The sequence below is a fragment of the Micromonospora sp. WMMD714 genome (assembly GCF_029581315.1).
Classification (GTDB): domain Bacteria; phylum Actinomycetota; class Actinomycetes; order Mycobacteriales; family Micromonosporaceae; genus Micromonospora; species Micromonospora rifamycinica.
The window spans coordinates 4,310,541-4,368,211 of sequence record NZ_CP120744.1 but is presented as its reverse complement, the minus strand read 5'-3'; the positions used below and the strand labels follow the sequence as shown (position 1 = coordinate 4,368,211).

Annotated in this window: 28 protein-coding genes (2 of these 28 cut by a window edge); 11 read left to right on the top strand and 17 right to left on the bottom strand. The window is 71.5% G+C overall.

Annotated features, from left to right (window positions below; genetic code table 11):
- Positions 1-410, bottom strand: the beginning of a protein-coding gene (locus O7625_RS18820; RefSeq protein WP_282340261.1) for an iron-siderophore ABC transporter substrate-binding protein. The gene continues 625 nt to the left of window position 1, outside the view; only the first 410 of its 1,035 coding nucleotides appear in the window; its start codon is at positions 408-410; its stop codon lies off the left edge, out of view.
- A 100-nt stretch (positions 411-510) separates the two neighbouring features.
- On the opposite strand from O7625_RS18820, the gene O7625_RS18815 reads away from it, so the two are divergent.
- Both O7625_RS18815 and O7625_RS18810 read left to right on the top strand, forming a co-directional pair.
- Positions 511-2,202, top strand: coding sequence for an ABC transporter ATP-binding protein (locus tag O7625_RS18815; protein ID WP_282340259.1), 1,692 nt, complete (start codon positions 511-513; stop codon positions 2,200-2,202).
- Positions 2,199-4,046, top strand: a complete 1,848-nt coding sequence (locus O7625_RS18810) for an ABC transporter ATP-binding protein (RefSeq protein ID WP_282340257.1) — start codon at positions 2,199-2,201, stop codon at positions 4,044-4,046. The genes O7625_RS18815 and O7625_RS18810 overlap by 4 nt, the downstream gene beginning before the upstream one ends.
- Here O7625_RS18810 and rpsD read toward each other — a convergent pair.
- Complete coding sequence (gene rpsD / locus O7625_RS18805; protein ID WP_282340255.1) at positions 4,034-4,642, bottom strand: 30S ribosomal protein S4; 609 nt, start codon at positions 4,640-4,642, stop codon at positions 4,034-4,036. The genes O7625_RS18810 and rpsD overlap by 13 nt on opposite strands.
- A 69-nt stretch (positions 4,643-4,711) precedes the next feature.
- On the opposite strand from rpsD, the gene O7625_RS18800 reads away from it, so the two are divergent.
- The 6 genes from O7625_RS18800 to yicI all read left to right on the top strand — a co-directional run bounded on the left by O7625_RS18800 (position 4,712) and on the right by yicI (position 12,230).
- Positions 4,712-5,443 (top strand): DUF2470 domain-containing protein, encoded by a 732-nt coding sequence (locus tag O7625_RS18800; protein WP_282340254.1) that lies wholly within the window; start codon positions 4,712-4,714, stop codon positions 5,441-5,443.
- Between the two features lie 213 nt (positions 5,444-5,656).
- Complete coding sequence (locus O7625_RS18795; protein WP_282347007.1) at positions 5,657-6,685, top strand: LacI family DNA-binding transcriptional regulator; 1,029 nt, start codon at positions 5,657-5,659, stop codon at positions 6,683-6,685.
- A gap of 86 nt (positions 6,686-6,771) precedes the next feature.
- A complete protein-coding gene (locus O7625_RS18790; protein ID WP_282340252.1) occupies positions 6,772-8,073 on the top strand; it encodes an extracellular solute-binding protein in 1,302 nt (433 codons plus the stop codon).
- 65 nt (positions 8,074-8,138) lie between these two features.
- Positions 8,139-9,113, top strand: coding sequence for a sugar ABC transporter permease (locus O7625_RS18785; protein WP_282340250.1), 975 nt, complete (start codon positions 8,139-8,141; stop codon positions 9,111-9,113).
- Positions 9,114-9,123: 10 nt separating this feature from the next.
- Positions 9,124-9,993, top strand: coding sequence for a carbohydrate ABC transporter permease (locus tag O7625_RS18780; RefSeq protein WP_282340248.1), 870 nt, complete (start codon positions 9,124-9,126; stop codon positions 9,991-9,993).
- Entirely contained in the window at positions 9,990-12,230 is a 2,241-nt protein-coding gene (yicI, locus tag O7625_RS18775) for an alpha-xylosidase (RefSeq protein ID WP_282340246.1), read from the top strand. Before O7625_RS18780 ends, yicI begins: the two co-directional genes overlap by 4 nt.
- 39 nt (positions 12,231-12,269) lie before the next feature.
- Here the strand turns inward: yicI and O7625_RS18770 are convergent, their stop codons facing one another.
- Together O7625_RS18770 and O7625_RS18765 are read right to left on the bottom strand one after the other, a co-directional pair.
- A complete protein-coding gene (locus O7625_RS18770; RefSeq protein ID WP_282340244.1) occupies positions 12,270-13,319 on the bottom strand; it encodes an arabinan endo-1,5-alpha-L-arabinosidase in 1,050 nt (349 codons plus the stop codon).
- 93 nt (positions 13,320-13,412) lie between these two features.
- Positions 13,413-14,963 carry a cellulase family glycosylhydrolase gene (locus O7625_RS18765; RefSeq protein ID WP_282340242.1) on the bottom strand — a complete coding sequence of 517 codons (1,551 nt, stop codon included), beginning with the start codon at positions 14,961-14,963 and terminating at the stop codon, positions 13,413-13,415.
- 198 nt (positions 14,964-15,161) lie between these two features.
- Between O7625_RS18765 and O7625_RS18760 the strand changes: the two genes are divergently transcribed.
- A complete protein-coding gene (locus O7625_RS18760) occupies positions 15,162-16,481 on the top strand; it encodes an ROK family transcriptional regulator (RefSeq protein ID WP_282340240.1) in 1,320 nt (439 codons plus the stop codon).
- 64 nt (positions 16,482-16,545) lie between these two features.
- Positions 16,546-18,990, top strand: coding sequence for a sugar-binding domain-containing protein (locus tag O7625_RS18755; RefSeq protein WP_282340238.1), 2,445 nt, complete (start codon positions 16,546-16,548; stop codon positions 18,988-18,990).
- 111 nt (positions 18,991-19,101) lie between these two features.
- Here the strand turns inward: O7625_RS18755 and O7625_RS18750 are convergent, their stop codons facing one another.
- Genes O7625_RS18750 through O7625_RS18725 form a run of 6 tightly spaced genes read right to left on the bottom strand, consistent with a single transcriptional unit; the run spans position 19,102 to position 25,962 of the window.
- Positions 19,102-20,421 carry an AGE family epimerase/isomerase gene (locus tag O7625_RS18750; RefSeq protein WP_282340237.1) on the bottom strand — a complete coding sequence of 440 codons (1,320 nt, stop codon included), beginning with the start codon at positions 20,419-20,421 and terminating at the stop codon, positions 19,102-19,104.
- On the bottom strand, positions 20,418-21,296 hold the full coding sequence (locus tag O7625_RS18745) for an ATP-binding cassette domain-containing protein (RefSeq protein WP_282340236.1): 879 nt from the start codon (positions 21,294-21,296) through the stop codon (positions 20,418-20,420). Before O7625_RS18745 ends, O7625_RS18750 begins: the two co-directional genes overlap by 4 nt.
- Entirely contained in the window at positions 21,293-22,207 is a 915-nt protein-coding gene (locus O7625_RS18740; protein ID WP_282340234.1) for an ABC transporter ATP-binding protein, read from the bottom strand. The genes O7625_RS18745 and O7625_RS18740 overlap by 4 nt, the downstream gene beginning before the upstream one ends.
- Complete coding sequence (locus tag O7625_RS18735; RefSeq protein ID WP_282340232.1) at positions 22,204-23,247, bottom strand: ABC transporter permease; 1,044 nt, start codon at positions 23,245-23,247, stop codon at positions 22,204-22,206. The genes O7625_RS18740 and O7625_RS18735 overlap by 4 nt, the downstream gene beginning before the upstream one ends.
- Positions 23,248-23,261: 14 nt before the next feature.
- Positions 23,262-24,251, bottom strand: coding sequence for an ABC transporter permease (locus O7625_RS18730; protein WP_282340230.1), 990 nt, complete (start codon positions 24,249-24,251; stop codon positions 23,262-23,264).
- A gap of 34 nt (positions 24,252-24,285) precedes the next feature.
- Positions 24,286-25,962, bottom strand: coding sequence for an ABC transporter substrate-binding protein (locus O7625_RS18725; RefSeq protein WP_067302302.1), 1,677 nt, complete (start codon positions 25,960-25,962; stop codon positions 24,286-24,288).
- A 307-nt stretch (positions 25,963-26,269) separates the two neighbouring features.
- On the opposite strand from O7625_RS18725, the gene O7625_RS18720 reads away from it, so the two are divergent.
- Positions 26,270-27,481, top strand: coding sequence for an ROK family transcriptional regulator (locus O7625_RS18720; RefSeq protein WP_282340225.1), 1,212 nt, complete (start codon positions 26,270-26,272; stop codon positions 27,479-27,481).
- 7 nt (positions 27,482-27,488) lie between these two features.
- Here the strand turns inward: O7625_RS18720 and O7625_RS18715 are convergent, their stop codons facing one another.
- The 7 genes from O7625_RS18715 to O7625_RS18685 form a co-directional block, all read right to left on the bottom strand.
- Positions 27,489-27,890 (bottom strand): hypothetical protein, encoded by a 402-nt coding sequence (locus O7625_RS18715; RefSeq protein WP_282340224.1) that lies wholly within the window; start codon positions 27,888-27,890, stop codon positions 27,489-27,491.
- 7 nt (positions 27,891-27,897) lie between these two features.
- Positions 27,898-29,199, bottom strand: coding sequence for a cation:proton antiporter (locus tag O7625_RS18710; protein ID WP_282340223.1), 1,302 nt, complete (start codon positions 29,197-29,199; stop codon positions 27,898-27,900).
- A 179-nt stretch (positions 29,200-29,378) separates the two neighbouring features.
- The gene (locus O7625_RS18705; protein WP_067302289.1) at positions 29,379-29,606 is read right to left on the bottom strand and encodes a DUF5988 family protein; all 228 of its coding nucleotides are present in this window, start codon (positions 29,604-29,606) and stop codon (positions 29,379-29,381) included.
- Between the two features lie 107 nt (positions 29,607-29,713).
- Positions 29,714-40,672: a type I polyketide synthase gene (locus O7625_RS18700; RefSeq protein WP_282340219.1), complete on the bottom strand. Its 10,959-nt coding sequence runs from the start codon at positions 40,670-40,672 to the stop codon at positions 29,714-29,716.
- A gap of 23 nt (positions 40,673-40,695) precedes the next feature.
- A complete protein-coding gene (locus O7625_RS18695) occupies positions 40,696-45,249 on the bottom strand; it encodes a type I polyketide synthase (RefSeq protein WP_282340217.1) in 4,554 nt (1,517 codons plus the stop codon).
- 24 nt (positions 45,250-45,273) lie between these two features.
- Positions 45,274-55,428: a type I polyketide synthase gene (locus O7625_RS18690; protein WP_282340215.1), complete on the bottom strand. Its 10,155-nt coding sequence runs from the start codon at positions 55,426-55,428 to the stop codon at positions 45,274-45,276.
- A gap of 38 nt (positions 55,429-55,466) precedes the next feature.
- Positions 55,467-57,671: the final stretch of a type I polyketide synthase gene (locus tag O7625_RS18685; protein ID WP_282340214.1), read on the bottom strand. Its footprint extends 14,316 nt past the window's final position; the window shows 2,205 of its 16,521 coding nt (coding positions 14,317-16,521); its start codon lies beyond the right edge, outside the window; the stop codon is at positions 55,467-55,469.

Genomic DNA, 57,671 nt, shown 5'->3' with positions numbered 1-57,671 from the left:
TAGGCGGCCAGGATGACGTCCGGCCTGGTGTTCGCCACCGCCTCGAAGTCGATGCCGTCGGTCTCGTCGAACAGCACCGGGGTGGCCGCGCCGAGTTCCTTGAGGCGCGCGGCGTCCCAGGGCAGCAGTCCGTCGCCGTCCTGGTCGCCGAAGTTGGCCTTGGCGTAGCCGACCGGGACGACCCCCAGGGCGAGCGGGACCTCGTGGTTGGCCCAGTTGACGGTGGCGACCCGTTCGGGCTTCTTCTCGATCGTGGTGGTGCCCAGCGCGTGGGTGACGGTCAGCGGGAACGTCGTCGTGCTCCCGGACGCGGCGGGCTTGTCGTCGGCGCCGGACGAGCCGCCGCAGGCGGCGAGGGCGAGCGTGGTGGCGACCGCGACGATTCCGGTGAGCAGCCGGGAGGGGCGCATGCGAAGTACTCCAACTCACATAGTAAGGACAGGCTTACCTAAAACTTGATCGGTAAAGTACTCCACGTTCGCGACGCCGTTGACCAGGGGGTATGAGGCAGTGAGCAAGGTCAGTGCCGGTACCCCGATCCTGCGCCGGGCGGTCGTCCGCAACGGGCGGCGCCTCTGGACCGGGACGGCGCTGGCCGGCGTCTACCAGCTCTGCGCGGCCCTGGTCCCGATCCTCGTCGGCGTCATCGTCGACCGGGGCGTCGCCACCGGCGACCTGACCGCACTGCTCCGCTGGATCACGATCCTGGCGGCGGTCTATCTCGTCCTGGCGGTGACCTACCGCTTCGGCGCGCGGCAGCTGCAACGGGCCATCGCCGAGGAGGGCCACCAGCTCCGGGTGGAGCTGGCGGCGCGGATCCTGGACCCGCGCGTGCTGCGGACCGGTCGGCACACCGGCGACCTGCTCTCGGTCACCACCACCGATGCCGAGTACACCTCCTATCTGCTCGATCACATCCCCCGGATCACCAGCGCCCTGGTGGCGGTCACGGTCAGCGCGGTCGCGCTGCTGCTGATCTCGCCACCGCTCGGGCTGACCGTGCTGGTCGCCATCCCGACCGTGCTGGCGGTCCTCAACCGCACCGCGCCGCTGATCGCCCGGCGGGTCAGGGAGCAGCAGGACCAGGCCGGTCGGGCCACCGCGCTCGCCACGGACCTGGTGACCGGGCTGCGCCCGTTGCGCGGCATCGGCGCCCAGGAAGCCGGCGCCGGGCGCTACCGCCGGGTGAGCCGCCACGCCCTCGCGGCCACCGTGCGCGCCTCCCGCACCCAGAACGTGTACCTGGGCGCGTCCACGATGCTGAGCACCCTGCTGGCCGGGGCCATCGCGCTGGTGGCGGGCTGGTTCGCGCTCACCGGCCGGATCACGGTCGGCCAGTTCGTCACCGTGATCGGCTCCGCGCAGTTCCTGGTCGAACCGTTCGGCGTGCTCGCGGTCGTCCCCAGTTGGACCGCCGCCGCCCGCGCGGCCGCGGACCGGGTCGCCGCCGTCCTCCACGCCGGGGTGGTCCTGCCACCGGGTGCCGCCGCGCCCGGCGGCGGCGGGAACGAGCTGCGCCTGGCCGACGTGACGTACGGCCCACTGGCCGGGCTGCACCTGCGCCTGCGCAGCGGGGAGTTCGTCGGCGTGGTGGCCCGCCGGCCGGCGGACGCCGAGGCGCTGGCGCGGCTGCTGGCGGTGCCCGACGCGTACGCGGGCGACGTCCTGCTCGACGGCGAGCGGCTGGAGGCGGTGGACCGCGACCGGGCGCGACGGGTGCTGCACAGCGAACCGCACCGCACCGACCTGTTCACCGGCACCCTGGCCGCGAACCTCGCCCGGGCCGACGACGACGGCGAACGGCTCGCCGGGGCGCTGCGCGCCGCGGCCGCCGACGAGGTGGCCCGCCTGCACCCCGACGGCCTGGGCATGCCGGTCACCGAGCGTGGCGCGAACCTCTCCGGCGGCCAGCGGCAACGCGTCGCGCTCGCCCGCGCGCTGCTCGCCGGGCCGCCGCTGCTGGTGCTGCACGATCCGACCACCGCCGTCGACGCGGTCACCGAACGGGCCATCGCCGACGGCATCCGCGCGCTGCGGCACGGACCGGACGCCGGCTTCGGCACCCTCCTCATCACCAGCAGCCCGACGCTGCTGGCCGCCACCGACCGGGTGGTGTTCATCGTCGACGGCGCCGTCGCCGCCGAGGGTCCGCACGCCGAACTGGTCAGCCACGACGACTACCGCCGGACGGTGCTGCGGTGACGCCCCCGATCCTGCCGGTGGCCAGCCCGCGCGAGAGCAGGGCGTGGCTCGGCGCGCAGCTACGGGTCCACGCGGTGGCCACCGGCGTCACCCTGACCGTCGGGCTGGTCGCCGCGGCCACCGCGATCGTCCCCGCCTACGCCCTCGGCCTGCTGGTCGACCGGGTCCGGGCCGGCGGCGGCACCGACGCGCTCGTCCCGGTCGCCGTGGTCATCGTGGCCGCCGCGGTCGTGGGCGGCCTGGCCACCGGCGCCGGTGCCCACCTGGTCCGCCGGTTGGGCGCGCGAATTCTCGCCGACCTGCGCGAGCGCGCCCTGGACACCGCGCTGCGGCTGCCCGTGGCGGTGCTCGACCGGGCCGGCCGGGGCGACCTGGTCTCCCGGGTCGGCGCGGACGTCAGCGCCATCGACCGGGCCGTATCCGAGGTGCTGCCCACCCTGATCTCGGCGCTGCTGCTGGCGGCGCTCAGCTTCGGCACGATGATCGGCATCGACTGGCGGCTCGGGCTGGCCGGCGCGGTCGCCGTCCCGCTCTACGTGCTCGGGGCGCGGTGGTACCTCCCCCGGGCCGCACCGGCCTACGCGGCCGAGCGGGTCGCCATCGCGCAGCGGTCGCAGCAGTTCGTCGAGAGCGTGCAGGGCATCCGGACGGTGCACGCCTACCGCTTGGAGGACCGGCACCTCGCCGGCATCACGGCGGCCTCGGCCCGCGCCCGGGACATCTCGACGGGCGTGTTCGCCCTCTACACCCGCCTGGTGGGACGCGTCAACGGGGCGGAGCTGGCCGGGCTCGGTGCGGTGCTGGTGGTAGGATTCCTGCTCGTCCGCCAGGGTGCCGTCACCCTCGGCGAGGTCTCGGCGGCCGCGCTGCTGCTGCACCGCCTGTTCGGCCCGGTCCTGCAGCTGATGGTCACCGTCGACAAGGCCCAGGAGGCCGGGGCGAGCCTGGCCCGCCTCGTCGGCGTGCTCGGCGCGGATCCCGGACGCGACGCGGGCGGCACCGCGCCGTCAACGCACGACCTCGTGTTGACCGGCGTCGGCTTCAGCTACGACGGGGCCACGCCGGTGCTGCGCGACGTCTCCCTGCGGGTCGGGCCGGGTCGGCTGGTGGCGTTGGTCGGCTCCACCGGCGCCGGGAAGACCACCGTCGCGTCGATCGCCGCCGGGGTGCTGCGCCCCGCGCGCGGCACGGCCACCCTGGGCGGCGTTCCGGTCACCGAGCTGCCCGCCCGGACGATCGCCCTGGTCAGCCAGGAGACCCACGTCTTCGCCGGTCCGCTCCGCGAGGACCTGCTGCTGGCCCGGCCACGGGCCACCCCGGACGAACTCACCGCGGCCCTGGCCCGGGTCGGCGCGCTGGCCTGGGCACTCGCCCTTCCCGACGGCCTGGACACGGTGGTCGGCGAGGGCGGCCATCCGCTGACCCCGGCGCAGGCGCAGCAGTTGGCGCTCGCCCGGGTGGTGCTGCTCGACCCGGCGGTCGTGGTGCTGGACGAGGCGACCGCCGAAGCCGGCAGCGCGGGGGCGCGCGACCTCGAACAGGCCGCCGCCGCCGCGCTGGAGGGACGCACCGCCCTGGTCGTCGCCCACCGCCTCACCCAGGCGGTGGCGGCGGACCACGTCATCGTCATGGAGCGGGGCGGGATCGTCGAGAGCGGCCCGCACGCCGAGCTGGTCGGCGCGGGCGGAAGCTACGCCCGGCTGTGGGCGGCGTGGGCGGCCCGCGCCACCGCCGGCCCGGAGGCGGCCCGTACCGGCGTCGCGCCGGGCTCCACCGGGGGCGACGGCCCGCCGGTGCCGCAACGGCAACCGGCCGGGCCGTCGCTGACCGCTCAGCGGGAGTAGAACTCCACCACGAGCTGCTCGTCGCAGACCACCGGCACCTCGTGCCGGGCGGGCTCGCGCAGCAGCGTGGCGCGCAGCCCGGTCAGCTCCACCGACAGGTACGGCCGGGGTCGGTCGTCGGCGTGGGCACCGGCGGCGGCGAGCTGGAACGGTGGCAGGGTCCGGCTGCGTTCGCGCACTCCGACGACCTGGCCGGGCCGCAACCGGTAGGAGGGCCGGTCGACCTTGCGCCCGTCGACGGTGAAGTGGCCGTGCCCGACGAGCTGGCGTGCCTGGTAGACGCTGCGGGCCAGCCCGGCCCGGAGCACCACCGCGTCGAGCCGCCGTTCCAGGAGCGCGACCAGCGACTCGCCGGTCTTCCCGGCGCCCCGGGCCGCCTCGTCGAACGTCCGGCGCAGCTGGGACTCGCTGACGTTGTACTGGTGGCGCAGCCGCTGCTTCTCCAGCAGCCGCACCTGGTAGTCGGAGGTCTTGCGCCGGTTGCGGCCGTGCACGCCCGGCGGGTAGGGACGCCGCTCGAAGTACCGCACGCACTTACGGGTCAACGGGATGCCGAGCGCGCGGGAGAGCCTGGCCTTGGGACGGGGGTGGTTCACGTCGACGTCTCCGATCACATGATCTAATACGGTTAGGTAAGGCTAACCTACCTTGAGGAGATCGGGATCATGCGCCCCAGCCCGGCCGAAATCGTGCGGACCCTCGTCGCGGGCCGGCTGCCCGCCCTCGTCCATCTGCCCGGCTCCACCGGCCCGCACCAGGTCCGGCACGCCGTCGATCCAGACGGCCGGGTGCTGCTGCTGACGCCGGCAGCCGGCGACCTCGCCACGGCGCTCACGCCGCCGGCCGGGGAGACCGACGTCGCCGCCGTCCTCGACGTACTCGACCTGCCACCCACCGCCGGCGCCCCCTCACTCGGCCGGGCCTGGCTCTCCGGCTGGGCCGAACGCCTCGACGGCGACGGGGCGCGACGGGCCGCGATGGACTTCGCCGCCACCCGGCCGACGGGCGACCTGCTCGACGTGGGCGACCGGTTCCGGCTGCACCGGTTCGCGGTGGCCGAAGCCCGCTGGGAGCGGGCCGGCGCGACGCGCCCGATCGACCCGCAGGCGTACGCCCGGGCCGAGCCCGACCCGCTGCACGCGGCCGAGGCGGACCTGCTGGCCGACCTCGCCGACCACCACGGCGAGCAGGTCGCGGGCTACCTGCGCCGGCAGCTCGGGCTCTGCGGTGCCGAGGCGCCCCGGGTGGTCCGGATCGACCGGTACGGGCTGCTCGTCGTCCACGGTCGACCGGACGCCATCCGGCGGACCCGGGTGGGCTTCGCACACCCCGTCGCGGACGTCGCCGAACTGTCCCGGGTGCTGCACCCGATGGTCTGCCCCCGGCAGGCCGCCTGAGCCCCGTCGGGACGCACCGGGCAGCGGGCGGGCGTCGCCGAGAGGGCCGCGCCCGCCAGCGGGTGGACGGGTCCGACGTGCGGTCGTTCGACATCGACTATTGACGTTGCCGTAACAGCGGTCTAGCGTCTGTCGAACCGCTTCGTCGAACCGCTTCGACGAGCACTCGGACGCGGTTCCGTGCCTGGCCGGAGGAGGTGTGCGGTGGCCACCATGCAGGACGTCGCCCGCCTGGCGCAGGTCTCGGTCAGCACCGTGTCCTACGCGCTCACCGGCGCCCGGCCGATCTCCCCGGCGACCCGGGCCAAGGTGCTCGCCGCGATGACCGCGCTCGACTACCAGCCCAACGCCATGGCCCGGGGTCTGGCCAGTCGGCGCAGCCGGATCCTGGGCCTGCTGCTGCCGATGGACGAACGCGGCATCGGTGCCACCGAGACGGCCTTCGTCACCGGGGCCGCCGCGGCGGCCAGCACCGTCGGCTACCACCTGGTGCTGTCACCCGTCGGCGGGGGCGGCGACCTCGACGAGCTGCGCCGGCTGGCCAGCCAGCGGATGTTCGACGGCGTGGTGCTGATGGAGGTGCAGCTCGCCGACGAGCGGGTCGGCACGCTCCAGCAGGCCGGGGTGCCGTTGGTGCTGATCGGGCGGACCGGCGACACCGACGGGCTCTCCTACGTCGACATCGACTTCGCGCAGACCGTACGCGAGGCGGTGGCGCACCTGGTCGGCCTGGGGCACCGGCGGATCGTCTACGTCAACCACTCGGCCGGGACGCTGGCCAGCGGGTACGGGCCGGCGCTGCGGACCCGGGACGCGTTCGTCACGGCGATGACCGGCCATGGCCTGGAACCGGTCATGATCCCGGCCGAGGACAGCGCCGCCGGCGGCCGGGCGGCGCTGGCCGCCGCCCTGGCGCGCACGCCCGACCTGACGGCCGTGCTGGCCATGAACGAGACGGCGATCTTCGGCATCCTCGGCGAGCTGACCGCGCGGGGGCGGTCCGTGCCCGGGGACGTCTCGGTCGTCTCGATGGTCACCTCGCCGCAGGTCGCCGAGCTGGCCACCCCGGCGCTGACCGCGATGACGTCGCCCGGGTCGGCGATGGGCCGGATCGCGATCGAGGCGCTGGTGCGCCAGCTGGACGGGGCCGGCACCGCGTGCCACCAGCAGCTGCTGCCGTGCGCGCTGGAGATCCGGGGATCGACCGCGGCACCCCGACGTCACCACCCGGATGGGGGCTGACCAGGCAAAACGGCCCGTCGCCGCGCGGCAACGCGACGACGGACCCAGCGAAGTACCGGGCTCGATACTCAACGAGGAGGATAGCAATGCAGCGATTCCACCGGATCGTCGCGGCGATCGCCCTGGCGGCGACCGCGACGACCACCGTGGCCGCGTGCGACGACGACAGCGGTGACGGCAGCGGGGCCAGGACCCTCAAGCTCTGGCACTACGAGGGCGAGACCAGCGCGATGGGGGTCGGCTGGGACCGGGCCATCGAGATCTTCAAGGCCGAGCACCCCGGCGTCGAGGTGCGCTTCGAGCGCAAGGCGTTCGAACAGATCCAGCAGAACGCCGGCATGATCGTCAACTCGTCCGAGGGTCCGGACATCATGGAGTACAACAAGGGCAACGCGACCGCCGGCCTGCTGTCGTCGCAGGGCCTGCTCACCGACCTCAGCGGCGAGGCGGACGAGCGCGGTTGGGCCGACAAGCTCAGCCCCAGCCTGCAGACCACCGCGCGGTACAGCGACAAGGGCGTGATGGGGTCGGGCAACTGGTTCGGCGTGCCGAACTACGGCGAGTACGTCACGGTCTACTACAACAGGGACCTGTTCGACCGGCACGGCGTCACGGTGCCCACCACCATGGCGGAGCTGACCGCCGCGATGGACACCTTCGTGCGCAAGGGCATCACCCCGCTGGGCATGGCCGGCGCGGAATACCCGGCCGGGCAGCTGTTCTACCAGTTGGCGCTCTCCAAGGCCGACCGGCGGTTCGTCGACGACTACCAGCTCTACCGGAACCCGGTCGACTTCCGTGCCGACCCGCTGAAGTACGGCGCGGACACCTTCGCCGACTGGGTGCGCAAGGGCTACGTCGCCAAGGACTCGGCGAGCCTCAAGGCCGAGGACATGGGCACCGCGTTCATCGCGGGCAAGACCCCGATGATCGTCTCCGGCAGCTGGTGGTACGGCCGGTTCAAGGCCGAGATGAAGGCCAACTGGGACACCTTCCTGTTCCCGGGGAACACCCTCAACGCCGGCTCGTCCGGCAACATCTGGGTCGTCCCGACCAACAGCAAGGCCAAGAGCCTGGCGTACGACTTCATCGACATCACCCTGCGCCCGGAGATCCAGGACCTGATCGGGAACAACGGCGGCATCCCGGTGGCCGGCGACCCCGCGAAGATCACCGATCCGAAGGACCGCAAGCTGATCGAGGACTTCAACACGGTCAGCAAGCAGGACGGGTTGGCCTTCTACCCGGACTGGCCGGTGCCCGGCTACTACGACGTGCTGGTCGGCGGGTTCCAGGCGCTGATCAACGGGTCCAAGTCCCCCGACCAGGTGCTCGACACGATCGCCAAGCCGTACGCCGACGGCGTCAAGGAGATCACCGGCAAGTGACAGGTGGGCGGCGGGCGCGACCGGGACGACCGGCGGGCCCGCCGCCGGGCCGGGAAGGATCCGCCATGGCAGTCCCCGACACCGCCGCCGGCACACCGGCGGCGACCCGCACCCGCTCCCCCGTCCGCCCGTCCCGCCGTCGACCGCGCGGACGGGGCGCGGCCTACTGGCTCTACCTGCTCCCCGGGGCGGCGCTGTTCGTCCCGGTCATCGGCGTGCCCCTGGTCGGCACCGGGTACCTGTCGCTGACCCGGTGGTCGGGCGTCGGCGACCCCACCTTCGTCGGGTTGGACAACTACCGGCGGCTGCTGGACGACGAGGTGTTCTGGGCGTCGTTCCGCAACACGGTGGCGATGATCGTGGCGATGGTGGTGGTGCCGACGCTGCTCGGGCTGCTGCTCGCCGCGGTGCTCTTCGACGTCATCGGGCGGCGGTTCCGGCCGCGGACGGCGGCGGCCCTGCGGGCGGCGTTCTACCTGCCACAGGTGCTGCCGGTGGTGGTGGCCGGCATCGTCTGGGGCTGGATCCTGCGCCCCGACGGCGCGTTCAACAGCGTGCTCGACGCGGTCGGTCTCGGGGCGCTGCGCCACGACTGGCTGGGCGACCCGGACACCGCGCTGCCGGCGGTGATGGCGGTGATGATCTGGGTGCAGATCGGCTACCCGGTGGTGGTGTTCATGGCGGCGTTGCAGCGGGTCGACCCGGAGCTGTACGAGGCGGCCGAGGTCGACGGGGCGGGCTGGCGGCACCGGTTCCGGGCGATCACCGTGCCGCAGATCCGGCCGGAGACCTTCGTGGTGGCCCTGACCTGCACCATCGCCGCCCTGAAGGTGTTCGGACCGATCTTCGCGCTGACCCGGGGCGGCCCGGAGAACGCCACCAGCGTGCCGTCCTACTTCGCCTACTACACGTTCTTCAAGAAGCTCCAGGTCGGGTACGGTTCCGCGATCTCCACCGTGCTCACGGTGATCATCGTGGTGGTGGCCGTGGTCTTCATCGGGGTGCAGGCCCGCAGTGAGCGCCGGGACCGGGGGGTCTGAGATGGCTGTCATGATCGCCAAGGTCCCGGTCCGCCGCCGGCGGGTGCGCGACCGGCACCACCGGGGCGTCAGCCGCTGGCTGGTGCTCGCCGGGGTCACCATGGGCGCGCTCGTCATGCTGGTGCCGTTCGCGTTCATGCTGCTCAACGCGTTCAAGTCGCCGGGCGACTACTCGTCGGGCGGCCCGCTGAGCTGGCCGACGGAGTTCTACACCACGGGCCTGCGGACGTACTGGTCCACGGTGAACTTCCCGCTCAAGCTGTGGAACTCGACGCTCATCGCCGGGTCGGTGGCGGTGCTCGGCGTCGTCGTGTCACTGCTCAACGCGTACGCCCTGGGGATCGGCCGGGTCCGCGGCCGGTTGTGGATCGTCGGGCTGTTCCTGCTGGCCAACATGCTGCCGCAGGAGGCGTTGGTCTACCCGCTGTACTACGTCGCCAAGGAGGTCGGTCTCTACAACACCCGACTGTCGGTGATCATCATCTTCACCGTCATCCAGAGCGCCTTCGGCACCTACCTGCTCGCCTCGGTGCTCGGCACGTTCCCCCGGGCGCTGCTGGAGGCCGCGGCGCTCGACGGCGCCGGGAAATGGACGGTGCTGTGGCGGGTGGTCTTCCCCAACCTGCGACCCACCCTCGCCGTCCTGCTGATCTTCTTCTTCATCTGGACCTGGAACGAGTTCCTCATCCCGCTGGTCATGCTGATCGACAACCAGACCCAGACCGTCCCGGTGGCCCTCGCGTCGTTGCAGGGTGACCGGCTGATGGACGCCCCGACGACCAACGCCGGCGCACTGATCAGCCTGGTGCCGGCCATCCTGTTCTTCCTCATCTTCCAGCGCACCCTGGCGCGCGGCATCACGGCAGGAGCCGAGAAGTGAAGTTCACCGACGGGTACTGGCAACTGCGTCCGGGGGTCAGCGTACTGCGCCCCGGCACTGTCGAATCGGTCGAGCCGGACGACCGCGGCTTCACCGTCTTCGCCCCGGCCGGTCGGATCAACGGCCGCGGCGACACCCTCAACCGGCCGGTGGTCACGGTCCGCTTCTTCTCCCCCGCCCCCGGCGTGGTCGGGGTGACCATCGGCCACCACAGCGGCGGGCTGCCCCGCGAACCCCGCTTCGGGCTGCGCACCGACGACACGCACCCGGTCACCGTCGACATCACCGGGATCAGCGCGTCGCTGACCACCGGTGAGCTGACCGTCCGGGTCGCGCTGGTCGACGACTGGCGGGTCGAGTTCCGGCACGGCGACCGGGTGGTCACCGCCTCCACCGCCCGCAGCATCGGGATCGTCACCGACGGCGAGGGCCGCCGGTACGTGCACGAGCGGCTGGCGCTCGGCGTCGGCGAGACGGTGTACGGGTTGGGCGAGCGGTTCGGCCCGTTCGTGAAGAACGGTCAGACGGTCGACGTCTGGAACGCCGACGGCGGCACCGCCAGCGAGCAGGCGTACAAGAACGTGCCGTTCTATCTGAGCAGCGCCGGCTACGGGGTGTTCGTGGACCACCCGGAGCACGTGTCGTTCGAGGTCGGCTCGGAGGTCGTCGCGCAGACCCAGTTCAGTGTGGAGGGTCAGTCGCTCACCTACCACGTCGTCGACGGGCCCACCCCGAAGGACGTGCTGCGCCGCTACACGGCGCTGACCGGCCGGCCGGCCCGGGTGCCCGCCTGGTCGTACGGGCTGTGGCTGTCCACGTCGTTCACCACGTCGTACGACGAGAAGACGGTGACCGAGTTCGTCGAGGGGATGGCCGAGCGGGGCCTGCCGCTGTCGGTGTTCCACTTCGACTGCTTCTGGATGCGCCAGTTCCACTGGGTCGACTTCGTCTGGGATCCGGCCACCTTCCCCGACCCGGAGGGGATGCTGCGCCGGCTGCACGAGCGGGGCCTCAAGGTGTGCGTGTGGATCAACCCGTACATCGCGCAGCGCTCCTACCTGTTCGAGGAGGGCCGCCAGGCCGGCTACCTGGTGCGTAACCCGGACGGGTCGGTGTGGCAGTGGGACAAGTGGCAGGCCGGCATGGCGCTGGTCGACTTCACCAACCCGGACGCGGCGGCCTGGTTCGCCGACAAGCTCCGGGCGCTGCTGGACATGGGCGTCGACTGTTTCAAGACCGACTTCGGCGAGCGCATCCCGACCGACGTGGTGTGGCACGACGGGTCGGACCCGCAGCGCATGCACAACTACTACTCCTACCTCTACAACAGGACGGTCTTCGCGCTGCTGGAGGCCGAGCGGGGCGAGGGCGAGGCGGTGGTGTTCGCCCGCTCGGCCACCACCGGCGGCCAGCAGTTCCCGGTGCACTGGGGCGGCGACTGCGAGTCGACGTTCGTCGCGATGGCCGAGTCGCTGCGCGGCGGGTTGTCGCTGGCGTCGTCCGGCTTCGGCTACTGGAGTCACGACATCGGCGGGTTCGAGGGCACCCCCGACCCGGCGGTGTTCAAGCGGTGGATCGCGTTCGGCCTGCTCTCCTCACACTCGCGGCTGCACGGCTCCGGCTCGTACCGGGTGCCGTGGGCCTACGACGAGCAGGCCGTGGACGTGCTGCGGCACTTCACCCGGCTCAAGCTCAGGCTCATGCCGTACCTGGCGGCGACGGCCGAGGAGGCGCACCGGGACGGGATCCCGATGATGCGTCCGATGATCGTGGAGTTCCCGGACGACCCGGCGGTGGCGCATCTCGACCGGCAGTACATGCTCGGCCCCGACGTGCTGGTCGCGCCGGTGCTCAGCGCCGACGGGCAGGTCACCTTCTACGTGCCGGCCGGCACCTGGACCCACCTGGTCACCGGCGCGCAGCTCACCGGCCCGGCGTGGGTGACCGAGAAGCACGGGTACGACAGCCTGCCGGTGCTCGCCCGGCCCGGCGCGGTCATCGGGTTCGGGGCGCGCTCGGACCGGCCCGACTACGACTGGGCCGACGGGGTGGAGCTGCGGCTCTACGCCCCGGTGGAGGGGCAGCGGCAGCGGGTGGGTATCCCGGCTCCCGAGGGGGGGCCGGGCACGCAGTTCGAGGTGGGCTTCCGCGCCGGGGTGGCGACCGCCGAGCTGGTGACGGGCCGGTCGTCGGCGTACCGCTGCGTGGTGGTCGGCCCGGGGACACCGGCGGGTTGATCCCGGGCCGACCCGCACGTCGTCGGAGATCCCGGCTGGTCAGTAGACGAACGGCCAGCCGGCGCCGTCGTACCCGAGGAGGTTGATGCCGAGCAGCGAGGTCCCGTTGTCGGCGTAGTAGTGGTAGGTGAGCACCTCGGCGTCGGTGTCGGTGAACACCGCCTGGTGACCGGGGCCGTGGATGCCGCCGTGCCCGGCGAGCACCTGGGTGCCACCGCCCGCGGTCATCGGCACACCGTTGCGGTCGACGTACGGCCCGGTGACCGAGGTCGACCTGCCCACCATCACCCGGTAGGTGCTCGCGGCGCCCTGGCAGCAGCGGTCGAACGACACCCACAGGTAGTAGTAGTTGCCGTGCCGGGCGATCACCGGGGCCTCGATGGCGCCCCCGTTGCGGCCCGCGATGCTGCGCAGGGTGGTGTCGGAGCGCTTGCCGGTGGCCGGGTTCAGCGCCACCATCTTGATGCCGGACCAGAACGAGCCGAAGCTGAGCCACCATCTGCCGGCGGCGTCGACCACCAGGTTCGGGTCGATGGCGTTGAAGGTGTCCGACGTCCGGGACTCGATGACCAGACCCTGGTCGGTCCAGCTGCCGGAGGCCCCGGTGGTGCTGGTGGCCAGGAAGATCGCCGACCGGTTCGAGCCGAACGTCGAGGCGGAGTAGTACAGCCAGTACCGGCCGTCGCGGTAGGACAGGTCCGGTGCCCACAGGTTGCGGCTGCCACCGGTGTACGGCGTGGTCCAGGGCGCGCCGTTGGGGAACACCGTCCCCGCGTTGCGGAACGCGATCCGGTCGGCGGAGGTCTTGAGGGCGATGTTGTCGCCGGTGTGCGCCACCAGGTAGCCGCCGCCGGGGCGGACCACGATCGTCGGATCGTGCACGCCGACGTCCCCGGTGACCCGGCCCGGGTTCGGGTAGGCGGCCGGCGGGGTGGTGGGCGTCGCCGCCGCCCGGGGCGCGGCGGTTCGGGCGGCGGCCGACGACGATCGCGTCGCCGCGACCCCGCCGGTGGTCAGCACGACGACGGCCAGCGACAGCGCCGCCAGCCGGCGGAGGGTGGATGTCTCCGGTACGGGAGAGGTTGTCACGACAGCTCCTCGGGACGGGTGCCGGGTTGGACCGGTGGTGGCTCGGTCGTGCGGCCGGCCGGCGCCCGCAGCGCCGGCCGGCCGCACGATTCCTCAGAGGTACGGGTCCTGGGTCAGCAGGTGGGCCTTGTAGCCCTCGCCGACGCCGGGCTCCGGGGTGCCGGCCCAGTCCTTGATGAGCACCGCGCCGCCGGTGCAGCCCCACGGGCTCCAGGTCCAGGCGAGGTAGCCCAGGTGGTGGGTGTCGGCCCAGGCCACCAGTCGCCGCATGTAGTCGAAGCCGCAGTCGTCCTGGCCGAACTCGCCGATCACCACCGGCACCTGCTCCGCCACCGGGGCGATCTGGCTGTCCCAGCAGGACTCGCTGGCGCAGGCGTTGAAGCTGTAGGCGTGCCACGACGCGGCCAGGTTGTCCAGCGGGTCGTTCGGCCGGTAGGTCAGCCACTCCCGCATGTCGTTGGCCCACTCCAGGCCGCCGATCATGAGCAGGTTGGTGGCGCCGGTCGCCCGGACCGCGTCGACGAGGTCCTGCATGCCGGCCACCTCGTAGGGCAGGCCGGCGCAGGTGCCGCCGTCGCGGAGGCACTGCCAGCCCAGGGTCTTGTTCCACTCCGCCGGCATGTCCGGGTACGGCTCGTTGAACAGGTCGAAGACGACCGCGTCGTTGCCCTTGAAGGTGTTGGCGACACCGGTCCAGAACTGCGGGGCGTAGCGCGCGTCCGGCATCGGCTTCTGGCAGGTGGCGTGCTCGTCCTTGCAGTGCCACTCCGGGCTGTCGGGGTAGCCGCCCCAGGTCCAGTGCAGGTCGAGGATCACGTTGATCCCGTTGGCGACGAGCAGGTTCACGTAGTCCTTGACGCCCTGTTGGTAGGCGGCGCCGCCGGGCGAACCGTTGAGACCGAGCCAGCACTCCTCGTTCAGCGGCAGGCGTACGGCATGGATGTTCCAGGTCTTCATCGCGTCGACGGAGGCCTGGTCGACGGGGCCGGAGTCCCACAGGCCCTTGCCCTGCACGCAGGCGAACTCCGCGCCGGACCGGCTCACCCCCAGCAGCCGGTAGGCGTCACCGTCCGCGGTGAGGATCCGGTTGCCGGAGACGTGCAGCTCCGGTGCCGGACCGGTGGTCGGCGGTGGAGTGGTGGGTGGCGGCGTGGTCGGCGGTGGGGTGGTCGGCGGTGGGGTGGTCGGCGGTGGAGTGGTGGGTGGCGGCGTGGTCGGTGGCGGGGTCACCGGCCCGTTGCAGGTGGTCCCGTTCAGCGCGAACGACGTGGGGACCGGGTTTGTCCCGCTCCACGAGCCGTTGAACCCGATCGAGGTCGCGGCGCCGGTGCCCAACGCGGCGTTCCAGCTCATGCTGGCGGCCGACACCCGGGTGCCGGTCTGCGTCCAGGTGGCCCCCCAGCCGTGGCTGACCTGCTGGTCGGGCTCGGGGAAGTCGAAGGTCAACGTCCAGTTCGGCAGCGGGTCACCGAGGTTGGTGACGGCGACGTTGCCGGTGAACCCGCCCGGCCACTGGCTCTGCACGGTGTAGGTGACCGAGCAGCCGGCGGCGGCCGCCGCGGCGGGGAGGCCGGCCGTCACCACGCCACCCAGCATCAGCACGCCGGTGACGCTGGCGGCGAGCAGGGCACGACGATGTTTCATGTGATCTCCTGGAATAGTGAGAGATCGATGGGAGCGCTGGGGGACATCCTTAGTTAGATTCGTTACGAAAGTCAATACGCTGCGGCGGCATCCTCCCGTCGCGGTCGTGATCGACAGACGCACGCGGTCGTCGGCGGTGAACACCCGGTCGTCGGCGGTGAAGTAGCCTGGCTGCGGGGCGAACATCGAGGGGGAACCGTGGCGAGCAGCCCGATCTGGGCCAGCCGACCGAGGACCCGGGGCCTGGTGCTGGACGTCATCAGGGCGGCGCGCAGCATCAGCCGGGTCGAGCTCGCGGCGGCGACGGGCCTGACCGGCGCGACGATCTCCGCGGTCGTCCGGGAGCTGATGGACGACGGCCTGGTCGTCGAGGCCGGCCGGGGCGGGCCGACGGGCGGCAAGCCCCGCACCATGGTGCAGCTCAATCCGCTGGCCCGCTACGGCGTCGGGGTGCAGATCGAGCGCAACACCTGCGTGATCGTGGTGGTCGACCTGGCGGGCCGGCAGGTCGCCCGGACGTCGTTCCAGGGTGTCGCGACGATGCCGCCGCGGCAGGCGCTGCCACTGGTGGCTTCGCAGGTGGACACACTGCTGGACACGGCGGCCGTGCGCCGCGACCGGGTGCTGGGGGTCGGCCTGGTCAGCTACGGCCCGCAGGACCGGCGCGCGGGTGTGCTGCTGACCCCGCAGCCGACGCGGGAGTGGCTGGACTACCCGGTCGCCCGGCTGCTGGCGGAGGCCCTCGGGCTGCCGGTCCTGCTCGAGAACGACGCGGCGGCGGCGGCGATCGGCGAGTACTGGATGGGCGCGGTGGAGCCGAGCAGCACCTACGGCTGCATCTACATGGCCACCGGGATCGGCGGCGGGGTCGTGGTCGCGGGTGAGGTGTACCGGGGCAGCTCCTCCAACAGCGTGGAGATCGGCCACATCTCGATGGACCTCGACGGCGACGAGTGCCCCTGCGGCAACGTGGGCTGCCTGGAGAACTACGCGGGTCCGTCGGCGATGGTCCGGCAGGCCCTGGCGACCCCGGGACTCGCCCGGCGGCTGGCCCTGGATCCGGCCGCCGCCGACTTCCTCACCGAGTTCGCCCGGATCGCGGCCGCGGCCGACGCCGGGGACGCCGCCGCCCGGGGCATCGTCGAGCGGTCGGCCCGCTATCTCGGCGGCGCGGCCGTCACCATGGCCTGCCTGTTCGACGTCGACACGATCGTCCTGGCCGGACCGAGCTTCGCGGTGGCCGGCTCGATCTACCAGACGCTGATCCAGCGGGAGGTGGACCGGCGGATGTTCGCGCGGCGGGCGCACCCGGTGCGGATCGTGCCCTCGGTCAACGGGTCGGACGCGGCGGCGATCGGCGGGGCGGTCCTCGTCCTGCAGAGCGAACTGACCCTCGGCCAGCCCCGCCCGGACGACGGAGCCCGGTCGACGCCGCTCGGCGCGGCCGGTCTCCACCGAGGCTCCTACCAGGACGGACGCGCCGGGGCAGCGGCCGTCCCGACCGGCTCGTTGACTTAGTTAGGTTGCCTGCGTAAGGATTCTCCGCAGTTCCGACCCGGTCGCGGACGACGGAGAGGACCCCATGACACGCTCGACCCTGCACGAGGGCTGGCGCCTGCGCGCCGTCGGCGGCCCGGTGCCGGACACCCTCGCCGGTCGGGACGTCCCCGCCCAGGTGCCCGGCAGCACCCACCTCGACCTGCTGGCCGCCGGCCTCATCGCCGACCCCTACCTGGACCGCAACGAGGCGGACCTGACCTGGATGCACCGCGTCGACTGGCGGTACACGACGGAGTTCCAGGCCGCCGGTCCCGCAGCCGGTGAACGGGTGGAGCTGGTCTTCGACGGCATCGACACGGTCGGCGCCGTCGCGGTGAACGGCCACCTGCTCGGCGAGACCGCCAACATGCACCGCGGCTACCGGTTCGACGTCCGCGAGGCGCTGCGGGAGGGCCGCAACGAGCTGACCGTGACGCTGGGATCCGCACTCGCCCACGCCGAGCGGGCGGAGGCCCGGCTCGGCTGGCGGCAGCGCGCCTACCCGCACCCGTACAACGCGATCCGCAAGATGGCCTGCTCCTTCGGCTGGGACTGGGGGCCGGACCTGCAGACCGCTGGCATCTGGAAGCCGGTGCGGCTGGTCCGCTGGGACACCGCCCGGCTGACCCGGGTGCACCCGCTGGTCACCGTCGACGCCGACGGGACCGGCCGCGTCGAGGTGCACCTCACGGTGGACCGCGCCACGGACCGCGACTACGCCGCGGTGGTGACCGTCGGCGACCACACGGAACGGACGCCCGTCCCGGGCGACACCGCCCGGCTCACCGTCCTGGTGCCGGACGCCCGGCTGTGGTGGCCGGTCGGCTACGGCGGGCAGCCGCGCTACGAGCTGACCGTCACGCTCCTGGCCGACGGCGAGCCGGTGGACGTCGACCGGCGGCGGATCGGCTTCCGCACCATCGCCGTGGACACCCGGCCGGACGAGACCGGCACGCCGTTCACCTTCGTCGTCAACGGCACCCGGGTCTTCGCCAAGGGCGCCAACTGGATTCCCGACGACCACCTGCTCACCCGGGTCACCCCCGCACGGCTCGCCCGCCGGATCGACCAGGCCGTCGGGGCCAACATGAACATGCTGCGGGTCTGGGGCGGCGGCATCTACGAGACCGACGACTTCTACGACGCCTGCGACGAGCGGGGCGTGCTGGTGTGGCAGGACTTCCCGTTCTCCTGCGCCTTCTACGCCGAGGAGGAGCCGCTGCGCGGCGAGGTCGAGGCCGAGGCCCGGGAGAACGTCACCCGGCTGGTCGCCCGCCCCTCGCTGGTGCTGTGGAACGGCAACAACGAGAACCTGCCCGCCTACACCGACTGGGCAGGCTGGCGGGAGAGCCTCGACGGGCGCAGCTGGGGGCTCGGCTACTACACCGGGCTGCTGCCCGACCTCCTCGCCACCCTGGACCCCACCCGCCCGTACGCGCCCGGCAGCCCCTACAGCCCCGGCGACCTGCCGCCCAACGACGCGCAGCACGGCACCCGCCACGAGTGGGACGTCTGGAACATGCTCGACTACACCCACTACCGCGACGAGATCCCCCGGTTCTGCGCGGAGTTCGGCTTCCAGGGGCCACCCACCTGGGCGACCCTCACCCGGTGGATCCGCGACCGGCCGATGACCCCCAGCGCGCCCGCGTTCCTGCTGCACCAGAAGGCCCACGACGGCAACGGCAAGCTGGACCGCGGCCTCGCGCCCCACCTGCCCGTCCCGGACGACTTCGAGCAGTGGCACTGGGCGACGCAGCTCAACCAGGCGCGGGCGGTGGCGTTCGGCGTCGAGCACTTCCGTTCCTGGTGGCCCCGCACGGCCGGGGCGCTCGTCTGGCAGCTCAACGACTGCTGGCCGGTCACCTCGTGGGCCGCCGTGGACAGCGACGAACGGCCCAAGCCGCTCTACTACGCGCTCCGGCACGCGTTCGCGCCCCGGCTGCTGACCGTGCAGCCCCGCGAGGGGAGACCCACCCTGGTCGCGGTCAACGATCACGACCAGCCGTGGACGGGCACGGTCCACGGCACCCGGCAGAGCCTCACCGGTGACATCCTGGCGGCCTCCACCCTGCCGCTCGCGGTCGCGCCCCGGTCCGTCGCCCTGCTCGACCTGACCGACGACCTGCTCACCCCGGCCGATCCGGGCAGCGAGGTGCTGGTCGCCGCCGTCGGGGGCGTCCGCGTCGTGCACCAGTTCGTCGAGGACCGCGACCTCGCCTACCACCCGACGCCCTGCACCGCCGAGGTCACGCCGGTGACCGGCGGCTACCGGGTCGACGTGCGGGCCACGTCGTACGTCCGGGACCTCGCTCTGCTCGTCGACAAGGTGGCCCCCGACGCGGTCGTCGACGACATGCTCGTCTCGCTGCTCGCGGGCGAGACCCACACCTTCACGGTGGCCACCACGGCGACCCTGGCCGACCCGGCCGCGCTGCGGCGGCCCCGGGTGCTGCGTTCGGCCAACGCGGCGGCGCGGGCCTTGTAGCCACCCGACCGGCCACCGTGACGACGCCCCTCCCCACCGGCCACCGCGGGCACCTCTCTCCGACCGGCCACCGTCACGACGGCGGCCCTCGCCGACCGGTCACGGTGCCGGTCAGCCGTACTCCGGTCGGCGGTCGGCGGCCGGCGGTGGGTCGAGCAGCCCCGACCGCAGCGCGCGGGCGAGGGTGGGCGCGAGCGGCAGCCGGGGCAGCAGGGTGGCCTGGAGCGCGTGGTAGATGTCGGGTTTGCCGGGCCACACGGTCGTCGCGGGCACGTTCTGCGGGTCGAGCTCGTGCCACCACGAGCCGCCCGTACGGTCGAGCAGATGGCGTTCGGCGTAGTCCCACCAGGCGGCGTAGCTGTCGGCGTACCGCCGCTCGCCGGTGCGCCGGTGCAGCGCGGCGGCGGCGGCGATCGCCTCGGCCACCACCCAGTGCATCCGCTGGCGCACCACCGGCGTGCCGTCCCAGTCGGTGGTGTAGACGAAGCCCGCCGCGCCGTCGGCGGCCCAGCCGTCGGCGACGGCCCGGTCGAACAGCCGCACCGCCGCCGCGACGAGGGCAGCGTCGGCACCCACCGCGGCCTCGACGGTCAGCAGCAGCCGGGACCACTCCATAGCGTGCCCGGGGGTGGCGCCGTAGGGCCGGAAGGGGTCGTCCGGCCGGCTGCGGTGGAAGTCGAGGTCGGGCGTCCAGTCCGGCCCGAAGTGCTCCGGCAGCCGACCGTCGTGGGCGGCGGCCAGGTCGACGACGAACCGGGCCGCCCGCGCGGCCCGGTCCCGCCAGGCGGCCGCTCCCCCGCCGACGGCGGTCCCGGCCGGGTCGTCGAGCACCTCGACGGCGTCGGCGACGGCCAGCATCGCCTCGACCGAGTGCATCGTGGCGTTGAGGCCGCGGTAGTCGTCGGGCCGGGTGAAGTCGGCGTCCCAGGTGTCCAGCGGTCGGCCCGCCGCGTCGTCCCAGAACCGGGTGAGGTGGACCTCGGCGGCGTCGGTGAGCAGGCCGGTGCCGCCCGGTCGGCCGGCGAGCGCCGCGGACGACGCCGCGAGCAGCACGAAGGCGTGGTCGTAACAGGACTTGCCGGCGGCGCGGTCGGGCGTGCCGTCCGGTCCGAGCGCGTGGAACCACCCACCGTGTGCGGTGTCGCGCAACCGGCCGGTCAGCGCCGCCAGTGCGGCGTCGGCGACGGGGGCGCTGCCGGGCACGCCGAGCAGCACACCGAGCGAGTACGCGTGGGTGGTGCGGGCGGTGATCCAGGTGAGCACCCCGTGCCCGGGATCCGGCACACCGGCGGTGTCCAGGTAGGCGGCACCGCCGTCGGGCAGCGCGGATCGGGCGCCGAAGGCGAGCAGCCGGCGGCACTCGGCGTCCAGCCACACGTGGTGGGCGGGCAGGCCGAGCCGCGGCGCGGGCCGGGCCGGGTCGGCGGTCACGCCCCGGCCCGCTCCCACCGGCGGGTGCGGTGGTCGTAGCAGACGCTGTCGTCGATCGCCTCGCGGTCGACCCGCGCCGCCGCCGTGACCCGTCCCGGGCGGTCGGGATCCGGTGCCGAACTCGCCAGCAGCCTGGTGTAGTCGTGGTGCGGCTCGAGGATCACCGCGTCGGACGGCCCACGCTCCACGACGCGGCCCCGGTGGAGGACGAGGATCTCGTCCGAGAAGTGCCGGGCGGTGGCCAGGTCGTGGGTGATGTACAGGACGGCGAGCCGGTCCTCGCGTTGCAGGCGGCCCATCAGGTTGAGCACCCCGAGACGGATCGAGACGTCCAGCATGGACACCGGTTCGTCGGCGATGAGCACCTGCGCCCCCGGCGCCAGCGCGCGGGCGATCGCGACCCGCTGCCGCTGGCCGCCGGAGAGCTCGTGCGGGCGACGCGACGCGACGCTCTCGGCCGGGGTGAGGTTGACCCGTTCGAGCATCTCCAGCACCCGCTGGCGGGTCTCGGCGGCGGTCCGGGTGCGCCGGTGGATCCGCAGCGGGCGGGCGATGTGGTGCGCGACGGAGTGGAAGGGGTTGAGGGAGGCGAACGGGTCCTGGAAGACCATCTGCACGTGCCGCCGGTAGAGCGACCCGTGCACCGGGGTGCCGTCGTCGAGGCGTACCTCGACCCGGCCGGAGGTGGGTCTCTCCATCCGGGTGAGGATCCGGGCGATGGTGGACTTCCCCGAACCCGACTCTCCGACCAGGGCGACGGTGCGGCCGGGGACCAGGTCGAAGCTGACGTGGTCGACGGCGCGCAGCCGGGTGCGGCGCAGGCCGGTGCGGAGGCCGTAGTCCTTGACGAGGTCGGTCACGTGGACGAGGGTCATGCCCGCTCCCCGGTGGTGCCGTCGGCCGGCGCGGTGGTCTCGTCGACCCCGGACCGGATGAACGCGCCGCGCGCCCCGGACAGGCTCGGGAACGAACCGAGGAGCCGGCGGGTGTACGGATGCCGCGCGTGGCGGTGGAGCTGGTCGGCCGCGCCGAGTTCGACGATCTCGCCCGCCAGCATGACGGCGATCCGGTCGCTGATCTCCAGTAGCAGCGGCAGGTCGTGGGTGATGAAGACGACGGCGAAGTCCAGTTCGTCGCGGAGCCGCACGATCTCGCCCAGGATCTCGCGTTGGACGACGACGTCCAGGGCCGTGGTGGGCTCGTCCATGATCATGACCTGCGGTTCGAGCAGCATCGCCATCGCGATCATGACCCGTTGGCGCATCCCCCCGGAGAGTTCGTGCGCGAAGGAGCCCAGTCGCCGGGGGTCCACCCCGACCCGTCGCAGCACCTCCTCGGACCGCTCGCGCACCCGCGCCCGGGACAGGCCGGGGCGGTGGGCCAGCAGGGTGTCCCGCAGCTGCGCCCGCACGGTCGTGACCGGGTTGAGGGCGTTCATCGCCCCCTGGAACACCATGGAGAGCTTCTCCCACCGGAACGCGCGCAGCTCGACGTCGGTCAGCGCGAGCACGTCGAGGTCCCCGCCGGCCCGGTCGTGGAACGTCACCCGGCCGGACGCGATGCGGGCCGGCGGTCGGTGCAGCCGGTTGATCGCGTACGCCAGGGTGGTCTTGCCGCACCCGGACTCGCCGGCCAGCCCGAGGATCTCCGCCCGGTGCAGCGTCAGGCCCGCGTTGCGGACGGCCGTGACCGGGGGGTCCGCCTCGTAGACGACGGTGAGGTCCTCGACCGTGAGGACGGCGGCCCGCGACCCGGCGGCGCGGTCGGGCTGGAGCGTGGTGGTCATCGCGCGGGCACCTCCGGCGTCGGGCGGGCGGAGCCGGCGCCCGGGGCGTCGGTCCCGGGGCGGGGCGTTCGCCGCCGGCTGCGGGCGTCCTGCCGCGCCCGTCTGCGGTATCGGCGCTGGTTGCGCAGCCGGGGGTTGATGATCTCGTCGATCGAGAAGTTCACCAGCGACAGGCCCGTGCCGAAGAGCGCGATGACCAGGCCCGGCGGCACGAACCACCACCACGCGCCGAGCGACAGCGCGTAGCCGTTCTGGGCGTAGAACAGCATCGTGCCCAGGGTGGCCGAGTTCGAGGCGCCGAGGCCGATGAAGGCCAGACCGGCCTCGCCGAGGATCGCGGCGATGACCGCGAACACGAACTGGGACGCGATGACCGGCAGGAGGTTCGGCAGGATCTCCACCACGATGACCCGCCAGGGCCGCTCGCCGGCGACCTTCGACGCGGCCACGTAGTCGCGGTTGCGCACCGACAGCGTCTGCGCCCGCAGCACCCGTGCCGACGCGGCCCAGCTCGTCAGGGCGAGCACCACGACGATGGTCCACACGCCGCGGCTCTCGCGCGGCACGAAGCCCGAGATCACGATGACCAGCGGCAGGCCGGGGATCACCAGGAAGACGTTCGACAGCAGGGAGAACGCCTCGTCGACGAGCCCGCCCCGGTAGGCGCCGTAGATGCCGAAGAACGCCGACAGGGCGGTGGCGAGGACGCCGACGAGGACGCCGATCCGCAACGAGCCACGGGTGGCGTACGCGAGTTGCGCGAGCACGTCCTGCCCGGTCTGGGTGGTACCGAGCAGGAACTGCGCGGACGGCGGCGTGAGCCCCTGGTCCCGGATCTGTTTCGGGTCGCCCACGACGTGGACGGCGAGGAGCCCGAAGAGGGTGATCCCGACGACCAGCACGAGGCCGACGGCCAGCCAGGGCGTCATCGAGGGCAGCAGCATGCGCCAGCCCGCGCGGGCGGGGCGGCCGGTCGGGCCGGTGGCCTTCTCGGCGGCGTCGGCCACCGTCGGGGTGCTGGCCGGGGTGAGGTTCGTCATCGTGGTGTCCCCCGTCAGTGCCGGACCCGGGTGCGCGGGTCGATCAGGCCGTAGAGCAGGTCGACGATCAGGTTCGCGCCGAGCACGGCGAGCGTGATGAAGAGGAAGACCCCCTGCATGAGCGCGTAGTCGTTGTTGGTCACGGCGCCGAGCAGCCGCCCGCCGATCCCGGGATAGGAGAAGACCTGCTCCGTGATGACCGAGCCGGAGACCACGAAGCCGAGGGAGATGGCGAACCCGGCCACCGAGGGGAGGACGGCGTTGCGCGCCGCGTAGGAGCGGCGGATCGTCCTCGGCGACAGGCCCTTGGCCTCCGCCGTCAGCACGTAGTCCTCGGACAGGGTGGAGACCATCATGTTGCGCATGCCGAGCAGCCAACCGCCGATCGAGGCCAGCACGATGGTCAGCGCGGGCAGGGTGGCGTATTGGACCGCCGAGAGGAGGAACTCCGTGTTCCAGCCGGGGGTGAGCGCGACGTCGTAGCCGCCCTGCAGCGGCAACCAGCCGAGCACCCGGGCCAGCAGGTAGCTGAGGAGCAGGGCGAGCCAGAAGTACGGGATGGCGGCGAGCAGCGTGGTGGCCGGGACCAGCGAGTCGAGCCAGGTGCCGGGTCGCCACCCCACGATCGCGCCGAGCAGCACCCCGAGCAGCGCGGCGATGAGGGTGGCGACCCCGACCAGCACCACGGTCCAGGGCAGCGACGCCAGGATCACGTCGGAGACCCGGGCCGGGTAGTAGCTCACCGACACCCCGAGGTCCCCACGGGCGAGGTTCCCCAGGTAGTCCAGATACTGGTTCCACAGTGGTCGGTCGTCGTCGCCCCCGAGGAGGAGCGCGTACGCCTCGCGCGTCTCCGGGCTGACCGTGCCGCCCCGCTGCTGGAGCTTGGCCAGCAGGATGTCGACGGGGTCGCCGGGCAGCAGGCGCGGGATGGCGAAGTTGAGGGTCAGGGCGGCCCAGAGGGCCACCGCGTAGAAGCCCAGCTTGCGAAGGAGGTAACTCACGACGGCGCTCTTTCCTCGGGGGCGGCTGGGGTGGTCAGCTCTGCGGCTTGAGCCGCTTGAAGACCTCCGCGGCGTCGAGCGCCGACCACACCGCCGGGAAGGCGTACAGGTCCTGGTCGGAGGGCCAGCCGCTGAACTTCCCGGTGTTCCACACGCTCGTCGTGCCGGCGGTCAGGACCGGGACGTACGGCATGTCCCGCACGATCGCCCGTTGGACGGTGTCGAAGTACGGCTGCCGGGCGGCCCGGTCGTCGAGCGGGAGCGCGGCCAGGTCGTCGAGCGCCGCGTCGACCTCCGGGTTGGCGTAGCGGGAGTAGTTGTTGCCGGCCGACTTGCCCACCCTGGCGCCGGTGCCGGAGTCGAAGAAGTAGGTGTAGAGGTAGAACGGGTCCGGCGCGGGGCCCTGCCCCAGCGAGTCGATGACCAGCTGGAACCTCCCGGACCCCTTCTTCTCCGTCCACTCGTTCCAGGAGGACTGGGCCGCCTGCAGCTCGATCCCGGCGGCCTTGGCCTGCGAGGCCATCGTGTCGATCGCGGTGATGTAGTCGGTCCACCCGGTGACCACCTCGACGGTCAGGGACAGCCGCTGGCCGCCCTTGGCGTAGATGCCGTCGGAGCCCTTGGCCCAGCCGGCCCGCTCCAGGAGCTGCGCGCTCTGCTGCGGCTCGGCGGTCATCGGAGCCACCTTCTCCGTGAGGCCCGCGGCGGCGAAGCCGTCCTGGCCGGGGGTGAGCGTGAAGGCCGGGGAGATCGCGCTGGCGGTGTCCTGGAACGCCAGCTTGTTGAGCTGGGTCCGGTTGAGGGCGGAGTAGAGGGCGTGCCGGACGGCGGGGTCGGTCTGCGGCCCCGTGCACCCCATCTGCACGCTGGAGCAGGTGGCGAGCACCATCTGGTTCTGCCACTGGGTGTAGGCGTCGTACCGGGGGAAGTTCTTCCTGGTGTTCTTGAGGTCGGGAATCGGCCCGGTGAACCAGTCGACGGTGCCGGCCGCGATGCCGTCGGCGCCGGCCTGGTTGCCGGACAGCGCGACGAAGCGGATCTTCTTGACCTTCGGTTCGCCGCCCCAGTACTTCGGGTTCGCCGTATAGGTGAAGGCCTGCGGCTTGAACTCGCCGACCAGGTAGGCGCCGGTGCCGACGGGCTTCTCTACCACGTCCTGGGTGGGGCTGACGGTCCGCCACAGGTGCTCGGGGACGATCGGCACGGCACCGAGCAGGTCGGGGCCCTTGACGAAGGCCGGCGCCGTGAAGGTGAAGGTGACGTGGGTGTCGTCCGTCGCGGCGGCGGTGCCGTCGAAGCCGATGTTGTTGATCGCCGCGTTCTTCTTCAGCAGGCCGAAGGTGAACACGACGTCCTTCGCGGTGAAGGGCTGGCCGTCGCTCCACGTCACCCCGTCGCGCAGGGTCACCGACAGGACGGTGCCGTCGGCGTTCCAGGACTGCTGCGTGCCGAGCAGCGGCACGAGGTCGGACACCTTGGCCTTGTTGACGAAGAACAGGGTCTCGTAGGTGGTGCCGAGGCCGCCGATGCGCGACGGCGAGAACGGGTTGAAGTTGACCTGGTAGTCGCCCGACTGACCCGTGTAGGCCACGAGCGTGGCCGCCGAGCCGGCGGACGAGGTCCCGCCGGAGCAGCCGGTCAGCACGAGGCCGAGCGCAGCTGCGCCGGCGAGTGCCGCGGCGCGGCGCGACATGCCGGTGAGAAGAGACATCGTGGTCCTTTCACGAGCGGGGGCGATGCTCGCCCGCCATGGCCCAGGAAGGGCCAGCGATGTATTCTTAAGCGACTAAATTTACTCAGTCAATGCGTCCACTCAATTGATCTCGATAAATTTCTTTGGGTGGGTCACCGTACCGCCGCCACCCGGTCCGACCGCACCGCGCCGACCCCCGTTCGTCAGCCCCGCCGGGCCGGGCGACGGCACCGTCGCCGGCCCTTGCATGATCTGGTCCATCGGCTAGACATATGAGCGGGAGCGCTCCGCCCGGCTCCCGGACCGATCTAGGAGGGCTCGCGGCATGCTCCACGACGGCGACGGCCGCGTCACCACGGCCGGGCGGATGCTCGATCTCCTGCGCACCCGCGGCACGCTCAGCCGGGTCGAACTCGCCGAGCTCTCCGGCCGCACACAGGCCAGGATCACCCACGTGGTCCGCCGCCTGATCGACGGGGGCCTCGTCCGCGAGGTGGGTCGTGAGCAGCAGAGCCGGGGCCAGCCCCGGCGGCTGCTGGAGCTGGAGGCGGACGCCTGGTACGCCGTCGGGGTCCAGTTCGACCGCACCACGACGACGATCGTCGTGATCGACTTCGCCGGCCGGCGGATCGCGACCGCCGGCTTCCGGGGCACCGGGACCAGCGGACCGGACGCGGCCGTCGCCACCCTCGCCGGCCACGTCGACGACCTGGTGCACCGCACGGGTGTGCCACGCGAGCGGGTGCTCGGCGTCGGCCTGGTCACCCACGGCCCCCAGGACCGGGAACGCGGCATGCTCCTCATGGCCCATCCCACGCCCGACTGGCTCCAGTACCCCCTGACGTCGAGCCTGTCCAGCAGGCTCGGCCTACCCGTCCTGCTGGAGAACGACGCGACGGCGGCGGCCACCGGCGAGCAGTGGTCCGGCACCGTGCCGACCGACACGTTCGGGCTCATCTACCTCGGCTCCGGCCTGGGCGGCAGCGTCGTGGCGGACGGCAACGCCTACCGTGGTCGCGCCTCGAACGCCGTCGAGATAGGGCACGTGGGGCTGATGGGCGCCAGCGCCGCCTGCGTCTGCGGCAACCACGGCTGCGCCGAGGCGGAGGCGGGTCCGCGTACGGTCGTCGCGCAGGTGCTCGCCCGCCCCGACCTCGCCGGGCACCTCGGCATCACGGCCCACGAGGAGGACACCCTCGCCGACTTCGGGCGCGTGGTGCGCGCGTGGCAGGCCGGCGACCCGGACGCGACGGCGATCCTCCAACGGTCCGCCCACTGGATCGGCCGCGCCGCGGTGACCATGGTCAATCTCTTCGATCTCGACACCGTCGTGCTGGCCGGACCCGCCCTGGTCGACGCCGGCCCGCTCTACCAGCGGTTCATCGAGACGGAGCTGACCCGGCACGCGCTCAGCCGGGCACTCAGCCGGCCCCGGGTCCTGTTGTCCGCCAACGTGGACACCGCCGCCGCCGTCGGTGGCGCCCTCCACGTCCTGCGCACCGTCACCGTGGAGCACATCAACAGCACGCCCGCCTGAACCGCCGTCAGCGCCCCTCGTCCGGTCGATGCCGGCGCGCCTCGCCCGGTCGGTGCCGGCGCGCCTCGCCCGGTCGGTGCCGGCGCGCCAGGAGATAGCCGACACCGGCGGTCAGCGCCACGGCGGCCACCGCCGCGGACGGGCCGACCAGCGGCCGGGACCGCTCGCGGGAGCCCATCGCGACGCCGGAGGAGCGGGCGGCCAGCAACGACCAGGCGGACCGCCACGACAGTGTCGATCCGACCGACAGCGCGGAGCCGATGGACAGGATCGACCCGGCGGAGCCGACGCTGCCGACCGAGGCGATCGAACCGACGCTGCCGATGGACAACACCGAACCCCGCGATCCGATCGACAACAGCGAGTCGGTGGACCACAACGACAGCCGTGACGAGCCGGTAGAGGTCATGGGCTGATTATGCGGTACCCCCGGCGCGCGCGTCGGTCATCGCGGCGTCGGCGGTGTCCGGCCCGCCGGGCCCGGTGGCCGGGGTCCGGCCCGAACGGATCAACGGACCGGCCAGCGCGGTGGTGACCAGGGCCATCAGCACCAGCATCGTGAACATCTGCCCGTCGAGCACGCCCAGCTGCAGGCCGACGCTCAGCACCACCAGCTCGGTCAGACCTCGCGTGTTGACGAGGATGCCCAGGATCCCGGCGTCGCGCCAGGACATGCCGAGCGACACGGCCGGCACGATCGCGCCGGTCAGCTTCCCCACACAGGCGACCAGGACGATCGCGGCCAACTCCAGGAGGTTCGCCGAGGTCAGTCCGCCGATGTCGACACCGAGGCCGGTGACGATGAAGAACACCGGGAGCAGCACCATGCTCACGTGCTCCAACGGCCGGCACACCTGCTCCCGTAGCTCCGCCGCCGGTTCGCGGGGCATCACCAGGCCGACACAGAACGCGCCGAAGATGGCGTGCAACCCGATCCAGGTGGTCGCGTAGGACGCCAGGAACACCGTCGCCACCACGGTGACCAGCAGGTACGTCGTGGCCCAGCGTCGGGTCATGACGACCAGGAGCGGGCGTACGACGACCCGCAGCACCGTCAGGAAGACGCCCAACAGCAGCAGCATGCGGACCAGGTCCAGCGGTCCGCTCGCGGTGACGATCGCGGTCACCACCGCCAGCAGGCACCAGGCCAGCACGTCGTCGATCGCCGCACTGACCAGGGCGATGCTGCCCACCCGCGTGCCGGTGAGGCCCCGCTCGGCCAGGATGCGCGCCAGGACCGGGAAGGCGGTGATCGACATGGCGACGCCGAGGAAGAGCGCGAACTCCGTGAAGCCGACCCGCTCGACGCCGACCGTGTCGTGGCGGTGGTACAGCAGCGTCGCCAGCGCCACCCCCAGGCCGAACGACACCACGATCGAGCCGATCGACACGGCCGCCGCGGTGCCTCGGTGGCTCCGCAGCCGGGCCGGGTCGAACTCCCAACCGATCAGGAACATGAACAGCGCCAGGCCGACCTGGGCGACGGTGGACAGGAACGGCCGCGCCTCGGCCGGGAAGAGCCACGCCGTCGGGTTGCCGGGCAGCAGCCCGAGCAGGCTCGGCCCGAGCGCGACACCCGCGAGGACCTCCCCGATCACCGCCGGCTGACGTAGCCGCCCCACCCATCGCCCGACCAGGGTGCCGACCGCCAGCACCAGCGCGATGTCGAGCAGCACCGTCGCGGTCAACAGCTCGGCGTGGTTCGCCGGGGAGTCCATCGACGCCTCAGCCCTTCGGCTGGGGGACGTCAGGACCGATGGCCCCGCTGCAGGCCCGGATCGTGCGTCGGAGCATCGTTCCTCCTCGGTTCGTCGTGCTGCGGTGACGGGCTGCCCCCACGTGCCCGGCCGGAGGACGCGAACCGGGGATTCCGTGGACCGGCTCCGAAGGTCCGTCGCTACTCCGCGACGCGGGTACGCCTGATCCACCGGAACAGGACCGGACCGTCCACCGACGGTTCCCCGTCGACCCTCCCGAAGTGCTCGTAGCCGCCGTAATGGCAGATCTTGACGGTGTCGGTGAGGCTGGCGACCCGCTGACGGCGGACCTCGACGGGCAACGATGCTGGGCCACCCTCGAGAACGATGTCGACGGTGCCCGTCGTGCTGGCGGCAGGACTGTCCATGACTGACCTCCACGCAGGAAAATGGTCGGAGGCGGGGCGATGTCTACCTTTTCGACCGTAGGCTCGCCCGGTCCTCGGGCAAACCCTTAAACCGGTGCCGGCGGCCCCTATCCGATCCCGGACGCCAGCCAGTCGTCGATCACCCGCGCGGTGTCGACCGCGCCCGACTCGAGCATCGTGAAGTGGTTGCCGGCAACCTCGGCCGTGGCGGTGGCCGAGGGCCACGTCGCACGCCAGGACAACTCCGGTTCCGCGTCGGGGCTCGCGCCGTCAGCCCGGAACAGGTCGGTCGGGCGGACGAACAGGGTGGGTGTCGTGACAGCGGGCACCGCGCACTCCGCGATCAGCCCCACGTAGCGGCCCATCGCGGAGAGCCGGGCGCTGGTGAAGGGTCCGAAGGACTCCTCCCGGGCGAACAGCCCCTCCAGCATCGGTGTCGCGAAGCCTTCCATCGCGGCGCTGTCCGGCAGGTAGGTGTCCAGCAGGACCAGGCCGGCGGCGGGACGGCCCCGCTCGTCGAGCAGTGCCGCCAGGCCCTGCGCGAACAGGCCACCGGACGAGTAGCCGACCAGCGCGTACGGTTCCTCACCGACGACCTGGAGGAGGCTGGCGGCCAGCCACTCGACGACCGCGCCGGGCGACTCGGGCAGCGCCTCGGCCGACCGGAATCCCGGGATCGGCAGGGCGTGCACCTCGCGGACGCCGCGCCACGCCGTCGCGAGCCGCGCGTACTGGTGCGCCCCACCCAGACCCATCGGCGACGGGACACAGATCAGGCGAGGCCGTGCCGGTCCCTCGGCCAGACGTAGCGGCGCGGCGATCTCGGTCAGCTCCGCAGGCGACCGGAACCCGGGACGCAGCCGCGCGACCGCGGACAGCAACGCGAAACCGTCGTCCCGGCGTCCGGCCGCGACGGCGTCCCGGAACAGCGCGCCCAGCGTGTCCTCACGGTCGGCCGGGGCCACGGTGCCACCGCCAGCCGGGGACGACGCGGTGCCACCGACGGTCGCGTACAGGTGACGCCCCAACGCCCTGGCCGTCGGATGATCGAACACCGCGGTCGCGGTCAGTCGTACGCCGGTCGCCGCGCCGAGCTGGTTCCTCAGCCGGATGGCCGCCAGCGAGTCGAAGCCGAGTTCGGTGAACTGACCGTCCGGGGCGACGTCGGCAGCGGATCGGTGACCGAGGACGGCGGCCGCCTCCGCGCGGACCAGGGCGACAAAATCGTCCTCGGTACGCGGTGCCGGGCGGGACGACTCGGCGGTACTGCGACGGGTCGGTCTCAGCCTCTCGAGCAGCGGCGTCGCCGGCACGCCGTCGAGTTGCAGGCGAACCGGCAGCAGGACGGGTGAGCCCGCGTCGAGGGCCGCGTCGAACAGGGCGAGCGCATGCCGGTCGTCGAGCGGGAGGACGCCCGACTGTGCGGCGTCGACCGCTGTGGTCATGGCGCTCCTGGTCTCCCACAGTCCCCAGGCGAGTGACTGGGCGGGTAGCCCCTCCGCCCGCCGTTGTCGGGCCAGCGCGTCCAGATAGGCGTTCGCCGCCGCGTAGTTGGCCTGACCCGCCGCACCGAACACCCCCGACGCCGAGGAGAAGAGGATGAACGCGTCGAGCTGCCGGTCGCGGGTCAACTCGTGCAGCAGGTACGCGCTGCGGGCCTTGGCGGCGAAGACCGTCTCCAACCGCTCCGGCGTCAGGTTGACGATCGTGGCGTCGTCGAGGACACCCGCCGCATGGATGACCACCCGCGGGGAAAACTCGTCGAGCAACCCGCGCAGACACTCCCGGTCACTGATGTCACCGGCGACGACCCGCGCCTGCGGCAGACCCCGCACCAACCCCTCAGCACCCGGCGCGTCCGGACCACGCCGCGACACCAGCACCAGGTCGTCCACCCCGTACTCACGCACCAGATACCGGGCAAGCAGACCACCCAACGTGCCGGTACCACCAGTGACCAGCACCGGCCCGGCGCTGAAGTCCGGCCGCCGCCCGCCCTCGGCCACGCCGGCACGCACCAAACGGGGCACCTGAATACGGCCGTCGTCGTCGACCCGAAGCTGCGGCTCCCCACACACCGCCACCGCAGCCCGCGCCACCACCGGATCCGCCGCATCGACCAGCACCAGACGGTCCGGATGCTCCGACTGCGCCGACGCCAACAACCCCCACACCGCCGCCGCATCCGGAACCGTCTGACCACCCGGAATCAGCACCAGCCACCGCCGGTCATCGGCAACCAACCGCTCCTGAACACCGGTCAAGACATCGGCCAGACCGACACCCGCGCAGTCCCACACCGGAAGGTCAACTTCCACCTGACCGAGGCCGACCGCACCGGACTGGCTGGTCTGACCGGCGTAGTCGATCTGAGCGGCATGGCTCGCCTCACCGGCCTGACTCGCCCGGCTCGCCGCACCGGATTGGCTGGCCTCACCGGCTTGGCTCGTCTGGCTGGCCTGACCTGCGTCGATCCAGTCGATGGTGTAGAGGTCTCGCACCGTCCTGGCCGGTAGCCGGTCCGGTAGCGGCCGCAACACCAACGAACCGACCGTGACCACCGGTGCTCCGTCCAGATCGGTCAGAGTCACCGACAGCGTGTCACCGTCGACCCGCATCCGCACCCGCGCCTCTGTCGCACCCGTCGCATGCACCACCACGTCCTGCCACGCGAACGGCAACAGCTGCTCCCCCGGAACACTGGGCTCGTACAACCCCGCCACGTGCAACGCGGCATCCAACAGCGCCGGATGCACCCTGAAACGGTCCACCTCCGCACGACCAACATCGTCCAGAGCCACCTCGGCGACCAACTCCCCGTCAACCCGCCACGCCGCCCGCAACCCCTGGAACACGGGTCCGTACTCCAGACCCACATCCGCCAACCGCTCATAAAAATCATCAACGGCAACCGGAACCGCACCCACCGGCGGCCACACCACACCCGCCCCGGGCAACACCGACGCCCCAGCGGAACTATCCCCCGACACACCCACAACACCACCAACATCACCCGACATACCCACGCCGGCATTTACAGCCAACAAACCCGTCGCGTGACACACCCAATCGCCATTCCCATTACGATTCCCATCGTCGTTCGCGTTCCGGGAATACACCACCACCCGGCCGTCTCCGGCCACTACCGTCTGCACCTCGACAAACGCCGACTCTTCCAGCACCAACGGCACCTGCACCATCAACTCCCGCACCACCGACAACCCCACCACATCACCCGCACCCACCACCCACTCCACAAACTGCGCCCCCGGCACCAACACCACCCCACCCACCACATGATCCCCCCACCACGAATCCCCACCACCCACCCGACCCGACACCACCACACCACCGTCACCCAACCGCACCACCCCACCACCACTACCACTGTCTCCGGTATGACCTTCAAGCCAAAAACGCTCCCGCTGAAACGCATACGTCGGCAACTCGGCCGGTGCCACCCCCACCGGCATCACCGAACCCCAATCAACCCCCACCCCCGCCACCCACAACACACCCGCCGCCCGCAGCACATCCCCCATACCGCCATCGCCGCGCCGCAACGTCCCCGTCACCACACCCCCCGGCACCATGTCCGCCACCCCCGCCAACAACACCGGATGACCCGACACCTCCACAAACCGACACAACCCATCACGAGCCGCCGCCCGCACCGCATCCTCGAAACGCACCTCCCCCCGCAAATTCTCAAACCAATACCCGGCATCCAACTCCCCACCATCCACCAACCCACCCGTCACCGTCGAATACCACGGCACCACACCAGACCGAAAACCCACCACACCCAAACGCTCCCGTAGGACTCCTTCGACCACATCCACCTGCACCGAATGCGACGCATAATCCACATCCACCCACCGCACCCGCGCCCCACCCCAATCCACCGACCCCAACACCCCACGATCCCCCGACACCACACACAACCCCGGACCATTCACCGCCGCCACCGACACCCCCACCACACCCACCAACCGCAACCGCACCTCCTCCACCGACAACCACACCGACAACATCCCCCCACCACCACCCGACAAAAACTCCCCCACCACACCCGCCCGCACCGCCACCACCCGCGCACCCTCCTCCAACGACAACACCCCCGCCACCACCGCCGCCGCCACCTCACCCTGCGAATGACCCACCACCCCCACCGGAACAACCCCCAACGACCCCCACACCCGCGCCAACGACACCATCACCGCCCACATCAACGGCTGCACCACCCGCACATCCCCACCCACCACCCCACCCGACAACAACACCCCCACCACCGAACAACCCACCCACGGCAACAAAACCCGATCACACTCCCCCATCGCCCCCGCAAACACCCCCGACTCCACCAACAACCGACACGCCATCCCCTCCCACTGCCACCCCTGACCCGGAAACACCAACACCACACCCAAACCAGAACCACCAGACAAACCCGAACCCGAACCCGAAAAACTCAACGAACTCGAAGTCGAACCGCCCGACGAATTCGAACCCGAACCTAAAGAACCCCGCAAACCAGCCAACAACTCCTCCACCGAACCACCCACACCCACCGCCCGAAACGGCAACAACGCCCGACCCCACAAACCCACCGCCACCGAACCCACCGACACACCCGAACCACCCGAACCACCCAAAGCAAAACTCTCCAACCGCTCAACCTGCCCCACCAACCCCTCCCGCGAACGCGCCGACACCAACCACACCACCGGACCACCAACCCCATTGGCATCATCGGCATCAACCCCATCAACAACAGCAACATCAGAACCAGCATCCACAATCCGAGCGATATCAGAACCCACAGGTACAACAACATCTCCAGAAACAGAATCCGAGCCCGACGACACCGCAACCCACTCCGGATCCGGCGCCTGCTCCAGAATCACGTGCGCGTTCGTGCCACTCACCCCGAACGACGACACCCCCGCCCGACGCGGCCGACCCACCCCAGGCCACTCCGTCCGCTGGACCGCCAACTCCACCGCACCGGCCGACCAATCCACCTGCCGAGTCGGCTCATCGATATGCAGCGACCGGGGAACCACACCATGCCGCATCGCCAACACCATCTTGATCACACCAGCCACACCCGCCGCCGCCTGCGTGTGACCGATATTCGACTTGATCGACCCCAACAACAACGGCCGCACCCGACCCTGGCCGTACACCGCCAACACCGCCTGCGCCTCAATCGGATCCCCCAACCGCGTCCCCGTCCCATGCCCCTCCACCACATCAACATCAGCCGCAGACAACCCCGCCGACACCAACGCCTGCCGAATCACCCGCTGCTGCGACGGACCATTCGGCGCCGTCAACCCATTCGACGCACCATCCTGATTCACCGCCGAACCCCGCACCACCGCCAACACCCGATGCCCACACTCCCGCGCCACCGACAACCGCTCCACCAACACCACCCCCACCCCCTCAGACCACCCCGTCCCATCCGCCCCCGCCGCAAACGACTTACACCGCCCATCCACCGCCAACCCCCGCTGCCGCGAAAACTCCACAAACACCCCCGGCGTCGCCATCACGGCAACGCCTCCGGCGAGCGCGAGATCGCATTCCCCGGACCGCAGGGACTGGGCGGCCAGGTGGAGGGCGACCAGTGACGACGAACAAGCGGTGTCGATGGTGACCGCCGGCCCCTCGAACCCGAAGGTGTAGGCGACCCGGCCGGAGGCGATGCTGCCGGCATTGCCGTTGCCCATGTGCCCTTCGAGTTCCGGCGGAATCTGGGTCATACGACCGAGGTAGTCGTGGTACATCAGGCCGGTGAAGACGCCGGTGCGGCTACCGCGCAGCGACAGCGGATCGATACCCGCCCGCTCCAAAACCTCCCACGACACCTCCAACAACAACCGCTGCTGCGGATCCATCGCCAACGCCTCACGCGGAGAAACACCAAAAAACCCCGCATCAAAATCCCCAGCCCCATACAAAAACCCACCCTCACACGCATAACTCGTCCCCACCCGATCCGGATCCGGATCAAACAACCCACCCACATCCCAACCCCGATCCACCGGAAAACCACCCACCGCATCCCGCTCCCCCACCACCAGATCCCACAAATCCTCCGGCGACCACACACCCCCCGGAAAACGACACGCCATACCCACGATCACCACCGGATCCCCCTCCACCACCCCCAAACCCGACACCGAGGCCGACCCCACACCCACACCACCGAACAACACCTCATCCAGATGACCAGCCAGCACCACCGGCGACGGATAGTCGAAGACCAGGGTCGCCGGTAGCCGGGCACCGGTCCACGTGGCCAGGCGGTTGCGCAGCTCCACGGCGGTGAGGGAGTCCAGGCCCATGTCGCGGAACGCCTGTCCGGCGTCGACCTGGTCGCCACCATCGAAGCCGAGCACCCCGGCCACCATCGCGCAGACCTGACGTACGAGCTCGGCCCGTCGCCGCTGCGGCTCCCATCCGGCGTACCGTTCCGTCAACGACTGGTCCCGGTCGCCGGACGCCGCGGTGCGCCGCGGAGCCGGCACCAGGCGCGACAGCAGCGGCGGTACGACAGTCGAACTGTTCAGGCGCAGCCGCACCGGCACCGTCACCGGCGCGTCGGCCCGCAGTGCCGCGTCGAACAGTCGCAGGCCCCGCTCGTCGTCGATCGGCAGCACGCCCGACCGGGCCAGACGATCACGATCCGCCGACTGGGCCAGCGTGCTCGCCGACTCCCAGAGGCCCCAGGCGAGCGATAGGCCGGGCAGTCCCTGCGCCCGCCGGTGTCGGGCCAGCGCATCCAGGTAAGCGTTCGCCGCCGCGTAGTTGGCCTGACCCGCCGCACCGAACACCCCCGACGCCGACGAGAAGAACACCAACGCACACGACCCGTCGGTCAACTCATGCAGGTGCCGCGCGGCGGTGGCCTTCGCCCGGAAGACCGACTCCAGCTGAGCTGCCGTCAGGTTGCCCACCGTCGCGTCGTCGAGCACCCCTGCCGCATGAACCACCACACCAGGCCGAGCCTCGTCGAGCAACGCCGCCAACGCCTCCCGATCCGCCACGTCACACGCCACCACCCGCACCCGCGGCAGATCCCGCACCAGCCCGTCCACACCCGGAGTGTCCGGACCACGCCGCGACACCAGCACCAGGTCATCCACCCCGTACTCGCGCACCAGATGCCGAGCGAGGAGACCGCCCAGCGTCCCGGTACCACCAGTGATCAACACCGGTCCGGCACCGAAATCAACCCTGCCGTCTCCCTCGGCCGGCGCAGCCCGCACCAACCTGGGCACCCGGATACGGCCATCATGATCCACCCGCAACTGCGGCTCGTCACACACCGCCACCGCCGCCCGTGCCACCACCGGATCCGCCGCATCGACCAGCACCAGCCGGTCCGGATGCTCCGACTGCGCCGACGCCAACAACCCCCACACCGCCGCCGCATCCGGAACCGTCTGACCACCCGGAACCAGAACCAACCACCGCCGCTCATCAGCAGCCAGCCGCTCCTGAACACCGGCCAGAACATCAGCAAGGTCGGCACCGGTGCAGTCCCACACCGGAAAGTCGGCTTCCCCCTCACCGATCTGGCCCGCATCCATCCAGTCGACGGTGTACAGGTCCCGCACCGGTGCCACCGACGGTCGATCCGGCAGACCCCGCAGCGCCAGCGAGCCGACCGTGGCCACCGGAGCGCCGGACGTGTCGCTCAACGTCAGCGACAGGGTGTTCCCGTCGACGTGCATCCGGACCCGGACCTTCGTCGCACCGGTCGCGTGTACCGCGACGTCCTGCCAGGCGAACGGTAGCAGCGGCTCCGCCGGACCCTCGGACCTGTCCAGTGCCGCTAGGTGCAACGCCGCATCCAACAACGCCGGATGCACCCCGAAACGGCTCGCCTGCCCATGATCCACCTCGTCCAGGGCCACCTCCGCGAGCAACTCCGCGCCCGCTCGCCACACCGCCCGCAACCCCTGGAACGCCGGACCGTACTGCAGACCGACACCGGCCAGACGCTCGTAGAAGCCCTCCACCGACATCGGCACCGCGCCCACCGGCGGCCATGGCGCATCGGCCTGCGGGGCGTCGCCTTCGGCGGCCTCCGCCAGCTGGCCGGTGGCGTGGCAGGTCCACGCTTGGTCGGCGCCGGTGCGGGCGTGGATGCTGAGCTGCCGCCGACCGTCGACGGTGGTCTGCACGTCGACGGTGCCGGCGGCCTCCAGCACGAGCGGCGCCTGCACCGTCAACTCCCGTAGTACGGGTGCGCCGACCAGATCACCGGCGTGCACCGCCCAGTCGACGAACCCGGTTCCCGGCACCAGCACCGAGCCGTCGACCACATGGTCGGCCAGCCATGGTTGCCGGGCCGTCGATACCCGGGTCGACACCACCACCCCGCCGTCGGCGAGCCGCACGGTGCTTCCGCGCCAGCCGCCTCCGTCGAGCCAGTAGCGGCGGTGTTGGAACGCGTACGTCGGCAGGTCGTCGGGTGCCGCCACCGTGGGCGACACCGGCGCCCAGTCCACCGACACCCCAGCCGTGTGCAGCGCACCCACCGCGGTCAGCCAAGCGACCACCTCATCGACATCCCGCCGCGACACCGGCACCACCCGACGATCGGGCAACATCGCCGTCAACGTCGCATCCGGACCCACCTCCACACAGATCCCCGCATCCACCACCGCCATCGCCTCGCCGAACCGCACCGTCTCCCGCACCTGACGCACCCAGTACTCCGGCACCGTCACATCCGCACCCACCTCCACACTCGACACCAACGGCACCCGCGCCTGCCGAAACTCCACCGACCCCACCACCTCGGCAAACTCCGCCAACATCGGCTCCATCAACACCGAATGAAACGCATGCGACACCCGCAACCGCCGCACCCGCACCCCCGCCCCCGCCAACCGATCCGCCGCAGCCTCGACCGCCGCCACCGGACCGGACAACACCACCTGCTCCGGACCATTCACCGCCGCCACATCCAAACCCAAACCCACCACCACCGACTCACCAGCCTGCACCGCCAACATCGCCCCACCAGCAGGCAACGCATCCATCAACACCGCCCGCGCCGCCACCAACCGACACGCATCCACCAGATCCAGAACCCCGGCGACCACCGCCGCGGCGTACTCACCCACCGAATGCCCCACCACCACACCCGGACACACCCCAAACGACCGCAACAACGCCACCTGCGCCACCTGCACCGCAAAAATGCCCGGCTGCGCAAACAACGTCCGATCCACCAACCCACCACCCCCAACCAACACCTCACCCAACGACCGCGGCAAAAACCCCTCCAACAACCCACACACCCGCCCGAACTCCTCCGCAAAAACCGGAAAACGCGCCGCCAACCCCACCCCCATCCCCCACCACTGCGAACCCTGCCCCGAAAACAGAAACCCCACCGTCGACTCACCTGCGGCGACCGGCTGCGGTGCCGCCCGCAAGCTCCCCAGCAGTTCCGCGGCCGAGGCGCCGACCCCGACCGCCCGGTACGGCAACAACGCCCGCCGCGCCAGCCCCGCCGCGACCCGGTGGACGGAGACCTCCGGCCGCTTCTCGACCATGGCGGCCAACCGGTCGACCTGTGCCCGCAGCGCGTCGGCCGAACGCGCGGAGACGGCCCACACCGTCGCACCGTCGTGCTCGGCAACCGGCTCGGGCTCCGCCTCGGTCGCCTGCTCCACGATCACGTGCGCGTTCGTGCCGCTGACTCCGAACGACGACACCCCCGCCCGACGCGGCCGGCCCGTCCGCGGCCACTCCGTCCTCACCGCCGCCAGCTCCACCGCACCGGCGGACCAGTCCACCTGCGGAGTCGGCGCATCGACGTGCAGCGACCTCGGCACCACACCATGCCGCATGGCCAGGACCATCTTGATCACACCAGCCACACCCGCCGCCGCCTGCGTATGACCAATGTTCGACTTCACCGACCCCAACAACAACGGCCGCACCCGATCCTGCCCGTACACCGCCAACACCGCCTGCGCCTCAATCGGATCCCCCAACCGCGTCCCCGTCCCGTGCCCCTCCACCACATCCACGTCAGCCGCAGCCAACCCCGCCGACACCAACGCCTGCCGAATCACCCGCTGCTGCGACGGACCATTCGGCGCCGTCAACCCATTCGACGCACCATCCTGATTCACCGCCGAACCCCGCACCACCGCCAACACCCGATGCCCACACTCCCGCGCCACCGACAACCGCTCCACCAACACCACCCCCACCCCCTCAGACCACCCCGTCCCATCCGCCCCCGCCGCAAACGACTTACACCGCCCATCCACCGCCAACCCCCGCTGCCGCGAAAACTCCACAAACACCCCCGGCGTCGCCATCACCGTCACCCCACCAGCCAACGCCAGATCACACTCACCCAACCGCAACGACTGCACCGCCAAATGCAGCGCCACCAACGACGACGAACACGCCGTATCCACCGTCACCGCCGGACCCTCGAAACCAAACGTGTACGACACCCGACCCGACGCCACACTCCCCGCATTACCGTTGCCCAGGAATCCCTGCAGCTCGTCGGGCACCTCGGCGAGCCCGGTCGCGTAGTCGTGGTAGGTCAACCCGGCGAAGACGCCGGTCCGGCTACCGCGGAGCGCCTGCGGGTCGAGCCCGGCCCGTTCGATCGCCTCCCACGACGTTTCGAGCAGCAGCCGCTGCTGCGGATCCATGGCCAGCGCCTCACGTGGCGAGATCCCGAAGAACGCGGCGTCGAAGCCGGCGACGTCGTCCAGGAACCCGCCGGTACGGGTGTAGGTGTGACCGGGCAGGCCGGGCTCCGGGTCGTAGAGTGCCTCGACGTCCCACCCCCGGTCGGTGGGAAAACCGGTGACGGCGGAGCGTCCGGCTTCGAGCAGCGTCCACAGGTCCTCCGGCGAGCCGACCCCGCCGGGAAAGCGGCACGCCATGCCCACGATGGCGATGGGTTCCCGGCCCGCCTCCTCGATCTCGCTGAGCCGGTCGCGTGTCTCCTGGAGCTCGTTCGTCACACGCTTGAGGAAGTAGCGGAGTTTCTCCTCGGCGTTCATGATCTGCGGTCGCTCCTCGCGGGTCAGGAAATGCCCAGCTGGTTCTGGATGAAGTCGAAGATCTGATCGTCGTCGGAGGTCTCCTCGGGCAGCCGGACGCCGGTTTCGTGGTCGCCGGTCGTCAGCCGGTCGAGGAGTACGCGCAGCCGGGAGCCGGCCGCGGCCCGGGTCGCCCCGTCGAGGACCACCGTGTCGAGGAGCCGTTCCAGCCGGTCGAGCTCGTCGGGCACCGACGTGGCCGTCGGTCCGCCGAACGTGGACCGGCGCAGCTCGGCGGCGAGCGCGGCCGGGTTGGGGTGGTCGAACACGAGCGTCGTCGGTAGTTGCCTGCCGAGCGCCGCGCCCAGCCGGTTACGCAGTTCCACCGCGCTCAGGGAGGTGAAGCCGAGTTCCTGGAAGGGCCGGTCGGGATCGATCCGGTCCGGTCCGGAGTGACCGAGGACCGTGGCGGCGTGCGTCCGCACCAGTCCGAGCAGTTCCTGCTGCTGCGCGGCGGCGTCGAGCGCCGCCCACCGCCGCGTGACCGGGACCTCGGTCACACCGCCGGTGTGCGTGCTGTCGCCGCCGGTCAACTCGGTGAGCAGCGGGCTGGGCCGGCTCGCGGTGAACCGCGCGGCGAAGGTGTCCCAGTCGATGCCGGCGACGAGGGCCGTCGCCTCGCCACGGTCGAGGACCCTGCCGAGTGCGTCGAGCGCCGTCTCCGGCACCATCGGCCGTACGCCGGCCGCGGCCAGGCCGTCGGTGTGGCCGGCCATGCCCGTCGCCTCCCAGGCGCCCCAGGACACGGCGAGTGCCGGACGCCCCGCCGCCTGCCGGGCCGCCGCCAACGCGTCCAGGTAGGCGTTGGCGGCGGCGTAGCTGCCCTGCCCGGCAGCGCCGACGGTGCCGGCGACCGAGGAGAACAGGACGAACGCGTCGAGGTCCAGGCCGCGGGTCAGCTCGTCGAGGTTCCGGGCCGCGGCGGCCTTCGCCCCGAACACCGCCGCCAGGCGGTCGGTGGTGAGCGCGGCGAGAACCCCGTCGTCGAGTACGCCGGCCGCGTGGAAGACCGCCGAGGGCGGCCCACTGCGGGCGAGGAGATCGGTGAGCTGCGCGCGGTCAGCCACGTCGCAGGCCACCACCGTCGCCGTCGTTCCCCGCGTCGCGAGTTCGGCGACGAGATCGTCGGCCCCGGGAGCCGCGGGTCCGCGCCGGCTCAACAGGACCACACGGCGGGCGCCCCGTCCGGACAACCAGCGGGCCAGGTGCGCGCCGACGCCGCCGGTGCCGCCGGTGACCCAGATGTCGCCCTCTGGTCGCCAGGCCTGGGCCCGCCACGTCGGCCCGGTGGTCGCCCGGGACAACCGCCGCCCGAGTACGCCGCCCGGCCGTACCGCCGCCTGGTCCTCGACCGCGGCGGCGACGGTGGCGAGGACGTGCGCGGTCGCCTCGGCGTCGGGGCGTCCGGAGACGTCGACCAGGCCACCCCAGAGCCGCGGGTGTTCCAGGGCCGCGGTCCGGCCCAGGCCCCAGATCGCCGCCTGCGCCGGGGCGTGGACCGGTCCGGCCGCGACGGCGTCGCGGGTCAGGCACCACAGGGGCGCGTCCAGGCCGGCGTCGTCGAGCGCCTGCAGTAGGTGCAGGGTGGCGGCGAGCCCGGCCGGCACGACGGGCGCCGGGGTCTCGTCGAAGCCCAGCAGGGAGATCACGCGGTCGGCGTCGCTGTCGCGGAGGGCACCGGTCAGGGCGACCCGGTCCAGGCCGGCCGCTTCCAGGACCGTGCACCGGCCGCCAGCGCTCTCGACACCGTCGCGCAGGGCCGCGGCCCAGCCGGCGTCGACGCCCTCGCCCGGGGTGAGCAGCAGCCAGCTCACCCCGGTGAGGTCGGCCGGCGGAAGGTGCGCGGGCTGCCAACTTTCGGCGTGGAGCAGGTCGTCGGTCGAGGTACGCGCGGCCGGGGCGTCGTCCGCATCGAGCCAGTAGCGGCGGTGTTGGAACGCGTACGTCGGCAGATCCTCAGGCACCGCCACCATGGGCGACACCGGCGCCCAGTCCACTGACACCCCAGCCGTGTGCAGGGCACCCACCGCGGTCAGCCAAGCGACCACCTCATCGACATCCCGCCGCGACACCGGCACCACCCGACGATCGGGCAACATCGCCGTCAACGTCGCATCCGGACCCACCTCCACACAGATCCCCGCATCCACCACCGCCATCGCCTCGCCGAACCGCACCGTCTCCCGCACCTGACGCACCCAGTACTCCGGCACCGTCACATCCGCACCCACCTCCACACTCGACACCAACGGCACCCGCGCCTGCCGAAACTCCACCGACCCCACCACCTCGGCAAACTCCGCCAACATCGGCTCCATCAACACCGAATGAAACGCATGCGACACCCGCAACCGCCGCACCCGCACCCCCGCCCCCGCCAACCGATCCGCCGCAGCCTCGACCGCCGCCACCGGACCGGACAACACCACCTGCTCCGGACCATTCACCGCCGCCACATCCAAACCCAAACCCACCACCACCGACTCACCAGCCTGCACCGCCAACATCGCCCCACCAGCAGGCAACGCATCCATCAACACCGCCCGCGCCGCCACCAACCGACACGCATCCACCAGATCCAGAACCCCGGCGACCACCGCCGCGGCGTACTCACCCACCGAATGCCCCACCACCACACCCGGACACACCCCAAACGACCGCAACAACGCCACCTGCGCCACCTGCACCGCAAAAATGCCCGGCTGCGCAAACAACGTCCGATCCACCAACCCACCACCCCCAACCAACACCTCACCCAACGACCGCGGCAAAAACCCCTCCAACAACCCACACACCCGCCCGAACTCCTCCGCAAAAACCGGAAAACGCGCCGCCAACCCCACCCCCATCCCCCACCACTGCGAACCCTGCCCCGAAAACAGAAACCCCACCGTCGACTCACCTGCGGCGACCGGCTGCGGTGCCGCCCGCAAGCTCCCCAGCAGTTCCGCGGCCGAGGCGCCGACCCCGACCGCCCGGTACGGCAACAACGCCCGCCGCGCCAGCCCCGCCGCGACCCGGTGGACGGAGACCTCCGGCCGCTTCTCGACCATGGCGGCCAACCGGTCGACCTGTGCCCGCAGCGCGTCGGCCGAACGCGCGGAGACGGCCCACACCGTCGCACCGTCGTGCTCGGCAACCGGCTCGGGCTCCGCCTCGGTCGCCTGCTCCACGATCACGTGCGCGTTCGTGCCGCTGACTCCGAACGACGACACCCCCGCCCGACGCGGCCGGCCCGTCCGCGGCCACTCCGTCCTCACCGCCGCCAGCTCCACCGCACCGGCGGACCAGTCCACCTGCGGAGTCGGCGCATCGACGTGCAGCGACCTCGGCACCACACCATGCCGCATGGCCAGGACCATCTTGATCACACCAGCCACACCCGCCGCCGCCTGCGTATGACCAATGTTCGACTTCACCGACCCCAACAACAACGGCCGCACCCGATCCTGCCCGTACGCCGCCAACACCGCCTGCGCCTCGATCGGATCCCCCAACCGCGTCCCCGTCCCGTGCGCCTCCACCACATCCACGTCGGCCGCAGCCAACCCCGCCGACACCAACGCCTGCCGAATCACCCGCTGCTGCGACGGACCATTCGGCGCCGTCAACCCATTCGACGCACCATCCTGATTCACCGCCGAACCCCGCACCACCGCCAGGACGTGATGCCCTCGACGCCGGGCATCCGACAACCGCTCCAGCAGCAGCAGGCCGACACCCTCGGAGAAACCCGCGCCGTCGGCCGCGGCCGCGAAGGACTTGCACCGACCGTCCGCCGCCATTCCATGCTGCCGCGAGAACTCCTGGAAGACGATGGGCGTCGACATCACGGAAACCCCGCCGGCGAGTGCCATGTCGCATTCCCCGGCCCGCAGGGACTGGGCAGCCAGGTGCAACGCCACCAACGACGACGAACACGCCGTATCCACCGTCACCGCCGGACCCTCGAAACCAAACGTGTACGACACCCGACCCGACGCCACACTCCCCGCATTACCGTTCGTGAAATAACCCTCCAACTCCACCGGAACCGACCGCACCCGCGACCCGTAATCGTGATACATCAACCCCGCGAACACACCCGTCCGACTCCCCCGCAACGACAACGGATCCAAACCCGCCCGCTCCAACACCTCCCACGACACCTCCAACAACAACCGCTGCTGCGGATCCATCGCCAACGCCTCACGCGGCGAAATCCCAAACAGATCAGCATCAAAATCCGCAGCGTCGTACAGGAAGCCGCCCTCGCGTGCCGACACCGAGCCCGGGAGCCTGCCGGTGGGGTCGAACCGGGCCAACCGTTGCCAGCCCCGGTCGACCGGGAAGGCGGCGATGCCGTCACCGTCCCGGTCGAGCAACGTCCACAGCTCCTCGGGAGACCGCACCCCACCCGGGAACCGGCAGGCCATGCCGATGATCGCCAACGGCTCGGTCGCCGCGTCGACCAACCGGCGGTTCTGTGCGCGCAGCCGTTCGTTCTCCTTCAGCGACGAACGCAGCGCCTCGACGAACTGGTCCTGCGACGTGTTCATCCGTCCTCCCCCTGTGCTGTCGGATCAGGACGACGTCTGCTGTGCGGCGAGCCGCAGCAGACTCTCGGCGTCCAGATCGTCGATGGACTCGCCGGGTTCGGCCGTGTCCTCGGCACCGGCCAGCCGCAGCACCAGGTCGAGCACTCCCGAACTCCGGAGCCGGGCCAGTGGGATACCGGCCAGCTTCTGCCGGAACTCGCGTTCCTCCGCCTCCTCGGGTGTCTCCGCATCCGTTGCGAGCCCGAGTTCCCTGCACAGGTGGGCGGCGACGGCGGCCGGGGTGGGATGGTCGAACACGAGCGTGGCGGGCAGCCGCAGGCCGGTCTCGGCGTTCAGCCGGTTGCGCAGCTCGACAGCGAGCAGCGAGTCGAAGCCCAGATCCCTGAACGCCTGGTCCGGTCCGATGACCGATGTCGGGCCGTGGCCGAGCACCCGGCCGGCCAGCGACCGCACGGTGTCGAGGACACGTTCGTACTGCGTCCCCGGTTCCAGGCCGGCGAGTTGCCCGGCCAGGTCGCCCGGCGGCCCTCCCGCGACGGCGAGGGTCCGGCGGCTCCCGGTCAGCAGGCCGGACAGCAGCGGCGGCACCGTCTGCCCGGCGTACCCGGTCAGCTCCAGCTTGACCGGTACGAGGAGGGGAGCGCCCGACCGGAGGGCCGCGTCGAACAGGGCCAGACCTTCCTCGTCACTCATCGGCACGACGCCGTGGCGAACCAGTCGGTGGCGGTCAGCGCTGTTCAGCCGCCCGGTGAGTTCGCTGTCCTGCGACCAGTGGCCCCAGGCGAGTGACTGCGCGGGTAGTCCCTGTGCCCGGCGTTGCCGGGCCAGCGCGTCCAGATAGGCGTTCGCCGCCGCGTAGTTGGCCTGACCCGCCGACCCGAACACCCCTGACGCGGAGGAGAAGAGGATGAACGCGTCGAGCTGCCGGTCGCGGGTCAACTCGTGCAACAGGTACGCGCTGCGGGCCTTGGCGGCAAAGACCGTCTCCAACCGCTCCGGCGTCAGGTTGGCGATCGTGGCGTCGTCGAGCACCCCCGCCGCGTGGATCACCACACCAGGTCGAACCTCGTCGAGCAACGCCGCCAACGCCTCCCGATCAGCCACATCACACGCCACCACCCGCGCCCCCGGCAGATCCCGCACCAACTCCTCGACACCCGGCGCGTCCGGACCACGACGCGACACCAACACCAGGTCATCCACCCCGTACCCGCGCACCAGATGCCGGGCCAGGAGACCACCCAACGTGCCAGTACCACCGGTGACCAGCACCGGACCGGCACCGAAATCAACCCCGGCAGCACTCTCGGCCCGCGCGGCACGTACCATCCTCGGCACCCGGATACGGCCGTCGTCGTCCACCCGTAGCTGCGGCTCGTCGCACACCGCCACCGCCGCCCGCGCCGCCTTCGGGTCTGCGGTGTCGACCAGCACCAGACGGTCCGGGTGCTCCGTCTGCGCCGATGCCAACAACCCCCACACCGCCGCCGCATCCGGGCACGTCTGACCACCCGGAACCAGAACCAACCACCGCCGCTCGTCAGCAGCCAACCGCCGCTGCACCCCAGCCAAGACATCAGCCAGTCCGACACCCGCGCAGTCCCACACCGGCAAGTCGGCCTCCACCCCACCGAACTGGCTGACCTCACCGACCTGGTCGGCTCGCCCAGGCTGACCGGCGTGGCTGACCTCATCGGCCTGGCCGGGCTGGTCGGTGTAGTTGAGCTGGGGGGCGTGATCGATCTGACCAGCGTCGATCCAGTCGATGGTGTAGAGGTCTCGCACCGTCCTGGCCGGTAGCTGGTCCGGTAGTGGCCGCAACACCAACGAACCCACCGTGGCTACCGGTCCGCCGTCGGTATCGGTCAACGTCACCGACAAGCGGTCTCCATCGACCCGCATCCGTACGCGCGCCTCGGTCGCACCGGTCGCATGCACCACCACGTCCTGCCACGCAAACGGCAACACCACCGGTCCACCACCATCAGCACCCCCACCCACCACCACCGCCGCATGCAACGCCGCATCCAACAACGCCGGATGAATCACCAACCGCCCGACACCCTCATGCCCCGACACCGGCAACTCCACCTCAGCGAAAACCTCACCACCACCCACCCACACCGCCCGCACACCCCGGAACACCGGACCATACTCATAACCCCGCGCCGCCAAGCCCTCGTAGAAACCGTCGACAGACACCGGAACCGCGCCCACCGGCGGCCACGCCGCACCGGCGCCTGACAGCACCGGTGCCACAGTGGAACTGCCCCCCGACACCTCCACAACAGCACCAACGTCACCTGGCACGTTCACGTCGGTGGTTTCGGCCAGCAGACCGGTCGCGTGACACACCCAATCACCGTCGCCGTCACCACTCCCACTGCGGGAGTACACGGCTACTCGGCCGTCTCCGGTCACCACTGTCTGTACCTCAACAGATGCCGGTTCTTCCAGCATCAGCGGCAGCTGCACCATCAGCTCCCGTACCACTGGCAGCCCTGCCAGGTCGCCGGCGCCGATGGCCCATTCGACGAACTGTGTTCCGGGCACCAGGACCGTTCCGTTCACCATGTGATCTCGCCACCACGAATCCACCCCCGCTGGAATCTTTTCCGAGATCACCACACCGCCATCACCCAACCGCACCACCCCACCACCGCCACTGTTTCCGGTGTTGCCGTCCAGCCAGAAACGTTCCCGCTGGAACGCATACGTCGGCAACTCAGCCGGTGCCACCCCTACGGGCATCACCGAATCCCAACTCACCGCCACTCCTGCTGTATGCAGCGTGCCTGCTGCCCGTAGCAGGTCTTTCATGCCCCCATCGCCGCGCCGCAGTGTTCCCGTCACCACACCCCCAGGCACCATATCCGCCACCCCCGCCAACAACACCGGATGACCCGACACCTCCACGAACCGACACAACCCATCACGAGCCGCCGCCCGCACCGCATCCTCGAAACGCACCTCCCCCCGCAAATTCTCAAACCAATACCCCGCATCCAAACCCCCACCGTCCACCAACCCACCCGTCACCGTCGAATACCACGGCACCACACCAGACCGAAAACCCACCACACCCAAACGCTCCCGTAGGACTCCTTCGACCACATCCACCTGCACCGAATGCGACGCATAATCCACATCCACCCACCGCACCCGCGCCCCACCCCAATCCACCGACCCCAACACCCCACGATCCCCCGACACCACACACAACCCCGGACCATTCACCGCCGCCACCGACACCCCCACCACACCCACCAACCGCAACCGCACCTCCTCCACCGACAACCACACCGACAACATCCCCCCACCACCACCCGACAAAAACTCCCCCACCACACCCGCCCGCACCGCCACCACCCGCGCACCCTCCTCCAACGACAACACCCCCGCCACCACCGCCGCCGCCACCTCACCCTGCGAATGACCCACCACCCCCACCGGAACAACCCCCAACGACCCCCACACCCGCGCCAACGACACCATCACCGCCCACATCAACGGCTGCACCACCCGCACATCCCCACCCACCACCCCACCCGACAACAACACCCCCACCACCGAACAACCCACCCACGGCAACAAAACCCGATCACACTCCCCCATCGCCCCCGCAAACACCCCCGACTCCACCAACAACCGACACGCCATCCCCTCCCACTGCCACCCCTGACCCGGAAACACCAACACCACACCCAAACCAGAACCAGCACCAGCACCAGCACCAGCACCAGCAGCCAAAGAACCCCGCAAACCACCCAACAACTCCTCCACCGAACCACCCACCCCCACCGCCCGGAACGGCAACAACGTCCGACGCCACAAACCCACCGCCACCGAACCCACCGACACACCCGAACCCACCCCCGACACGAAACCCTCCAACCGCTCAACCTGCCCCCGCAAAGCCACCTCAGAACGCGCCGACACCAACCACACCACCACACCACCATCACCATCAGCACCACCCCCATTGCCGTTCCCATTGCCGTTGCCGGCAACATCAGTGCCAACCGACACCACAACATCCCCAGACACCACAACCGAACCCGCATCGGAATCTGACGGCGCCAAACCAGAGCTAGAACTAGTTACTAAAGAAGAATGAGAAGAAGCCAGAACCGAACCCGAATGCGAGTCTGGAGCAGAATGCGAGACCAATCCCGAAGCCACACCCACAGCAGAATCCGAGCCCGGAACGGAATCAGAGGCCGACGGCATCAACGACCACTGCGGTTCCGGTCCCTGTTCCAGGATCACGTGGGCGTTCGTGCCACTCACCCCGAATGACGACACTCCGGCCCGACGCGGCCGACCCACCTCAGGCCACACACTCCGCTCCACCGCCAACTCCACCGACCCCGCGGACCAGTCCACCTGTGGACTCGGCTCATCGATGTGCAGCGACCGCGGCACCACACCATGCCGCATCGCCAGGACCATCTTGATCACACCAGCGATCCCGCCTGCGGCCTGCGTGTGCCCCAGATTCGACTTCACCGACCCCAACAGCAGCGGCCGTTCCCGATCCTGGCCGTACGTCGCCAGCACCGCGTGCGCCTCGATCGGATCCCCCAACCGCGTCCCCGTCCCGTGTGCCTCCACCACGTCCACGTCCGCGGGGGACAGGCCGGCCGATCGCAACGCGTCCCGGATCACCTTCTGCTGTGCCGGCCCGCTCGGCGCGGCGAGGCCGTTGGACGCACCGTCCTGGTTCAGAGCACTGCCGCGTACCACCGCCAGCACCCGGTGCCCCGCCCGGCGGGCGTCGGACAGCCGCTCCAGCAGCACCAGGCCGACACCTTCGGACCAGCCGGTGCCGTCCGCCGTGGCCGCGAAGGACTTGCACCGGCCGTCGGCGGCCAGCCCACGCTGCCGGGAGAACTCCACGAAGGCGCGCGGGCTGAACATCGCGGTGACGCCGCCGGTAACGGCCATCCGGCAGTCGCCCGCACGCAGTGCCTGTACGGCCAGGTGCATGGCGACCAACGACGACGAGCACGCCGTGTCGACGGTCACCGCAGGCCCCTCGAACCCGAACGTGTAGGCGACCCGGCCCGAGACGACACTGGCCGCGTTGCCGATCAGCAGATGGCCTTCGACCTCCTCGGGGATGGTCCGCAGGCCGATCGTGTAGTCCTGCCCGTTGTTTCCGACGAAGACGCCGGTGGGGGTACCGCGCATCGTATGGGGGTCGATGCAGGCGTGTTCGAGCAGCTCCCAGCAGGTTTCCAGGAGGAGTCGCTGCTGCGGGTCCATGGCCAGGGCCTCCCGCGGGGAGATCCCGAAGAAGGCGGCATCGAAGTCGGCCGCCCCGTCGAGGAAGCCTCCCTCACGCAGGTAGGTGGTACCGGGGTGTTCCGGGTCCGGGTGGTAGAGGGCGTCGAGGTCCCAGCCCCGGTCGGTGGGGAACGGCGAGATGACGTCACCCTCCTCCATCAACACCTGCCACAGGTCCTCGGCGGAAGAGATGCCGCCGGGGAACCGGCAGGTCATCCCGACGATGACGATCGGGTCGTCGTCGGCGGCGATGCTCTGCCCGTCACCAACCGGCACCGGGAGGTCGGTGCCGAAGAGCCGGGCCTGCAGGTGATCGGCCATCCCGGCCGGGGTGGGATGGTCGAAGACCACGGTGGTCGGCAGGGTGAGACCGGTGGCCTTGCACATCCGGTTGCGCAGTTCGACCGCGGTGAGCGAGTCGAAACCCTGCTCCTTGAAGGCACGTCGGACGTCCAGCCGGTCCGCCGACTCGTGCCCGAGCACCGTCGCGGTGTGGCCGAGCACCAGGTCGAGCAGCGCCTCCCGCCGCTGGGCCGGGTCGAGGCCCCGGAGCTCCTCGACCGTCCGGGTGGCTGCGGTGTCGAACTGTCCCGGGGCGCTCGTGCCGCCCTCGGCGATGTCGTCGAACAGCGAGGTCCGCCGGGCCACCGCGAACGTGCCGACGAACCGCTCCCAGTCGACGTCGGCCACGGTCGTGGTGGTCCGGTCCGCGCCGAGCACCGCGCCGAGCGCCGCCGTCGCCCGTTCGACCGGCATGGTCCGCAGGCCCCAGTCGGTGAGCTGCTCGCGGGCGGCGCCGTCGGCCATGCCGGGGCCGTCCCACGTGCCCCAGGCGATCGCGGTGGCGGTGCGGCCGTTGCCGCGCCGCCAGGAGGCGAAGGCGTCGAGGTAGGCGTTCGCGGCGGCGTATCCGCCCTGGTTGCTGCCGCCCCAGACGCCGGCGCCGGAGGAGAACAGCACGAACGCGGTCAGCGGCCGGTCGCGGGTCAGTTCGTCGAGGTGCCGCGCACCGTCGACCTTCGCCGCGAGCAGGTGCCCGAGGGTGGCCGGGTCGGTCTCGGCGAGGGATCCGGTGTCGCCGACCCCGGCGGCGTGGAAGACCGCCGTCAGGGGAACGTCCGGGTCGAGGTCGGCGAGCATCCGGGCGACCTGGTCCCGGTCGGCGACGTCGCAGGCGACCACGGTGGCCGTCGCGCCGAGCGCGGTCAGCTCGGCCTGCAGTTCGGCGGCGCCGGGGGTCGCCGCGCCGCGCCGCCCGGTCAGCACCAGGTGGCGGGCACCCTCCTTCGCCAGCCATCGGGCCACGTTGGCGCCGACGCCGCCGAGGCCACCGGTGACCAGCACGGTGCCGTCCGGTCGCCACGACGCGGCACCGGTGACGGGGCTGCGGACGAGGCGGCGGGCGAGGACCCCGCCGGCCCGGATGGCGATCTGGTCGTCGTCGGCGGTGCCGCCGGCGAGGACGTCGGTCAGGCGGCTGGCGGCGTTCACGTTCGGCGCGTCGGGCAGGTCGATCAGGCCGCCCCAGGAGTGGGGCGTCTCCAGGGCGGCGACCCGGCCCAGGCCCCACAGCATCGCCTGGGCGGGCCGGGTGACGTGTTCGGTGTCGCCGACGGCCACGGCGCCGCAGGTGACGGTCCACAGTGGTACGGGTGTCGGCGCGGCGCGCAGGGTCCGCAGCAGGTCCAGGGTCGCCGCGAGCCCGTGGGGAACGACGGCCGCGGCGGGGTGGGGTGACTCGTCCAGGCCGAGCAGGGATACTGCGCCGTCGAAGCGCCCTTCGCCGACCGGGTCGGCGGTCGCGGCGAGCGTCACCACCTCGGCACCGGACCGGGCGAGGGCGGCGGACACCACCGGTACCCAGCCCTGCCGGTCGTCGTCCGGCGTGATCAGCAGCCACCGGCCGCCGAGCCGCCCGGACGGCACCGGCCTGGGCACCCAGGCCACGTCGTACATCCACTGGCCGACACCGGCGCGCTCACGCTGCCGCCGTCGCCACGAGCTGAGCGCGGGCAGCAGCCCGGCGAGCGTACGCTGCTGGTCGGCGTCGACGCCGAGGTCGGTCGCCAGCCGGTCGACGTCGCCGGCCTCGACCGCGGACCAGAACTCCCCGTCCGGACGGCCGGCGTCCTGCGTCGGCGCGGCCGGGTCGGCGTCCAGCCAGAATCGCTCCCGCTGGAACGGGTACGTCGGCAGCGCGCTCCGCCGTGCTCCCGCGCCCTCGAACAGGGTCTCCAGGGCCACGGGCACCCCGCAGGCGTACGCCTCGGCCAGCGACAGCAGGAAACGGTCCGCGCCGCCGGAGTCGCGCCGCAGCGAGTGCACCGTCCGGATCTGCGCGCCGGCCTCCTCGGCGGTCTCCTGCACCGGGGTGGACAGGACCGGATGCCCGCTGACCTCGATGAACGCGTCGTACCCGTCGGCGAGCAGCGACCGTACCGCGCCGATCAGGTCGACCGGTCGCCGGGCGTTGCGGAACCAGTACTCCGGGCCGAGTTCGGCGGTGTCCAGCGGACCGCCAGTCACGGTGGAGTAGAACGGCACCTCACCGGTGCGGGACGAGACTCCGTCGAGCAGTCCGACGAGCCGGTCGTGCAGGGGGTCGACCTGCTCGCAGTGCGACGCGACGGTGGCCGGCACCATCCGCGCCTGCCAGCCGGCGGCCTCGCGGTCGGCGACGAACGCCGTCAGCGTCGCCACGTCCCCGGCGACGGTGGTGGACCGTGGCCCGTTGACACCGGCGATGGCCAGCGTGCCCGGCCAGTCGGCGAGCGCCGCGGCCACCTGCTCGGCGGTGGCCGCGACGGAGGCGACCGCACCGTTGCCCACCAGCGCCTCGGCGAACAGCTTGCTGCGCTCGGCGATGATCCGGGCGGCGTCCTCCAGGCTGATCGCGCCGGCGACGTACGCCGCCGCCACCTCGCCCTGGCTCGAACCGACCACGGCCGCCGGCCGTACCCCGTGCGAGCGCCACAGGGCGGCGAGCCCCACCATGACCGCGAACAGCGCCGGCTGCACGACGTCGATGCGGTCGTAGCCGGGAGCACCGGGCTCGCCGGTGAGCACGTCACGCAACGACCAGTCGACGTACGGCGTCAGCGCGGCCTCGCAGTCGGCCACGGCGCTGGCGAAGACCGGCGAGGACCGGAGGAGTTCGGCGCCCATGCCCGCCCACTGGGCACCCTGCCCGGGGAAGACGAGGACGACCCGTCGTTCCCCCTCGGCCTCGCCGGTGACGACCTGCGGCGCGGGCTCCTGCCGGAGCAGGGACTCCAGTCCGCGTACGAGATCGGCCCGGGAACGCCCGCAGACGACGGCCCGGCGCTCCAGGGCGGCCCGCGTGGTGACCAGCGAGTAGGCCAGGTCGGTGAGATCGGCGTCGGGCCGGTCGCGCAGCAGGTCGAGCAGCCGCCCGGCCTGCGCCCGCAGCGCCGGTCCGCCGCGCGCGGAGAGCACCCACGGCAGTGGTCCGTCCACTCCCGGACCCGGCTCGGGCTCGGCGGCCGCCGGTGCCTGTTCGAGCACCACGTGGGCGTTGGTGCCGCTGATGCCGAACGACGACACCGCCGCCCGGCGCGGACGGCCGGTCTCCGGCCACGGCACCGCCTCCCGGAGCAGGGCCACCGATCCCGCGTTCCAGTCGACGTGCGGCGTCGGCTCGTCGATGTGCAGGGACTGCGGCAGCGTCCCGTACCGCATCGCCAGCACCATCTTGATGACGCCGGCGATGCCGGCGGCGGCCTGGGTGTGCGCGAGGTTCGACTTGACCGAGCCGAGCCAGCACGGCTGGTCGGCCGGCCGGTTCTGGCCGTACGTGGCGATCAGCGCCTGCGCCTCGATCGGGTCGCCGAGGTTGGTGCCGGTGCCGTGCGCCTCGACCGCGTCGACGTCGCCGGTGCCGAGCCGGGCGGCCACCAGGGCGTCCCGGATGACGCGCTGCTGCGCCGGACCGTTCGGGGCGGTCAGTCCGTTCGACGCGCCGTCCTGGTTGACCGCGGAGCCCCGGACCAGGCCGAGGATCTCCCGACCGTTGCGGACCGCGTCGGAGAGCCTTTCGACGAGGACCAGCCCGACACCCTCGGAGAACCCGGCACCGTCCGACGCGGCGGCGAACGGCTTGCACCGGCCGTCCCTGGCCAGGCCCCGCTGCCGCGAGAACTCGACGAACACGTCGGGTGTGGACATCACGGTGACGCCGCCGGCCAGTGCGAGCGAGCATTCCCCGGACCGCAGGGCCTGCGCCGCGAGGTGCAGGGCCACCAGTGAGGACGAGCAGGCGGTGTCGACGGTCACCGCCGGCCCCTCCAGGCCCAGCGCGTACGCGACCCGGCCGGATGCGACGCTGCCCGCGTTGCCGTGGCCCAGATATCCCTCGACGTTCGCCGGCATCTCGGGCAGCCGGGCGGCGTAGTCGTGGTACATCAGGCCGGCGAAGACGCCGGTGCGGCTGCCCCGCATCGCGTGCGGGTCGATACCGGCCCGCTCGATCGCCTCCCAGGACGTCTCCAGCAGCAGCCGCTGCTGCGGATCCATGGCCAGCGCCTCGCGCGGTGAGATCCCGAAGAACTCGGCGTCGAAGTCCGCGGCGTCGTAGAGGAATCCGCCCTCCCTGGCGTGAATGGTTCCCGGCCGCTCGCCCGACGGGTCGTAGAGGGCGGACACGTCCCATCCCCGGTCCGTCGGGAATGTCGAGACGACGTCGCGCCCCTCCACCAGGAGACGCCACAGGTCTTCCGGTGAGCTGACCCCGCCCGGGAACCGGCAGGCGACACCGATGATGGCGATCGGTTCGGTCGCCCTCGCCTGGAGCCGTTGCAGGCGTTCGTCGGTGCTCTGCAGCTCGGCCGTGACCCGCCGCAGATACTCTCGGAGCTTCGCTTCGTTGGACATGTGGTTTCCCGAATCTCTGCGAGGACGGGCCAGGGCCGTCAGGAGTCGCCGAATTTGCTGTCGATGAACTGGAAGATCTCGTCGTCGCTGGCGTCGTCCAGTCGCCCGCCGATGTCCGTGCCGTCGTCCCGTCGCCGCAGGTCGCCCCACATCGCGGTCAGTGCCCTCAGCCGTACGGTGATGTCGTCGCGCAGTTCCGCGTCGAGCTCTTCGTCGCTGCCGCCGACCGCCGCGGCCATGGCGTTTTCGAGCTGGGCGAGCTGGTCCACGAGCGACGGCCGGACGGCGGTGCCGAACAGCTCCGCCCGCAGGTACCCGGCCAGGGCGGCCGGCGTCGGATGATCGAACACCAGGGTCGCCGGCAGGCTCAGGTCGGTCACCGTCCTGAGACGGTTACGCAGCTCGACGGCGGTCAGCGAGTCGAAGCCCAGATCCTTGAACGGCCGACCGGCGCCGATGGTCGACAGCGAGGAGTGCCCCAGCACCTGGGCGGTCTGCCCGCGGACCAGATCGAGCAGGCCGGACAGCTGGCCCTCGGCATCCCGTCCGGCCAGTCGCGCCCGCATCGCGGCGGCCCGGTCCGGCGTGTCGCCGGCCGCCGTCCGCCGGTCGACCGGCAACAGTGCCCGGAGCAGCGGTGACGCGTCGGCCCGTGGGCGCAGATCGAGAGTGGCCGTCACGAGGGCGGGCCGGCCGGTACGCAGGGCAGCGTCGAACAGTGCCAGGGCATGCCGGTCGGACATCGGCAGGACACCCTGGTACGCCCTGGTGGTGTCGAGCGCCGCGGTCATGGTGCTGCCGGTTTCCCAGAGACCCCAGGCGAGTGACTGCGTGGGTAGTCCCTGCGCCTGCCGCTGGCGGGCCAGGGCGTCGAGGTAGGCGTTCGCCGCCGCATAGTTGGCCTGCCCCGCCGCACCGAACACCCCCGACGCCGACGAGAAGAACACCAACGCACACAGCTCGTCGGTCAACTCATGCAGGTGCCGCGCGGCGACGGCCTTGGCCCGGAACACCGACTCCACCTGAGCTGCCGTCAGGTTGCCCACCGTCGCGTCGTCGAGCACCCCCGCTGCATGGACCACCACACGCGGTCGAACCTCGTCGAGCAACGCCGCCAACGCCTCCCGATCCGCCACGTCACACGCCACCACCCGCGCCTGCGGCAGGTCCCGGGCCAACCCGGCGGCACCCGGCGCGTCCGGACCTCGGCGGGACACCACCACCAGGTCGTTCGCGCCGTACTCGTGCACCAGATGCCGGGCAAGGAGACCACCCAACGTGCCGGTGCCACCGGTGATCAGCACCGGCCCGGTGCTGAAGTCCGGCTGTTGCCCGTCTTCGCCCGGCGTGGCACGCACCAACCTGGGCACCTGGATGCGGCCGTCGTCGTCGACCCGTAGCTGCGGCTCCCCACACACCGCCACTGCCGCCCGCGCCACCGTCGGGTCCGCCGTGTCGACCAGCACCAACCGATCCGGGTGCTCCGTCTGCGCCGACGCCAACAACCCCCACACCGCCGCCGCATCCGGGCTTGTCTGACCATCAGGGATCAGCACCAGCCACCGCCGGTCATCGGCAGCCAACCGCTCCTGAACGCCGACCAGCGCATCAGCAGGATCGACACCCGCGCAGTCCCACACCGGCAACGCGGCCTCCACCCCACCGAGGCCGGCCCCACCGGACTGGCTGGTCTGGCTGGTCTGACCGGCGTGGTTGATCTGGGCGGCCTGGCTGGCCCGGCTCACCGCACCGGATTGGCTGGCCTCACCGGCCTGGCTGTCCTGGCTGATCCGGCCGGCGTCGATCCAGTCGACCGTGTAAAGATCCCGGACCACCTTGACGGGCAGCTGGTCCGGTAGCGCCCGCAATACCAACGAACCGACGGTGACCACCGGTGCTCCGTCCAGATCGGTCAGAGTCACCGACAGCGTGTCGCCGACGACCCGCATCCGCACCCGCGCCTCTGTCGCACCCGTCGCATGCACCACCACGTCCTGCCACGCGAACGGCAACAGCGGCTCCGCCGGACCACTGGGCTCGTACAGCGCCGCGAGGTGCAACGCGGCATCCAACAACGCCGGATGCACCCTGAAACGGTCCGCCTCCGCACGACCCACATCGTCCAGAGCCACCTCGGCGACCAACTCCCCGTCAACCCGCCACGCCGCCCGCAACCCCTGGAACACCGGGCCATACCGCACACCAACATCGGCCAGACGCTCGTACACACCCTCCACCGGTAT

Coding starts and splice junctions, on each gene's coding strand:
- O7625_RS18795 (WP_282347007.1), top strand. CDS start 5,657: ATGCAGGACGTCGCCCGCCTGGCGCAGGTCTCGGTCAGCACCGTGTCC.
- O7625_RS18735 (WP_282340232.1), bottom strand. CDS start 23,247: ATGACGAACCTCACCCCGGCCAGCACCCCGACGGTGGCCGACGCCGCC.
- O7625_RS18755 (WP_282340238.1), top strand. CDS start 16,546: ATGACACGCTCGACCCTGCACGAGGGCTGGCGCCTGCGCGCCGTCGGC.
- O7625_RS18800 (WP_282340254.1), top strand. CDS start 4,712: ATGCGCCCCAGCCCGGCCGAAATCGTGCGGACCCTCGTCGCGGGCCGG.
- O7625_RS18740 (WP_282340234.1), bottom strand. CDS start 22,207: ATGACCACCACGCTCCAGCCCGACCGCGCCGCCGGGTCGCGGGCCGCC.
- O7625_RS18715 (WP_282340224.1), bottom strand. CDS start 27,890: ATGACCTCTACCGGCTCGTCACGGCTGTCGTTGTGGTCCACCGACTCG.
- O7625_RS18725 (WP_067302302.1), bottom strand. CDS start 25,962: ATGTCTCTTCTCACCGGCATGTCGCGCCGCGCCGCGGCACTCGCCGGC.
- O7625_RS18710 (WP_282340223.1), bottom strand. CDS start 29,199: ATGGACTCCCCGGCGAACCACGCCGAGCTGTTGACCGCGACGGTGCTG.
- O7625_RS18720 (WP_282340225.1), top strand. CDS start 26,270: ATGCTCCACGACGGCGACGGCCGCGTCACCACGGCCGGGCGGATGCTC.
- O7625_RS18780 (WP_282340248.1), top strand. CDS start 9,124: ATGATCGCCAAGGTCCCGGTCCGCCGCCGGCGGGTGCGCGACCGGCAC.
- O7625_RS18745 (WP_282340236.1), bottom strand. CDS start 21,296: ATGACCCTCGTCCACGTGACCGACCTCGTCAAGGACTACGGCCTCCGC.
- O7625_RS18785 (WP_282340250.1), top strand. CDS start 8,139: ATGGCAGTCCCCGACACCGCCGCCGGCACACCGGCGGCGACCCGCACC.
- O7625_RS18700 (WP_282340219.1), bottom strand. CDS start 40,672: ATGAACGCCGAGGAGAAACTCCGCTACTTCCTCAAGCGTGTGACGAAC.
- O7625_RS18790 (WP_282340252.1), top strand. CDS start 6,772: ATGCAGCGATTCCACCGGATCGTCGCGGCGATCGCCCTGGCGGCGACC.
- O7625_RS18765 (WP_282340242.1), bottom strand. CDS start 14,963: ATGAAACATCGTCGTGCCCTGCTCGCCGCCAGCGTCACCGGCGTGCTG.
- O7625_RS18695 (WP_282340217.1), bottom strand. CDS start 45,249: ATGAACACGTCGCAGGACCAGTTCGTCGAGGCGCTGCGTTCGTCGCTG.
- O7625_RS18690 (WP_282340215.1), bottom strand. CDS start 55,428: ATGTCCAACGAAGCGAAGCTCCGAGAGTATCTGCGGCGGGTCACGGCC.
- O7625_RS18705 (WP_067302289.1), bottom strand. CDS start 29,606: ATGGACAGTCCTGCCGCCAGCACGACGGGCACCGTCGACATCGTTCTC.